General features: G+C 44.5%; 50 protein-coding genes. 12 read left to right on the top strand and 38 right to left on the bottom strand.

Going from position 1 to position 48,641, the window contains the following annotated elements; genetic code table 11:
- The 10 genes from DYE48_RS18555 to DYE48_RS18505 all read right to left on the bottom strand — a co-directional run.
- Window positions 1-1,228: UDP-N-acetylmuramoyl-tripeptide--D-alanyl-D-alanine ligase (locus tag DYE48_RS18555; RefSeq protein ID WP_147299297.1), on the bottom strand; the 1,228-nt coding region annotated here is incomplete at its 3' end.
- Window positions 1,228-2,700 (bottom strand): UDP-N-acetylmuramoyl-L-alanyl-D-glutamate--2,6-diaminopimelate ligase, encoded by a 1,473-nt coding sequence (locus DYE48_RS18550; RefSeq protein ID WP_115824863.1) that lies wholly within the window; start codon window positions 2,698-2,700, stop codon window positions 1,228-1,230. The genes DYE48_RS18550 and DYE48_RS18555, both read right to left, overlap by 1 nt.
- Window positions 2,701-2,748: 48 nt before the next feature.
- On the bottom strand, window positions 2,749-4,671 hold the full coding sequence (locus DYE48_RS18545; protein WP_115824862.1) for a stage V sporulation protein D: 1,923 nt from the start codon (window positions 4,669-4,671) through the stop codon (window positions 2,749-2,751).
- A gap of 87 nt (window positions 4,672-4,758) precedes the next feature.
- Entirely contained in the window at window positions 4,759-6,897 is a 2,139-nt protein-coding gene (locus DYE48_RS18540; protein ID WP_115824861.1) for a penicillin-binding protein, read from the bottom strand.
- A 17-nt stretch (window positions 6,898-6,914) separates the two neighbouring features.
- Entirely contained in the window at window positions 6,915-7,286 is a 372-nt protein-coding gene (gene ftsL / locus DYE48_RS18535; protein ID WP_115824860.1) for a cell division protein FtsL, read from the bottom strand.
- On the bottom strand, window positions 7,283-8,263 hold the full coding sequence (rsmH, locus tag DYE48_RS18530; protein ID WP_115824859.1) for a 16S rRNA (cytosine(1402)-N(4))-methyltransferase RsmH: 981 nt from the start codon (window positions 8,261-8,263) through the stop codon (window positions 7,283-7,285). Before rsmH ends, ftsL begins: the two co-directional genes overlap by 4 nt.
- Window positions 8,264-8,284: 21 nt before the next feature.
- Window positions 8,285-8,716 (bottom strand): division/cell wall cluster transcriptional repressor MraZ, encoded by a 432-nt coding sequence (gene mraZ / locus DYE48_RS18525; protein ID WP_089652804.1) that lies wholly within the window; start codon window positions 8,714-8,716, stop codon window positions 8,285-8,287.
- 162 nt (window positions 8,717-8,878) lie between these two features.
- Window positions 8,879-10,504 (bottom strand): bacillithiol biosynthesis cysteine-adding enzyme BshC, encoded by a 1,626-nt coding sequence (bshC, locus tag DYE48_RS18520; protein ID WP_115824858.1) that lies wholly within the window; start codon window positions 10,502-10,504, stop codon window positions 8,879-8,881.
- Window positions 10,505-11,320: 816 nt separating this feature from the next.
- On the bottom strand, window positions 11,321-11,704 hold the full coding sequence (locus tag DYE48_RS18510; RefSeq protein ID WP_089652802.1) for a DUF3397 domain-containing protein: 384 nt from the start codon (window positions 11,702-11,704) through the stop codon (window positions 11,321-11,323).
- Entirely contained in the window at window positions 11,701-12,582 is an 882-nt protein-coding gene (locus DYE48_RS18505; protein ID WP_115824856.1) for a 2-dehydropantoate 2-reductase, read from the bottom strand. Before DYE48_RS18505 ends, DYE48_RS18510 begins: the two co-directional genes overlap by 4 nt.
- Before the next feature lie 159 nt (window positions 12,583-12,741).
- Between DYE48_RS18505 and DYE48_RS18500 the strand changes: the two genes are divergently transcribed.
- Window positions 12,742-13,227 (top strand): N-acetyltransferase, encoded by a 486-nt coding sequence (locus tag DYE48_RS18500; RefSeq protein WP_089652800.1) that lies wholly within the window; start codon window positions 12,742-12,744, stop codon window positions 13,225-13,227.
- Between the two features lie 83 nt (window positions 13,228-13,310).
- On the opposite strand, the gene DYE48_RS18495 is transcribed toward DYE48_RS18500, so the two are convergent.
- The 4 genes from DYE48_RS18495 to DYE48_RS18475 form a co-directional block, all read right to left on the bottom strand.
- Window positions 13,311-13,793 carry an RsfA family transcriptional regulator gene (locus tag DYE48_RS18495; RefSeq protein WP_089652799.1) on the bottom strand — a complete coding sequence of 161 codons (483 nt, stop codon included), beginning with the start codon at window positions 13,791-13,793 and terminating at the stop codon, window positions 13,311-13,313.
- A 64-nt stretch (window positions 13,794-13,857) separates the two neighbouring features.
- Complete coding sequence (locus tag DYE48_RS18490) at window positions 13,858-14,613, bottom strand: enoyl-CoA hydratase/isomerase family protein (RefSeq protein ID WP_115824855.1); 756 nt, start codon at window positions 14,611-14,613, stop codon at window positions 13,858-13,860.
- Between the two features lie 669 nt (window positions 14,614-15,282).
- A complete protein-coding gene (rpmF, locus tag DYE48_RS18480; protein WP_035505553.1) occupies window positions 15,283-15,456 on the bottom strand; it encodes a 50S ribosomal protein L32 in 174 nt (57 codons plus the stop codon).
- Between the two features lie 47 nt (window positions 15,457-15,503).
- Window positions 15,504-16,025, bottom strand: coding sequence for a YceD family protein (locus tag DYE48_RS18475; RefSeq protein WP_115824853.1), 522 nt, complete (start codon window positions 16,023-16,025; stop codon window positions 15,504-15,506).
- A 205-nt stretch (window positions 16,026-16,230) separates the two neighbouring features.
- Here DYE48_RS18475 and DYE48_RS18470 point away from each other — a divergent pair, with 205 nt between their 5' ends.
- Window positions 16,231-17,445, top strand: coding sequence for a nucleotidyltransferase (locus tag DYE48_RS18470; protein ID WP_115824852.1), 1,215 nt, complete (start codon window positions 16,231-16,233; stop codon window positions 17,443-17,445).
- A gap of 152 nt (window positions 17,446-17,597) precedes the next feature.
- Here the strand turns inward: DYE48_RS18470 and DYE48_RS18465 are convergent, their stop codons facing one another.
- Both DYE48_RS18465 and DYE48_RS18460 read right to left on the bottom strand, forming a co-directional pair.
- On the bottom strand, window positions 17,598-18,629 hold the full coding sequence (locus DYE48_RS18465; protein ID WP_115824851.1) for a SepM family pheromone-processing serine protease: 1,032 nt from the start codon (window positions 18,627-18,629) through the stop codon (window positions 17,598-17,600).
- A complete protein-coding gene (locus DYE48_RS18460; protein ID WP_115824850.1) occupies window positions 18,626-19,423 on the bottom strand; it encodes a patatin-like phospholipase family protein in 798 nt (265 codons plus the stop codon). The genes DYE48_RS18465 and DYE48_RS18460 overlap by 4 nt, the downstream gene beginning before the upstream one ends.
- A gap of 149 nt (window positions 19,424-19,572) precedes the next feature.
- On the opposite strand from DYE48_RS18460, the gene ylbJ reads away from it, so the two are divergent.
- Entirely contained in the window at window positions 19,573-20,784 is a 1,212-nt protein-coding gene (gene ylbJ / locus DYE48_RS18455) for a sporulation integral membrane protein YlbJ (protein WP_115824849.1), read from the top strand.
- A 26-nt stretch (window positions 20,785-20,810) separates the two neighbouring features.
- On the opposite strand, the gene coaD is transcribed toward ylbJ, so the two are convergent.
- The 3 genes from coaD to DYE48_RS18440 all read right to left on the bottom strand — a co-directional run bounded on the left by coaD (window position 20,811) and on the right by DYE48_RS18440 (window position 23,753).
- A complete protein-coding gene (gene coaD / locus DYE48_RS18450; RefSeq protein ID WP_115824848.1) occupies window positions 20,811-21,287 on the bottom strand; it encodes a pantetheine-phosphate adenylyltransferase in 477 nt (158 codons plus the stop codon).
- A 12-nt stretch (window positions 21,288-21,299) separates the two neighbouring features.
- Window positions 21,300-21,848: a 16S rRNA (guanine(966)-N(2))-methyltransferase RsmD gene (gene rsmD, locus DYE48_RS18445; RefSeq protein ID WP_244199477.1), complete on the bottom strand. Its 549-nt coding sequence runs from the start codon at window positions 21,846-21,848 to the stop codon at window positions 21,300-21,302.
- Window positions 21,849-22,406: 558 nt separating this feature from the next.
- On the bottom strand, window positions 22,407-23,753 hold the full coding sequence (locus DYE48_RS18440) for a hypothetical protein (protein WP_115824846.1): 1,347 nt from the start codon (window positions 23,751-23,753) through the stop codon (window positions 22,407-22,409).
- 699 nt (window positions 23,754-24,452) lie between these two features.
- Here DYE48_RS18440 and DYE48_RS18430 point away from each other — a divergent pair.
- A complete protein-coding gene (locus DYE48_RS18430; protein ID WP_115824844.1) occupies window positions 24,453-24,842 on the top strand; it encodes a DUF7147 family protein in 390 nt (129 codons plus the stop codon).
- Window positions 24,843-24,915: 73 nt separating this feature from the next.
- On the opposite strand, the gene DYE48_RS18425 is transcribed toward DYE48_RS18430, so the two are convergent.
- A complete protein-coding gene (locus DYE48_RS18425) occupies window positions 24,916-25,194 on the bottom strand; it encodes a YlbG family protein (RefSeq protein WP_181898701.1) in 279 nt (92 codons plus the stop codon).
- Window positions 25,195-25,281: 87 nt separating this feature from the next.
- On the opposite strand from DYE48_RS18425, the gene DYE48_RS18420 reads away from it, so the two are divergent.
- Window positions 25,282-25,611 carry a hypothetical protein gene (locus DYE48_RS18420; protein WP_115824843.1) on the top strand — a complete coding sequence of 110 codons (330 nt, stop codon included), beginning with the start codon at window positions 25,282-25,284 and terminating at the stop codon, window positions 25,609-25,611.
- Here the strand turns inward: DYE48_RS18420 and DYE48_RS18415 are convergent.
- The 4 genes from DYE48_RS18415 to DYE48_RS18400 form a co-directional block, all read right to left on the bottom strand.
- Complete coding sequence (locus tag DYE48_RS18415) at window positions 25,608-26,051, bottom strand: YlbF/YmcA family competence regulator (RefSeq protein WP_115824842.1); 444 nt, start codon at window positions 26,049-26,051, stop codon at window positions 25,608-25,610. The genes DYE48_RS18420 and DYE48_RS18415 overlap by 4 nt on opposite strands.
- Window positions 26,052-26,131: 80 nt before the next feature.
- Window positions 26,132-26,497 (bottom strand): spore coat protein YlbD, encoded by a 366-nt coding sequence (ylbD, locus tag DYE48_RS18410; protein WP_089652787.1) that lies wholly within the window; start codon window positions 26,495-26,497, stop codon window positions 26,132-26,134.
- Window positions 26,498-26,556: 59 nt separating this feature from the next.
- Window positions 26,557-27,573, bottom strand: coding sequence for a CAP domain-containing protein (locus tag DYE48_RS18405; RefSeq protein WP_167449548.1), 1,017 nt, complete (start codon window positions 27,571-27,573; stop codon window positions 26,557-26,559).
- Window positions 27,574-27,705: 132 nt separating this feature from the next.
- Window positions 27,706-28,134: a CBS domain-containing protein gene (locus DYE48_RS18400; RefSeq protein WP_115824840.1), complete on the bottom strand. Its 429-nt coding sequence runs from the start codon at window positions 28,132-28,134 to the stop codon at window positions 27,706-27,708.
- A 208-nt stretch (window positions 28,135-28,342) separates the two neighbouring features.
- Here DYE48_RS18400 and DYE48_RS18395 point away from each other — a divergent pair, with 208 nt between their 5' ends.
- Both DYE48_RS18395 and ytvI read left to right on the top strand, forming a co-directional pair.
- Window positions 28,343-28,825, top strand: coding sequence for a YugN family protein (locus DYE48_RS18395; RefSeq protein WP_115824839.1), 483 nt, complete (start codon window positions 28,343-28,345; stop codon window positions 28,823-28,825).
- A gap of 125 nt (window positions 28,826-28,950) precedes the next feature.
- Window positions 28,951-30,009 carry a sporulation integral membrane protein YtvI gene (gene ytvI / locus DYE48_RS18390; RefSeq protein ID WP_115824838.1) on the top strand — a complete coding sequence of 353 codons (1,059 nt, stop codon included), beginning with the start codon at window positions 28,951-28,953 and terminating at the stop codon, window positions 30,007-30,009.
- Between the two features lie 29 nt (window positions 30,010-30,038).
- Here the strand turns inward: ytvI and DYE48_RS18385 are convergent, their stop codons facing one another.
- The 8 genes from DYE48_RS18385 to cyoE form a co-directional block, all read right to left on the bottom strand.
- Window positions 30,039-30,578 carry a GNAT family N-acetyltransferase gene (locus DYE48_RS18385; protein ID WP_115824837.1) on the bottom strand — a complete coding sequence of 180 codons (540 nt, stop codon included), beginning with the start codon at window positions 30,576-30,578 and terminating at the stop codon, window positions 30,039-30,041.
- 124 nt (window positions 30,579-30,702) lie between these two features.
- On the bottom strand, window positions 30,703-31,158 hold the full coding sequence (locus DYE48_RS18380) for a DUF420 domain-containing protein (RefSeq protein WP_115824836.1): 456 nt from the start codon (window positions 31,156-31,158) through the stop codon (window positions 30,703-30,705).
- A 29-nt stretch (window positions 31,159-31,187) separates the two neighbouring features.
- Window positions 31,188-32,087, bottom strand: a complete 900-nt coding sequence (gene ctaG, locus DYE48_RS18375; RefSeq protein WP_115824835.1) for a cytochrome c oxidase assembly factor CtaG — start codon at window positions 32,085-32,087, stop codon at window positions 31,188-31,190.
- 173 nt (window positions 32,088-32,260) lie between these two features.
- Window positions 32,261-32,587, bottom strand: a complete 327-nt coding sequence (gene ctaF, locus DYE48_RS18370) for a cytochrome c oxidase subunit IVB (protein ID WP_115824834.1) — start codon at window positions 32,585-32,587, stop codon at window positions 32,261-32,263.
- Between the two features lie 3 nt (window positions 32,588-32,590).
- A complete protein-coding gene (locus DYE48_RS18365; RefSeq protein ID WP_115824833.1) occupies window positions 32,591-33,214 on the bottom strand; it encodes a cytochrome (ubi)quinol oxidase subunit III in 624 nt (207 codons plus the stop codon).
- Window positions 33,214-35,085, bottom strand: a complete 1,872-nt coding sequence (gene ctaD, locus DYE48_RS18360; RefSeq protein ID WP_115824832.1) for a cytochrome c oxidase subunit I — start codon at window positions 35,083-35,085, stop codon at window positions 33,214-33,216. The genes DYE48_RS18365 and ctaD overlap by 1 nt, the downstream gene beginning before the upstream one ends.
- A gap of 38 nt (window positions 35,086-35,123) precedes the next feature.
- Window positions 35,124-36,179 carry a cytochrome c oxidase subunit II gene (gene coxB / locus DYE48_RS18355; protein WP_115824831.1) on the bottom strand — a complete coding sequence of 352 codons (1,056 nt, stop codon included), beginning with the start codon at window positions 36,177-36,179 and terminating at the stop codon, window positions 35,124-35,126.
- A gap of 76 nt (window positions 36,180-36,255) precedes the next feature.
- Window positions 36,256-37,191 carry a heme o synthase gene (gene cyoE / locus DYE48_RS18350; RefSeq protein ID WP_089652775.1) on the bottom strand — a complete coding sequence of 312 codons (936 nt, stop codon included), beginning with the start codon at window positions 37,189-37,191 and terminating at the stop codon, window positions 36,256-36,258.
- A 413-nt stretch (window positions 37,192-37,604) separates the two neighbouring features.
- Here cyoE and DYE48_RS18345 point away from each other — a divergent pair, with 413 nt between their 5' ends.
- A complete protein-coding gene (locus DYE48_RS18345; protein ID WP_115824830.1) occupies window positions 37,605-38,525 on the top strand; it encodes a COX15/CtaA family protein in 921 nt (306 codons plus the stop codon).
- Window positions 38,526-39,057: 532 nt separating this feature from the next.
- Here DYE48_RS18345 and pyc read toward each other — a convergent pair.
- From pyc to glsA, 3 genes are all read right to left on the bottom strand, one after another.
- Window positions 39,058-42,501, bottom strand: a complete 3,444-nt coding sequence (pyc, locus tag DYE48_RS18335) for a pyruvate carboxylase (protein ID WP_115824828.1) — start codon at window positions 42,499-42,501, stop codon at window positions 39,058-39,060.
- A gap of 205 nt (window positions 42,502-42,706) precedes the next feature.
- Window positions 42,707-42,988, bottom strand: a complete 282-nt coding sequence (locus tag DYE48_RS18330; protein WP_075036512.1) for an Fpa/YlaN family protein — start codon at window positions 42,986-42,988, stop codon at window positions 42,707-42,709.
- Between the two features lie 81 nt (window positions 42,989-43,069).
- A complete protein-coding gene (gene glsA / locus DYE48_RS18325; RefSeq protein WP_089652771.1) occupies window positions 43,070-43,999 on the bottom strand; it encodes a glutaminase A in 930 nt (309 codons plus the stop codon).
- A 90-nt stretch (window positions 44,000-44,089) separates the two neighbouring features.
- Between glsA and DYE48_RS18320 the strand changes: the two genes are divergently transcribed.
- Both DYE48_RS18320 and DYE48_RS18315 read left to right on the top strand, forming a co-directional pair.
- The gene (locus tag DYE48_RS18320) at window positions 44,090-44,584 is read left to right on the top strand and encodes a hypothetical protein (RefSeq protein ID WP_089652770.1); all 495 of its coding nucleotides are present in this window, start codon (window positions 44,090-44,092) and stop codon (window positions 44,582-44,584) included.
- 85 nt (window positions 44,585-44,669) lie between these two features.
- Entirely contained in the window at window positions 44,670-45,248 is a 579-nt protein-coding gene (locus DYE48_RS18315) for a YhcN/YlaJ family sporulation lipoprotein (RefSeq protein WP_115824827.1), read from the top strand.
- Window positions 45,249-45,281: 33 nt separating this feature from the next.
- Here the strand turns inward: DYE48_RS18315 and DYE48_RS18310 are convergent, their stop codons facing one another.
- Window positions 45,282-45,575, bottom strand: a complete 294-nt coding sequence (locus tag DYE48_RS18310; protein WP_341865626.1) for a hypothetical protein — start codon at window positions 45,573-45,575, stop codon at window positions 45,282-45,284.
- A gap of 128 nt (window positions 45,576-45,703) precedes the next feature.
- Between DYE48_RS18310 and DYE48_RS18305 the strand changes: the two genes are divergently transcribed.
- Complete coding sequence (locus DYE48_RS18305; protein ID WP_089652768.1) at window positions 45,704-45,907, top strand: YlaI family protein; 204 nt, start codon at window positions 45,704-45,706, stop codon at window positions 45,905-45,907.
- An 890-nt stretch (window positions 45,908-46,797) separates the two neighbouring features.
- Here the strand turns inward: DYE48_RS18305 and DYE48_RS18300 are convergent.
- Window positions 46,798-47,178, bottom strand: a complete 381-nt coding sequence (locus tag DYE48_RS18300; protein WP_089652767.1) for a YlaH-like family protein — start codon at window positions 47,176-47,178, stop codon at window positions 46,798-46,800.
- 130 nt (window positions 47,179-47,308) lie between these two features.
- Between DYE48_RS18300 and DYE48_RS18295 the strand changes: the two genes are divergently transcribed.
- Window positions 47,309-47,488, top strand: a complete 180-nt coding sequence (locus DYE48_RS18295; protein WP_089652766.1) for a hypothetical protein — start codon at window positions 47,309-47,311, stop codon at window positions 47,486-47,488.
- A 37-nt stretch (window positions 47,489-47,525) separates the two neighbouring features.
- Here DYE48_RS18295 and DYE48_RS18290 read toward each other — a convergent pair whose 3' ends face one another.
- Entirely contained in the window at window positions 47,526-48,335 is an 810-nt protein-coding gene (locus tag DYE48_RS18290) for an inositol monophosphatase family protein (protein WP_115824826.1), read from the bottom strand.
- Window positions 48,336-48,641 lie beyond the last annotated feature (306 nt).

Here is a 48,641-nt window from a genome sequence, read left to right as displayed (position 1 = left end):
TTTCAATGTAATGGTATTGTTTGTCTACGGCATCCGATATAGCCTTGGAATACTCGCCGATCGTATAAACCGCATGAATCTTCTCATCAATGGCATCGGCTACGCTTTTGTGAAGCTTTTCTGATTGTTCCCCTAACTCGAACATATCACCTAATATTAACACTTTCCTGCTTTTGGATGTCAATTGACTGACAACTTCAATGATGGCTTTCATGGAAGTCGGGGAAGCATTGTAGGCATCATTAATGATTAAGGAACCTTTATGCCCTTCATGTTTTTCAAAGCGCATGGCAGACATTTGCAATTGCTGAAACCCTTGCTGGATCTCTTGTGGAGATAACCCTAAACGTTCTGCAAGAGCAATAACGTATGTAGCATTTTTCACATTGTGTTTCCCAGCCATAGGCAATTCAAAAGACTGCTCACCGACTTTAAACGTACTGCTCTCATCTGTCAATTGAAGAATCTCGGCCTGATAGTCAAGCTCGTCACCAAAACCACAAGTAACCGTCCAGTTTTTAGACTTTTGTTCTTGCAGTAGAGGCTCATCTCCATCGAGAATTAAGGCCCCTTCTTCAGAAAGGCCTTCTGTAATTTCGAGTTTCGCCCCGGCGATCCCTTCTCTAGAACCGAGATTCTCGATATGGGATTCACCGATATTCGTTATGATGGCATAACTTGGTTCGGCAAGCTTTGATAAAACAGAAATTTCCCCTGCACGATCCATCCCCATTTCCAGAACGACCGCTTCTGTTTCTGGATCCATGGCGAGGACAGTGAGAGGGAGGCCGATATGATTATTAAAATTACCAGCGGTCTTATGTGTTTTGTACTTGACTTGAAGGACGGATGCAGCCAGATCTTTCGTTGTCGTTTTTCCATTTGATCCGGTCACGCCGACAACAACAGGATCCACCTTTTTCAAATAATAGGAGGCTAGTTGTTGGAGAGCCTTCGTCGTGTCTTCCACAAAAAAGACAGGGAAGTCTGTAGGTGTCAGCTTCGGCAAAGGCTGATCTTCCTGCCACAGCGTAGCGACCGCTCCCTGTTTAATCGCATCTCCTAGAAAATCGTGCGCATCGAAATTCTCTCCCACGATCGGGACGAACAAGCTTTGTCTAGCCGCTTTCCGACTGTCTGTCATCACAGATCCAAGCTGAATCTGATCCGATGCTGCTCCTTGTTTTTTCGGAAAAAGTTGTGTGAGTTCATTGACTTCTAAAATCATTATGGATGCTCCTTCATTTCTCTTAATATCGTACGGGCCACCTCGCAATCATCGAAATGATGACGGATACCTTTGATTTCCTGGTACGTTTCATGGCCTTTTCCCGCAATCAGGACGATATCTCCTGTTTTCGCGTGTTCAAGCGCATAGGTGATGGCTTCTTTTCGATCCTCGATCAGTTTATAGCGCCCTTTTACATGGGCGGTCATATCTCTGAAAATCTGTTTAGGGTCTTCCGTACGAGGGTTATCATTGGTAAATATGACCCGGTCCGCATAGTCGACACTGACTTTCGCCATCTCAGGACGTTTACTGCGATCACGGTCCCCTCCGCAGCCGACGACAACGGAGATCGTCCCTTTGCATAGATCCCGGAGCGTCTGCAACACGTTCTTCAGCGAATCTGGAGTATGGGCGTAGTCAACAACGACACCGAAGCCCTGACCTTCTCTCACAGGTTCAAATCTCCCTTTTACTCCTTTGGTCTGTTGAAAGGATCGCTGAATTGTCTCTAGAGGGACGCCTGATAAAATAGCGGCACTCGCTGCAGCCAGCATATTATATATACTGAACAGCCCCATCAATGGACTCTGAATGGAAACTGTACCGATGGGGGTGGTCATAATAAAGGCGGTACCCGTTTCTGTCATCGTGTACTCCTCCGCTTTTACATCCGCCTGTTCGTAAATGCCATAAGTCAGCAGACCTTGAGAGGTCGAACGAATGAATTTTTTTGCCAGCGGGGAGTCGTTATTGATGACTGCGAATTTCTCACGTTCCTTATTATACCCATTCCCTAATTGCGCGAACAATAGGGACTTTGCACGAAGATAATCATCAAAATTTTCATGATAATCCAAATGATCCTGGGTCAAATTGGTAAACACGGCGATATCAAAATCACAGCCGTACACCCTTCCTTGATCAAGGGCGTGGGAAGATACCTCCATGATTGCATGATCGACGTTCCCTACATGCATTTTATGAAAGTAGCGCTGCAAGGTAAGAGCGTCTGGTGTCGTGTTTTTTACCGGGAACGTCTCTCCAGCAATATTGACCTGGATCGTTCCGATGATTCCGGTCTTTTTTTTATGCTGCTGAAAGATTTCCTCCAATAAATAGGTAATGGTCGTTTTGCCATTCGTACCGGTCACTCCGATCACGTGGAGGGACTCTGAGGGGCAGTCGTAAAAAGCTGCAGACGCCATCGCAAGCGCTCGCGATGTATCATTCACAAGGACGACAGGGACAGGGACAGCCACCTCTTCTTCAGCAATGACAGCCACAGCCCCTCTTTCCACTGCACCCTTCGCAAACCGGTGGCCGTCGACATCCACACCGCGAAGGCAGACAAACACATCTCCAGGCTCCGTGGTTCTTGAATCCATGGAAAGCCCTTTGATGTGGAGATCTGCCACTGAATTCGTCACTTTATAAAAAGGAATGTACCGCAAGAGTTTCTTCATTTTCATATGTGTCACCCTTACCTGATCACAAGTTTTATTATACCAAACGCGGGTTTAATTCCCTAGATACACACGAATGGTTGAACCACTTGGCACTTTGACACCGGCTTCAGGCGCCTGTGTAATCACTTTAGATCCGCTTCCACTGACTTCCACTTCCAGGTTCAAAAGCATTTGACTTAATTCTTTTTTCTCCATCCCTGTAACATCCGGAATTTCTACTAACGGCTCATCCGGCCAGGAGTATTCTTTTTCCAACCCGTCTTTCCTAGGTTCTACTCCTAAGGCACGTAAACTGTCCCCCATGATGTTCCCGACGATTGGCGCAGCCACGACACCACCGAACTGAACGGTATTCTTCGGGTTGTCGATGGCAAGATAAACGACAAGTTCAGGGTCATCCGCTGGAGCAAAACCGATGAAGGATACGATATGGTTATTTTCCATGTATGTGCCGTCCGGGCCGACTTTTTGAGCAGTCCCGGTTTTTCCGCCGACACGATACCCTTCCACATACGCGCCTCTCCCTGTCCCTTTGGCGACGACACTTTCGAGAGCACGGCGGATTTCCGCCGATGTTTCTTCAGAGATGATTCTCTCTTTTAACTTCGGTTCATTTTTTTCTAACGTTTCACCAGTGGTTGGATCGAGCCACGCTTCCTGGATATACGGCTCATAATAATATCCTCCGTTCACCGCTGCCGCGACAGCCATAACCTGTTGGATTGGCGTGACCGATACCCCCTGCCCAAACGCCGTTGTCGCTTGTTCTACAGGTCCCACATTCTCCGGTTTGAACAGAATCCCTTTACCTTCTCCTTCAAGGTCGATACCGGTCTTCTCACCAAAACCGAAACGATCAATGTATTCAAAAAGTTTCTCTGTACCAAGTCGCTGTCCAAGGGTGACAAACCCAGGGTTACAGGAGTTTTGGACGACTTCCAGGTAAGTTTGATCTCCATGCCCGCCTCGTTTCCAACAACGAAGAGTCGCTCCATCTACTTTAATCGATCCGGGGTCATGGAAGTGTTCGTCATCAAGGTCAACAAGGTCTTCTTCCAAAGCGGCGGCAAGGGTGATAATTTTAAAAGTGGAACCAGGCTCGTACGTACTCCAGACAGGTAAATTCCGGTTATAGACTTCCGGTTTCACTTCCTGATAATTGGCCGGGTCGAAATTAGGACGAGTCGCCATTCCTACAACTTTCCCTGTATCAGGATCCACTGCTAATGCCACCGCTCCATCCGGATTGTATTTGGCCTGAGCGATATCAAGCTCGCGTTCCATGATGGATTGGACTTTGTAGTCGATCGTCAATTGCAGGTCTTCCCCATCTTCGGGCGGTTTATAAATATCCGCCATATCCGGCATCCGTTTCCCTTTGGCATCTGAGAAAAAGGACAACGCCCCTTTTTCACCCCTCAATTTTTCATCATAATACGCTTCCAAACCAAGCAGCCCCTGATTATCAATGCCGCTGAATCCAAGCACATGCGAAAGGAAAGAGCCATGAGGATAGTATCGCTTCGAGTCTTCGGCTATGTAGACGCCAGGCATCTGCAAAGACTGGATCGCCTCCGCCTGTTCCTCGCTGATTTTCCGACCTTCTGGATGGATTCTTTCGATAGAGGTTACCTTTGTGACGTGAGAATAAGCTTTCTCCACACTCATGTCCAAAATCTGTGCCAGGTTTTGTGCTGTTTCTTCCGGATCTTTAATTTGTCTCGGAACGACCATGACCGTTGGAGCGGATTGATTTCCAACGAGCACTTCCCCATTCGAATCAAGAATCTTCCCCCGTTCTGGTTCGAACGTAATATCCCTGCTCCAGGATTCTTCTGCCTTTGAAATGAGGAAGTCACTTAAGAAGAACTGGACATACCCAAGCCTTCCTGCGATGACAAAAAAAATAACCATTCCAACAAGAAAGACAGCGACTAATCGTTTCTTTACGACCACTTGTGATACTCGTCTCATCTTAATAACTCCTTTTTGAAGTCAATAGAGTCAGCTTGTATCACTATATGCAATCTAGAAACGATTAGAACACTGCCTGGAATGGTGTCACTCCTCTCTCGGAGGAGCTAATTCTACGACTAAATAGCCGCCTTCTTTTATACTTGATCCTTCAGGGATGCTCTGTTTTTCAACAAAGCCGTTCCCCATGGTCTCGATATTCAAGTTGAAATGTTTCACAAGTCTGTGCACATCACGGGCTGAATATCCCGTCAAATCAGGCATGGCCGGCTTGTCTGTAATGACCATAATCCTTTGATTCTCTACAACTTTGGAGCCCGGTTGTGGAAGAACCGCGGTTACTTCACCACCATTACCGATGACTTCTACATCCGAGAACGTTTGTTTCAGCTCATCTTTAGCCGTAGAAGTACCTTTCCCTATGACATCTGGAATAGTCAACGGTGAAACGGATTCGTCTACCTCTTTATCCGGCTGGATATCCATGTAATGGAGACTGTTTTCAAGCACGGTTCTGGTAATGTAAGACACAGGTTCAGAACCTAATTCCGTAACTTCCAGATCCGGCTGCTGAACAGCGACATACATGAGAAGTTCCGGATCCTCTTTTGGAGCCATCCCCATGAAGGAGAAAACGTAGTTGTTCCGACCGGTCAAGTAACTTCCATTCTCAACCATCTGCGCGGTGCCTGTTTTACCTGCGAGCGTGTAATCATCCAATTTGAACGATTGCGCGGTTCCTTGTTCAGACGTGACGACAGTACCCATAAGATCACGCATTTTCTTCGCTGTACTCTCTGAGATCGGCTGTCCAATCTCTTCCGGTTTGTTTTCTTTCACCACTTCACCGGTTTCACTCGAAGTAATCTTAGACAACATATAAGGGCGCATCATCTTACCCTCATTGGCGACTGAAGTGGCTGCCGTCATCAATTGGATAGCCGTGAATGTGGAACCTTGTCCAAACGAAGTCGTCGCCTGTTCCACTTCTCTATCATATGCAAAACGACCATTTTTTTCATTCGGAAGGTCAATGCCTGTCTTTTCACCAAAATTGAAATCCGTCAAATATTTCCGTAGTTTTGTAGGTCCAAGAACCTCGAGGGTAAGCTTGGAAGAGGCGACATTAGAGGAGCGTTGAAATCCTTCATCATAAGAAATCATCCCCCAGCCCTCGGAATTGTTATGATCCCCTATTGTTTTGCCAGGTACTTTATACGTACCGGACTTGAACATATCACTCCCGTTATATACCCCTTCTTCCATCGCAGCCGCCCAAGTGAATATTTTCATCGTTGAGCCGGGTTCGAAGGTGTAGGAAACAAGGTCGTTATACCAATTATCCACCTCGCCTATATTGTTCGGGTTATAACTCGGACGGTTACTCATCGCTAAAATTTCACCGGTATCAGGGTCCATGACCGCTGCCATGATCTTTTCTGGATTATACTGTTCATCCACCTGTGATAAAGCATCTTCCAAAAAGGTCTGGATTTTCTGGTCGATGGTCAAATGGACATCATTCCCATTTTCAGGTTCTGTCATCACTTCGTTCGGATCTAACAGTTTCGTTCCGTACTTGTCCCGTTCATAACTGATTTTCCCTTTTTCTTCTTGAAGATGTTCTTCCATCTGCTTTTCAATCCCTGTCACACCGTTGATGTTTCCATCTTGGCTGCGGGCAAACCCGATGACATGAGAAGCGAACTTCCCATTCGGGTAATAGCGTTTCGATTCTTGTTTGAATTGGATCCCGTTCAACTCAAGATCTTCTATTTCTTCTTTCGCCTCCTGAGAAATAGATCGTCCACTGGAACCGAATTCGACTTGGAAGCGTTCATTCTCCTGGCCTTCTTCAATCGTTTTTCTAATTTCACTTGCTTCCATATCAAGCAGTGGAGCAAGCTTATCTGCTGTCTCGCCCGGGTCTGTAACGTGTCTCGGTGGATCGAGATTAGCCGAATACTCCGGGTCTACGATGGCATAAATTCGATATGTGGGACGATCATAGGCAAGCACCATGCCGTTTTTGTCATAGATTTTACCTCTGTCTGCATCAATTTCATAAGAGCTAGTACGGATATCTTCCGCCCATTTCTGCAAATCGACACCTTCCACCGTCTCTGCTGTCTCGATATAAATGAAACGCCCCGCAATGATGAAAAATACAATCGCAAAGGCGATCATCAAAAATGCGGAGCTTTTATTATTGTTGCGTTTTTTCATGAGGTAATCACCAGCCGTTACTCGTTATTGATTTTACCGGCTTGCTTCACTTGTGCATTTTGGATATTCAACCCATTTTCTTTGGCAATGCTCAAAATCCGATCCGGGTTACTGAGTTCTTTCACCTGATAAGCAAGGTTTTCATTGTGGGACTCCTGTTGTTGGATCTCTTGTTCAAGACCGCGAATATCACGGTTGATTGTATCTGTCTGAGCAGATGTCTGCACTAAAAACACCGACGCTGCCAGCACAGCAGTCGTTGCAAACGAATAGAGGAACTTCTCCCCTGTACTGATCCATTTCTTCTTTTTATGTACCTTTACTTTGGCCTGTTTCTGTCTTTCAGGCTGCTGTAAAGGCTGCTGTTTTCTAATCTGTTCAGCACTCATGTTTGTTTCCACCCTTCATTGAATTCGAATTCCTTATTCCAAGGTTTGACTTTCTCGACAATCCTCAGTTTCGCAGAACGTGAACGACGATTCTCTTCGAGCTCTGACTCATCGGCTACAATAGGCTTTCGGCTGACCAATTGAAAAGGTGGCTGTTTATCTTCCGGGATCATCGGGATGTTTTTCGGCAAAGGAGGGTTTGTACTCCATTTCTTAAACGCCTGCTTGCATAAACGATCCTCTAAGGAATGGAAGGTGATCACAGCGATCCGCCCACCAACCCCCACCACTCTTGCTGCCTGATGGAGACTGTCCTGAAAAGCACCCAGTTCATCATTGACCGCAATACGGATGGCCTGGAAAACCCTTTTTCCAGGGTGGCCGCCTTTTCTTCTGGCAGGAGCAGGGATACCTTCTTTTATGAGTTCAACCAATTCTCCTGTCGTTTCAATCGTTTTTTCTTCTCTTGCTGCTTCAATTTTTCTTGCAATCTGCTTTGAAAACTTCTCTTCTCCATATTTGAAGAAGATGCGGACGAGATCCTCATAAGGCCACTCATTGACAACTTCTTTTGCACTGAGTTCTGCTTCCTGGTTCATCCGCATATCAAGCGGAGCATCCTGATGGTAGCTGAACCCTCGCTCTTCTACATCCAATTGGGGGCTGGAAACACCAAGATCATAAATAATACCATCGACTTCCGTTACCTCAAGCTCTGCTAATTTCTCTTCCAATTGACGAAAGTTTGCATGAACGAAAGTAATACGGTCCTGGTAATCTTCCAGACGGTCTTTTGCAGCTTTCAAGGCAACCTCATCCTGATCGAAAGATATTAATCGACCTTTGCCCTTCAAGGCTTTAGCAATCGCTTCGGAGTGCCCGCCGCCTCCTAAGGTACAGTCGACATAAATGCCTTCTGGGTCCAAATCTAAATGTTGTATGGTTTCACTTTTTAATACACTGTAATGTTCAAACATGGTTTCACTCGTTTCTATCGATCAGATATCAAAATCCAACATATTTTCTGCAATTTCAGAGAAGGACTCTTCCGATGCCTCGAAATAACTTTCCCATTCATCATGACTCCAAAACTCTATCCTATTGGATACGCCGATGACGACACATTCTTTTTCTAATGATGCATATTTTCTAAGAGGTTGTGGAATGTTGATTCTTCCTTGCTTGTCTACTTCACATTCAACAGCTCCAGAGAAGAAAAAGCGGGTGAAAGCGCGGGCATCTTTTTTAGTTAAGGGGAGTTTTTTCAGCTTCTCTTCAAGCAGCTTCCACTCGTTCATAGGATAAGCAAACAGACACTGATCTAAACCTCGGGTGAGGACAAAGCTGTCACCAAGGTCCGGGCGGAATTTCGAGGGTACGATGATCCGTCCTTTTGTATCAATGTTGTGTTGAAATTCACCCATGAACATAGAGTTCCCCCACCTTCTAATTTCACCTTACCACATCGCCCCACTTTTCTCCACTTACTTTTTAATCATTCTCTTCCCATGAAAAAAATCCTGCCCGTGAAGGCAAGATTTTAAAGGGTTTTATTGTATTTTTTTGTGGTGGGAGATGGTGGAGGACCTACCCTACAAATATACGACATAATGATCGTTTCTAAAGCTCAAATGGTGTCTGTTCATCTGCTGAAACACCGTCGTTCCGTACTCATTTACCCATGGGACGATGCTCCACATCCTCTCTTGCAATCCACCACCAGGATGGAGCGTCCATTCCATGTTTTCAAACTGATCCATCTCATGTTGATGACGGGATTCCATGGAGTGGTGCAGTCGTTTCTCTAAAAAGTCGATGTTTTCCAGGATATACTCTAAATTCTTCTCAGCCAGTTGACCGAGATCCGCACCTAATGACGCTGATTTTTCACGAAGTGGTGCATGAATGCTGTCTATTTCTTTCTTCACCTGTTCAGTTAGATGGTGGACTTGAGGCGTACTTTGGGAAGCGATCCAATTCATCTTCTTCTCTTTCACTCCAGATCGGATCACTTCATCCGTAGGAATATGGAATTTTTCCAGCTGTTGGCCTGTCTTCCTGTCAATCATAGTAAAGGATAGACGCGGAAGGACAGGCGGCATACATAACCCCGCCGCTTCAAAAGCTGGCTTTAAAACAGACCAGTAATTAATTTCTCCCGGACCTCCGATAAAAGCGAGGACTGGGAAAAGCGCCTCCTGCATCAACGGCCTTGTCACCACATTATTGCTGAGAAGCTCCGGCGTCTCTTCGGCAACCTTCAAAAGCTCTGTTTCCGACAGGACGACTTCATTGTTTTTCCCTCTATAATTCCCTTCTTCATCTCGGACCAGCAGAACTCTTTCACCTTCGAAGCTATAGAATAAGTGGGCGTCATCAAGCTCACTATCCAGAAGTGTCTCATACCCTTCCTGCCGGTTTTTCTGCAAGACCGCGTACACACCACTGGCCATTTCTCTATTTTTTTCAATCATCGTGCTGAAGTACGGAGTTTCAAGCCGGCGGACTTCTGGGTCGTGAGCATCGATTAACACGAGTCCTTCATCAGGAAAAAGATGATAAACCACTTTAGCAAAAAAGTCGCTGTACGTGTCGGATTCTTTCAACAACCTTTCCGCTTCTTTGTAAAAGTCCTGCGTATGCTCTGTTTCCTTAACCATTCCGAAAACATTCTTCAACCAGGACGAAGCTTTTTGCTGATCGATGGTGATCTCAGAAACGGAAGCTTTTGTCTCAGGGGTATGATCGATGGTCATCTTTTCCATGCCGTTTCCCTGTTTCATCATGATATGGTGAATCTCATCAAAATCATGATCCTCCCCAGCAATCCAAAAAACAGGGATGACCGGTTTACCAAGGTCTCTTTCCTTTTCCTTCGCAAGCTGCAAAACGGAAATGATTTTATGCACGGAATAAAGTGGACCTGTAAGCAAGCCAGCTTGTTGTCCAGCGATGACAACGACACTTTCTTCATCTTTCAACTTTTCAATATTGTTAAACGTTCGCTCAGGAGCCTCCCACCTTCTATTCATATGATTCAGCACATCAGAAAGCTCAGCCCTTTGATACGTTTGATTCCTTATTTCAGATAACCGACGCTCCCAAGTAGATTCTTCAAACGGGTGGTGGTTAAACCGATCAGCTATTTTTTCATAATCGTTTTTATAGTCACGAAACAATGTTTGTTTCGGTTCAAGTTCAATCGGTTCCATACGCATCTCTATACGACTCCTTTATAGGCAATAGTTACATGATTTAATTATGTATCCTATTGTATTGTACAAAAAACCACCACAGACTTCACATTATCTGTTTGAAACCTGTAAATTCAATATAAGCTACCTATTCTGTTAGACTCGGTTTCGAGATGTTTGTTGTGTGGATAGGGCTGCGGGGAATGGCTCGCTTTCCGCGGGAGCGTGGTGAGCCTCCTCGAGCTTCGCTCTGCGGGGTCTCACCATGCACTTTTTTCCCGCAGGAGTCTCCCCATTCCCCTCCGCCCTTTTGCCATATAAGTATCTCGAAACCACTTCCGGAATAAGCTGCTTTTATGTCCATGGTAATTGGAGGGGAATGAACTCCTAAGGACGCTATTCTGCATACGAAAAGCTTTTTATAGAGCGCTTTGTGCTTATAACACCAGGATAGTGGAAGGAGCCCTCCCACAGTAAAGGGATTCGTTTCTCACCTTCATGGAATGGGGTGGTTGGGAAGCTGGGAGACTCCCGTGGGAGAAAGGAGATAGGCGAGATCCCGCAGGACGAAGTCCGAGGAAGCTTGCCACTCCCCCACAGGAAAGCGAGTAGCTTCCCAGCCACCCCTAACGATCAACATGGCAAACGAACCCCGAAAAGTCTCGAAACCGAGTCTTCAAGAATCCTGCCATATACTTTAATAACTAATAATGAAACTTAACATGCGAAGGAGACTTTCACATAGGTAAGCACAGCCTTTTTGATTGAGGCTGTGCTTATTGTTTCCTTCTATTATTTTATGTCGGACTTAAAAAATCATGTAAAAGCACTGCTCAATCACTAGCTGAAGAAGACTCTTGTTACAAGACCAAACGTGCTCAACCCCATATAGAAAAGGATGAACAAAAGAAAACTCACGCGCCAGAATCCTTTGAGTGCGCGGAAGAGGCGGACTTCTTCATTTATTCTATATTGCGCGACCATCGACATTCCTAAGAGGATCAAAAGGAAGACAATAATGAAAGGTAGAAAGCTTCGGTCAAACAAGACGACAAGCAGAACATGGACCGACATAATAAAAATAGGCGCGGTATAGTTCGCTGTGCGGTGCAGAGCCTTTAACTTATGTTTGCTCCATTTTCTTGCACATAGATAGAAAATCACTAAGAAAGGAAGAGGCAGAGTAACCAGAAAAGCAACCGTATAGACAATCAGATCACTCATCTTTTTCGAACCCCCCTTTCATATTCGAGTGCATGAATCGCATGCACGACGAAGTGATGGTAAGGAAGTGGTTTTTTACCATAATCAAGGATGTAACCACTAATGCTGTCCACTTCTGTCAACCTATTTTCTGTAATGTCCTTCAACATCGAGGAATAATTTTTTCCTGTTGTTTCGGCTATTTCCTTCACTCGGTTCCATTCTTCAGAAAAGGAAAGGCCTAGAACGGAGCAAGCTTCTTCGCACAACAAGCGGGCCAGTTCGTTTATGGATGGGTTCGTGAGGATAGAACGGTTCTGTTGAGAGAATAGTGCAGTAAGAGGGTTGATTACCGTATTTATGATTAATTTGCTTTTTAACATAGGCTCATATTGTTCTTTAAAAAAGACTGGAAAATTTGCGGTATGTAATTCGTTTGAAAGGGCTTGTCCATGAGTGGGGTCCATTCTATTATAGACAGCTATTTGAATATTCCCCATTCCTCTATGATCGACTTCGTTCGGACCTTTAGCCAGTGCTCCATGTTCTATGACACCGACACAACTTTTCAAACCGGATTGTGATAGTTTTTCCAAATGCCCCATCCCGTTTTGAAGGAATAAATAGGGGGCGTCACCTGGAAGGTCTTGTTCGAGAAAACCATCCATCGCATGTTGTTTGATGGTCACCACCCATAAGTCGTAACCTTCACTCATTTGTGTAACAAGATGCGCATAAACGGGCACAGGTTCTGTAAATTGTTCGCAGATGATGCCTTCCGCCTCAAGTTTTTTTCTTTGTTCATCATGTTTGACAAACATATGCACTTCGTGATGTTCACCTAGATAGGCCCCTGCCAATAATCCTATGGAACCTGCCCCTATGATTCCAATTTTCATGACTCTCTCCTCATTTCGTACTAATCTGCTTCACTATTGTAGCAGATTCCGAAACGATATTGCAGTCGATTCTTGTCCAATGTATTATTATTCATTTCATTCTGAAAATTTTTATATTATAATAAGGCTATAGACAGATATTTGAAAGGGGATTCTTTCATGATGACGAAAACAAGAGTTCAACCTTTATTAGTGAACTATAAGACACTTGAGGAGTTTAAGCGGTTCAAAGAATATGGGAACCAGGAACTTGCGATGCTCGAAGACTTAGAGAGCAATATCGTGGAAAACGACAGTGAGTCGCCATTTTACGGAGTGTATTATGGAAGCGCTTTAGTTGCACGCATGAGTTTATATCGAGTCAAAGCGAAGTATGACCATTATTTCGATCCTTCCCAAGACTATCTGGAATTGTGGAAGCTTGAGGTCCTGCCGGATTACCGTGGGCTGGGTTATGGAAAAGCGCTCGTAGAATTCGCTAAAAGCTTTGATTTGCCGATTAAAACGAATCCTAGAATCAATTCTCATGGATTTTGGGAGAAGATGGGTTTTCAGAAAGCTCATTATGACGTAGAACGTGACCTTGGGGAGAATCCACTGATTTGGATGCCTTCAGGCGTGGAAGAAAGAGACGTAAACGCATAAAATATGAATGAGGCCGCTACACAATGTTGTAGGGGCCTTTGTTTATGATGGTAAATGATATGAATGGCTGGAGAAACAATCGTTCAAACACCACTCTCACTTTTTCTTTTTTCTCTTACCCAATGGACAAGTTTATCCATTTCATTCCACGCTGCTTCCCATTGCTTCAATTCTTCTCTAAGCTTCTCATTATCTTCATTGAGCTTTTTCAATTGGGTCTCTAAATTTTCTTTCCCATAATCTTCGAACTGCTTTGTTTTCATCTCTTTCAGAAACGAGATGGCGGCATCCAAAGACATCGGTGTATCGTCTGAAGACTTAGAGGATGAATAAATCGTCCGTGTGGCTTTACGGCTGTTTTTAGCATCCTGGATTTCTTTCTGGTATTCTTTCCTTACAGTCGCATTCCATCTGAACCCACATGCAGCAGGTGTTCTGTGCAATTGTTCAGCCACTTCCTGGAAGGCTTCCAGCTGGGTCTTCCCTTCACGAATGTGCTTCAAAACCGTTGTTGCCAATAACAGATCTTCCTCGTCCTTCCAGGCATCTTGTCTTGGGGCATCCATAGCATCCCTCCTCTATCGTTTGCTTATAGTTATGCAGGAGGAATGATTGATAGAATCGCATTTCTCATCTTTTTCTCTTAGCTTCAAAGTTTCGAACCGCTTCTTTATGCTCATTTGATTCCCATAACAGGGAGCATTGCCTGACCTCACGATCCATACGTTCAGAGAGCGTTTGAAAATCCATGTGCTCCATATACTGCCGCTTAAAAATTTTCATTTGTTCAGGAGTTTTGTTAAGAAAAGATGAGAAAATATCTTCTCCCCAGTTTACTGTAATCATCTTATGTAACCAACCGATTCGATAGACTTGCTTTGCTGTGTACATATCAGCATCCATCAACCAATGGGCAGCTACGTCACTTTTCACCCGCTGGTATAGAAGCGTGCCTCCTCCCCATCCAGGAATTATGCCTAAATTGGCTTGGACGAAACCAAAAGAAGCGCTCTCTGTTCCATATCTAAAATCACACGCCGTTGCAATTTCACACCCACCGCCCCTTGCTTGTCCATTTAAGACAGCAATCGTAGGGACAGGAAAAGTTGCTAGCTCATACAGAACTTCTTTCATCGGATGCAGCGTCGCGTAAGCTTGTTCAGCATTCATTTCACCATGAAGTTCACGCAAATCTCCACCTGCGCAAAAAGCACGATCCCCTGCACCTGTGACGACAAGGAATTTCAGGTTTTCTTTCTTCAACTCTATGACCGCTTGATAAAATTCTTTCGTCATTTGTTTCGAAATCGCGTTCATCTTGTCTGGTCGGTTCAAGGTTAAAACCGCATACCCCTCTTTTTTCTCTACTAGAATTAGTTGTGACACTCTCTCCACCCCTTCCAATACTAATGTACCAGAAATCTATAGAATTTGTTCAACTATATGGCAGGATTGTAGAAGACTCAGTTTCGAGACTTTTGTGTAAGTGGATGGGGCTGCGGGGAATGACTCGCTTTCCGCGGGAGCGCGTTGAGCCTCCTCGGACTCCGTCCTGCGGGGTCTCACCTAGCACTCTTTTCCCGCAGGAGTCTCGCCATTCCCCTCCGCCCCTTTACCATACCGGTCTCTCGATACCACCTCCGTAATGAGCCGATTTTACACACAGGTAAAGTGGAGTGATAGTAACTCTCATGGACGCTTTTCTGGATGCTAAAGCTTGCTGTAGAGCGCTGTGTGCTTATAACGCTAGAATAGTGGAAGATATCCTTTCATCGGAAAGGGGTTCGTTTCTCTCCTGCATGGAATGGGGTGGTTGGGAAGCTGCGAGACTCCCGTGGGAGAAGGAGATAGGCGAGATCCCGCAGGACGCAGTCCGAGGAAGCTCGGCGCTCCCCCACAGGAAAGCGAGTAGCTTCCCAACCACCCCTGACTCCTAATACGGCAAACGAACCCCAGTTATCTCGAAACTGAGTCTTCCAGAAAAGGGAGCGTTAGTGGAAGAGTTTTTGGACATAAAAAAAGACCTGACTGCTGTCAGGCCTTTCTTTGATGAACTTAGTCGTTCACCACTTGTTTTCCATTATATTGTCCACAAGATTTGCAAACATGGTGTGGTTTTGAGTACTCGCCACAGTTATCACACTGAACCATTCCTGGTGCGTGAAGTTTCTTGTGAGTACGACGTTGGTTTTTGACTTTCTTAGACGTTTTACGCTTAGGTACTGCCATGTTGTACACCTCCTTTAAGGGATTTCTGAGAACCATAACATATTGTTTTACTCGTTCTCTTCTTCATTTAATAATGATTGCAGTTTAGCCATTCGAGGATCCACTTTCTTTTCCTCAGGTTCCTCTGTAACCACCTGCCAGCCCTTCCCTTCCTGGGGGGCTGCTTCATGAGCCTCATCATCATTGGAAAAAACGCGAGTCGGAATCTCCAACTGTACATTTTCCTTGATATAAGGCGTTAAGTCAAGCACTTCTCCATTCACGGAATGAACTTCAGAGTCATCTTCTTCTGTATGGTAAGGTGACAGATTAAATGCCTCCAGAGCATCAATGTGAAATGGATAAGTCACATCAACTAACGTTCGGGCACAAGGCAACACCATTTCTCCATCAATCGAAAAAGTTACCGTTATATCATTTCCTCGAGTCATTGCTTGACCTTTGACATGAACAGGGGAAATCCTGCGAATGTCATTGTTCAGTTGTTCTAATTCGCGAATATCTACGTCATCCTCAAAGTAGAACGGCTCATCACCTGTCTGCTTGAGTTTTTGTAGAGGAAATTTCATAGTTATCACCTCATGGCAACAAGAGTTATTGTAAAAGGATTTCGCTGATTTGTCAATATTTTTTCTTTACAGCATATCCTTATTCTCGTGCGGTTTTAATAAGATTCTCATATTTCACGGTCAGGAATGCGAAATTTCCATAGTATCATGATAAAATAAACCAAACACTTGTTCAATAGTAAAGAATCGGATGGGAGGATCTTTTGTGAAATCATGTGGAGTTGTTGTTGAATATAATCCTTTTCATAATGGACATCTTTATCATTTGGAAGAATCGAAAAAACATGCAGAAGCCGATTGTATGATCGCCATCATGAGCGGGAACTTTTTACAACGTGGAGAGCCTGCCATTATCGATAAATGGTATCGAACGAAAGCCGCGCTCCATGGTGGTGCGGACCTTGTACTCGAGCTCCCTTTCCTTTATGCGGTTCAACATAGCGATTATTTCAGCCAGGGAGCCATCCAGACGCTTGCGGAAGTCGGGGTGGACAGCATTTGTTTCGGTAGTGAAAACGGCAGGATCACTGCGTTCACAGAGGCCTTTGAGCATATGAATAAACACCAAGAAGAGTATGATGTGACCGTGAGAAGGTATTTGAATGAAGGATACTCCTACCCAGAGGCTTCCCGCCTTGGATATGAATCCATTGCTTTCCCCTCGGGTTCCATCGATCTCACTCAACCGAACAACATCCTTGGTTATAGTTACGTGAAACAACTTCTTACTTATGCTCCTGATATCGAACCACTGACCGTATTACGGAAAAATAATCACTACCATGATGAAGAAATCCATGGAAAGATTGCAAGTGCTACAAGTATCCGAAAAGAATTGCTCGAAGAAGAAGGCATGACAGAAAAGGCAGAACAGTCGCTTCCCCCTTCCACGGTCGAGGTCTTACATCAGTATAAAAATAACCATGGCATATGGCACGACTGGGAAGCTTATTTCCACTTGCTTCAATACAAGATCATGACGATGGAGGAAAGTACCCTTCGCTGTTTCCATGGGGTCGATGAAGGTTTGGAATATCGTTTGAAAAGGACCATCAAAGAAGCTACAACATTCCATCAGTTTATTTCTTCATTGAAAACGAAGAGGTACACATGGACACGTCTCCAGCGAACCCTTGCCCACATCCTTGTAGGAACGGACAAACAAGAGGCCCGCGTCTTTTTAAGAGAAACACCGCCTCCTTATGCAAGGATCCTTGGTATGTCGGAAACCGGAAAAAAATATTTACGCGCCGTGAAAAAAGAAACCTCCATACCACTCATTACTCAACCCCAGCAGCTCGATCATGAAATGTTGGATTTGGAAGCAAGAGCCGCTGCCGCCTATTACAGTGTCTTAACCCCTGAGCGTAGAGTGGATCAATTGAAGCGAGAATACGGCCCTCCTGTCATCCATTCATAAGCGGGACAACAAAATCCTTCCCTTAAGATCTCTAAGGACGCGAGTGTCAAGGAGCTTAGAGATGATTTCACAGCGGAAGGCTACTGAATAGTATTTTATACTCTCTAAACAAAGTTAAAAACAGCCGCTCCCTCCTTGGAACGGCTGTTTTCTTATGCTTCCTGCTTCGGCTCTAAGTCTTGCAGATAATCTAACGCATCTTGGAAGGTATCCACAGGTACGACTTTCATGTCGGTATCGATTTCTTTCGCCGTTTCTTTGGCGATTTGATAGTTGGATCCTTCTCTTCCCTCTTCATTCGGAGCAAAGAAAACTTCGGCACCGTGGTCGGAAGCAGCCACCACTTTTTTATCAATGCCTCCAATTCTGCCTACCTGTCCTTCATAGTTGATTTCACCGGTACCTGCAATTTCATAACCTTTTGTGATATCCGGTTCTGTCAATTGATCATAAATTTCCAGCGAAAACATCAGTCCGGCACTCGGTCCTCCGATTTCACCACTTTTGACGTTCACCTTTGGATTCACCTCCACTGTTCGGTCGGTAACAAGCGAAATACCGACACCGACTTTGTCAGGGTTATCAGGGAAAGGAGCCAGTTCAAGTTCCCGTTCGATTGTCTCCTCATCTCTCACAATGGTGAGCATCACGGAATCCCCTTCACCCTTGTTACTAACATAGTCGATCAGGTCGCTCGTCTCTTGAATGTCCTGACCATCGACCTTCACAATCTGATCGCCCGTTTCTAAAATCTCTTTTGCCGGCATGCCTTCGATCACGTTCATGACATAAACTCCTTCGTAGTTGATGTCAATTTCTTTGCCGGCTGCTTGATAGGCGACGACTTTGGAAGCTTCTTGAGAAGATTCCATCATTTGCAGCTGGGCATGAAAATACTCTTCCTCCGACACCCCTTCCGGCCGAATATCTTCTAATGGGTAGATTTGATGGAATGGACGGACCTGGGCGAGTACCCATTGGATGGGTGTCGCTTGTCCCCCACGGACGGTTACAAGATGCATCTCCCCTTCACTGTCGAAGCCGCCCTCGACTTCGACAATGTCATTCAATGCATCCGCTGTTCCCGGCTTATAAATATAATAAGGGAGGCGGAAGGCCCCCAGGAATGCCACGATAAGTACAGTTATAATTCCGGTGATGATCAGTCTACGATTTGCTTTCATTCGTCATTTGACTCCTTCCACGCAGCGAGCTTTTTCTTTATTTCTTCTATGCGATCTTCCGCTGCTTTCTCCCCCGCCTCTACAATTTCCTGGATCTTCGTAAAAGCCCGGGAGCTGAACTTGGATACATCCGGCTTGATCATCACATCCGCATCAGAGGAGACACCAATAGCTGTAACTAATTCATCCTGCATAATATCAATGCTCTGTGTGATCACATCATAGATGGAATTAATATTTGGATCGGAATCAAAATGCGCACAATCCACTGCAATAATGAATGCTGCTCCCATATCTTTCACAACGGAGACAGGCACACGATCAATGACCCCTCCATCAATATAAAGACGGTCGTCGATTTTTTCAGGAACGAAAATCCCGGGAATCGCAATGCTTGCTCGGACCGCTTCACTTGCAGGACCTGTCGTAAAGATTTTTTTCTCTCCGGCATACAAATCCGTTGCCACAATGGACATCGGCGTTCGAAAATCCTCGATGTTCTTTCCAAACGTGAAAAGCCGGATGTATTCCTTGATTCTTTTCCCTTGCACAAATCCCATTTTGGGGACAGTGAAATCCAAATAATACTTCCGTTTAAACGTAAAGGCGAGTTTATACATATCTTCAATTCTTTGTCCAGCAGCAAAAAAAGAGCCAACGAGCGCCCCCATGCTGCTTCCTGCAATAAAATCAACGGGAATATCATGTTCACGAAGGACCTTCAGAACACCCAAGTGTGCAAAACCACGCGCCCCTCCAGAACCTAAAGCCAACCCGATCTTTGGTCTCGCCACTCGTCATTCCTCCTTCATCCATGTGGTTTATTTTATGGAATAAACCATTCCCTTATGAGCGTACACATGGAATAAAGACAACCTGTGAGCACGCGTCGAAATCTATTCCCATTCTACTATTCCTATAATGAGAAGTACAGAAAACAGCCATGTCTAAGGAGGCGTTCTCGATTTCCAAATTGAAAACCGCCGCATTGACGCTGCTCGCTTCGGCGCTTGCGGTTTCCTTGATTTTATATCCACGCGATGCCCTGTCCGCTAGTCTCAGGGGCCTTGATCTTTGGTGGGAAATCGTCTTCCCTTCCCTTTTACCATTTTTTATAACCGCAGAATTTTTAATCGGATTCGGTGTTGTCCACGGACTCGGTGCCCTTAGTGAACGGTTCATGAGACCATTGTTCAATGTCCCCGGATGTGGCGGGTTCGTTTGGGTGATGGGCATGGCAAGCGGCTATCCCTCTGGAGCAAAATGGACCGCGGACCTTCGTAAAAAAGGACAAGTGAGCCGTGTAGAAGCAGAGAGACTCGTTGCTTTCACAAACGCTTCCAGTCCGCTTTTCATTTTCGGAGCGATCGCTGTAGGATTCTTCCACGATGCAAGCCTTGGCATTCTCATTGCCATCGCCCATTACGGCGGGAATTTTCTAGTGGGCATCGGCATGCGCTTTTATAAGAGAAATGATCAGGAACGAAGCATGGACAGGGCTTCTTCATCATGGAAAGGTGCTTTCAGTAAAATGCATCAATCCCGGCTGGAGGATGGCCGGACGCTGGGGAAATTGATGGGGGATGCGGTCACACGATCTGTGGACACGCTGCTTATGGTCGGTGGTTTTATTATGCTTTTTTCCGTCCTTACAGAATTGTTGAAGCAAACGGGAGCTATTCATATTTTTTCGCACCTGCTCTTTTATACAGGACTCCCAGAAACCTTCCATGTTCCTTTTACAGCAGGCATGCTGGAATTGACGACAGGCATCGGTGCGATTACCGAAACACATGAACCATTGCTCGCTCAGCTTTTGATCGTAAGCTTCATTCTCGGTTTTCACGGGTTTTCGATTCAGGCGCAAATCGCAAGCATCCTCGCTGAGACGGATATTCGATTCAAACCATATGCACTGGCAAGGATTGCCCATGGTTTTGTTGCAGCAGGACTGATTTATGTGTTGTATTTCGTTTACCGTCCTTTTCAACAGCAGAGCATGCCAATCTGGAATCCTAATGAAAACTTCACGACCCCCATTCTCGAATTTTTCAATCATTATGGACCCCCGATTACTTTGCTCATGATCATGCTCATGATCGCGGTCAAATGGAACAGTGAGCGTAAAATGAAAAAACGATCCCTACGCATTTAATCCGTAGAGATCGTTTTTTAACTTCCTTAAAATTTTTCCGAAAGAGCTTTTTCTACAGGGGGCGGTACAAGGTCACTGATGTTCGCTCGGTATTTCGCCACCTCTTTGACAATGCTTGAACTCAAGAAAGAGTATTGATTGTTTGTCATCACGAAAAACGTTTCAATATCTTCATTCAGCTTCCGGTTCATGGAAGTGATCTGCATTTCATATTCAAAATCACTGACAGCCCTCAAACCTCGAATGATGGCATGCGCTCCTTTCTCCTCTGCATAATCCATCAAAAGGCCACTGCAGGCATCCACTGACACATTGTCGATATCCTTTGTTACTTCTTCCAACAATTTCTTGCGTTCGTTCACATCAAATAGAGGAGATTTACTCTGATTGTTAAAGACCGCCACGATCACGTGGTCAAAGACTTTGGCCCCTCTTCGGATAATATCCAAATGTCCATATGTAACGGGATCGAAACTTCCCGGGCAAATCGCAATACGTGTCATACCCTTCTCTCCTTACTCAAAAATCGATACACCAATATTACTTCCATAATGATCGGTTTTCATACGTTTCAGACGCCCCACTTCTTCAGGTATTTCTTCTGAAGCATCGTGTTCACAAACGATGGTCGCATGTTCACCGACCAATTCAAATTCTAAAAGCGCTTCCATTAAGTCCTGATAAGAAAACTTCTTATAGGGTGGATCAAGGAAAATATAATCGAACGTCAATCCGCGCTTACCAGCCGCCTTGATCGCGCGCATGGCATCGGTCTTGAAAACTTCTGTGCGCTCATTAATGTCGAGCGTTTTTATATTTTCATAAATGGTTTGGATCGCTTTTTGCTGTTGATCGACGAACACACAAGAATCCACGCCCCGGCTCAAAGCTTCGATCCCTAGACCACCGCTCCCGGCAAACAAATCCAGAGCTTTACCGCCCTCGAAAAAAGGGCCGATTCCATGAAAGACCGCTTCCTTCACCTTATCTGTCGTCGGTCTGGTTTTATGTGTAGGGACAGATTTCAACGGACGTCCCTTAAATTCACCAGCAATCACTCGCATCCTGTACACCTCACTTGTCAGCATTCCCCATAATCCTACCACAAAACAGACGTTGCAGGGAAGTACAGGGTGTGGAAGTGGCCTGGGAGACACGACAAGCATAAGCAAATCTGCGGAGTGGCGGGCTTTGCCACAAAGCAGAGTTGCTTATGTCTCGAGTGTCTGGGCACTGGAACCGGATTAATAGGGTGTGGAGAGGGGCTGGGAGACCTGACACGCATAAGCCAAGCGTTGCAGTGGAGATGTTTTCCCTCCACGGAAACGATTGGCTTATGTCGCGAAGGTCTGCCCCTCGGAACCGGATTACCAGGGTGTGGAAGGGCCCAGACACTACGCCATCATAGAATTTTGCACATTTTTTTCATTCAAGTGAATAAGGTGGTTCAGCAACGTACATACTAGCACTTGAAGCGGATGATACTGCTTCTGAAAACGGAGAAGGCTTACATCCCCATAAGCTCTTCCTCCGGTTTCTCCTCTCCCTTTACTTTTTTGTTTCATCTCTGATGATTCAGAAAAGCGGGGTCGCCCGTAATGGGCGGCCCTATTTTTTTGCCCTTATTTAGTTCTGGTCTTAAGGTCTATATCAAACAACTCCTGAAGATCCTTCCATTTCATAAACGGAGAATCTTCTATCATGATCAATAGTTCCTCTCCCATCCCAAAGCTTTCATTATTGACAATAAACGTCAGTTGATCTACATAAAAGCGATACTCCTTCCCGGGCATCTCTAGACGATAGACCTCATTTTTCTCAATTTCTGTAAGTTCATAATTCAGCACACGGCTGATATCAGATAATGAAAGATATGATGAGCCGTGATAATGAACGATAAGATCTGTAACAAGCTGATCATGATAATAGACAGGCTTATCTTCAGCAAAGTACAGGCTATCTTCTGTAGGTGCCTCATAGTTTTGGAAAAAGGATGTTTCGGTTTTAAATACGCTTGATAATGCTTCATCAAGGAATAGTCCTAAATCTTCTATGCTTTCAGCTCGCAGCAGACGTTTTTTCCACAACATGAGTTCTTCTTCTGATAGCGAAGCTGCTATTTCACTCGCCATCGTTGTTTTCTTTTCTGTAAAAACATCTTTGATGACCTTTAACTCCCAAGGTTTTTCTTTTGTGGTGACTTTTCTCAAATGTTCCACCACATATTCCGCTTGCAAGGCCTTCAGTTTTCTTCCTTCAACCTTCATAAGATTATCAAATACTTTCGTATCGGACTGATCAAGCTGAATCAAAACAGGGCCTGTCCACTCCAGGAAATTTTGTATCTCCTGTTTGACTTCAGCCGAAAGCTCTGTTTCTGCTTCATATGTAATTAAACTATTTCCTTTCTTCCATAAGGAGACTTCACCTTTTCTTGTGAGAGGCAATGAATCATCTATGGAAGAAAACTTATAATAGCGCAGGTTATCCATTTGGATATCACTTTTCTTAGCAGCAGGAACAAGCCATGGGTCTTTCACCTCATCATAATCCTGTATCGTCAAAGAAAAGGGTTGCTGCACCGGACGATCCTCTTTCTTCAACACGAGCATCCACTCGTTGATGACCTCGTTTGCGGGCATCGGCATTGTATAATTCACAAAAACTCTTCCTCCCTTCTCTAAAACCATTTCGGGAGTCTCTTGATTGGTTATCCGGCAGGGCGATTCTTTTTGTGAACACTCCATTCCTGTTGCTTGTTCCGGGGGCTCAAGCGTGTAGATTCCTGCTTTTACGTGTTCATATGTATAGCCAAACTGTAGTTCATTTTCTTTAACAGTCATGGAAACGTCCAGGTTTGGAGATTTGCTGACTTTTTCATTCCCCGCTTCTGCTTGGTCCCATTGATAAAGGAGCATGAGGGTGGACACACTGAGAAGTAAAGCTAGCGGTATCCATATACGTTTCATCCTGCTCCCTCCTTTTCCAATTTACATGCACAAAGTTTCGTGCTACCTTTAATTTGATTGTTTAATAGACTGCTCTCAATGTTTATTCCGGATAAGCTCCCTTTTTCTGGAAGACACAGTTTCGGGACTTTTGTTGAGTGGGTGGGTGCTGCGGGGAATGACTCGCTGGGAGCGCAGTGAGCCTCCTCAGGCTAACGCCTTGCGGGGTCTCACCCTGCACTTTTTTCCCACAGGAGTCTCGCCATCCCCCTCCGCCCCTTTACCATAAGAGTGTCTCGAAACCACTTCTACAATAAGCAGCTTTCCAGCGTAATGAAAGTAATGATTAAACTTTCAAACAAGCAGCTAGTTGTATCCGAACGCTTGCGATAAAGGGCTTTTCAACTAGAATGTAGTGGTTATGGAAGACGCTCCATTCGTGTATGTGGGTTCGTTTCTCATATCCATCGAATGGGGTGGTTGGGAAGCTGCGAGACTCCCGCGGGAATGGATTGGCTGGCGAGACCCCGCAATGCGAAGCACGAGGAGGCTTGCCGCCATCCCCGCAGGAAAGCGAGTTGCTGCCCAGCCACCCCTGACGCCCAAACTAAGCAACGAACCCCAAACGTCTCGAATTCAAGTCTTCCACAATCCTGCCATATACTTTAATAACTAATAATCAACGACTATCAGAGCTGATTAGAAAGGATGTACATATCTATGATACAAAAATTCATCGAACTTGGCGAAGGTTATGCGGATATTTATGAACTGATCGACCTCGGGATACGGATGCCTGAACGCATTCAGCATGCTATCGCTTTCTACAGTGAAAAAAATGGCGAGCCGGTCGCTTCTTTATCTTTAGTGATGAAGCCTGCGCATAACGATAAATTCCAACCGATCTATATTTGCAGGGAAGGCATCCCCAACCCTCATGAAAAGCCGAATCAACGCTTTGAGATGTATAAAGAAATGGTCGAGCAGGCAGGAAAAGAAATCGCGGAATTCACCATCAAACCTTCCAACCTTTTTCCTGAAAAAGAGCTTTTTTATCAGCATTTAATTGGAATTCTTCGAATGAATAAATTCATCGCCCCATTAAGCTGAGACATCGCAATCATGAACCCGCCAATATCAAAAAAGCGTCCGCTCTAGAAGCGGACGCTTTTTTTTGGTGCAATCAGATGCCCATCTTATAATCATACTGTTTGGCTTTGTCAGGCTTCGCCCCTTCGTATTCCGTGCGAACTTCGGGTTTATAGGAAGGAACAACACGGGAAACGAATGGTAAGCGTTCGAGCTTTTCCATTTTATACTCGATATCTTCCTGGTTCACATACAATAAGGCATACTTCATTTTCTTGGATGCGTGAATCAGATGACCATGTTTCTTAATCTGTCTGATGTTTTTCATATGTTGAAAATATACAATTAGTCCTTGTCGTTTTGTTCGGATCATTGTTTGACTCTACTCCCCATCGAACATAATAGATTAACGTCAGTTTACCAAATATCCCAGCTTACGGCAATGAGGAGGTTGGTGTTCATGCTTACAGACCATGAACGGGCATCCCTTGTTTTTGAAGAGCTTTTACAGAAATCAGACGAAATTACTCATGTATTTTTCAAAAAGGTCGCTGGAATCCCTTTCGTCTATTTGCAACCGGAAGAAGGGACAACAAAACAAGATGTGGAAGAAATTTTAAAGTGGTGTGCCTCAAAAGCGATGAAAGGAAAACGCCTGACCCTTGCGATGAGCTATGTACGCAAGAATCAGGCGCTCTATATTTATCGTGTCCGCTTTTTAGTTCCCCAGCGGAAAATGTTCTGCTGTGGGAACTTATGCGACGACTGTATTCGATTTACTGACCCTTAAGAAGCGCAGCCACAGCTGCCGCCGCTTCCGCATCCACCACTGCACCCTGTATCGGTAAGCGCCATGCCGTTTTTCGGCACTTTGATTTGCTCACTTACACTGAAGGCTACACTTTCGCTGATTTCATCCAGCAGCTTCTGGATATTGCGTTCAGCTTTTTTGAAATGCGCTACCGTCTCATGCATATCCATCTCTCTTTTTACGGAGCGGACTTTTTTCATGATGGTATTGTAATCGGGATGATAACGGCCGAAACGCTGCACATCCTCGTAATGCTCTTTCATATCTGCAAAGTTTTTAATGAGCCTTTGCGCCTCTTTATCATTCTCAAGAGCGTTCTTAGCCTCCTGGTATTCTTGCATGGTCTCTGAATGCAAGACCATCTGCCCAATCGATTCAGAGTGGTCCAGCAGATCGACAATTTCCATTGTAGCTAGCATAGTACATGTCCACCTCCACCTTCTATCTTATCAAATAGGAAAGCAGATGGAAATGAAAGATCTTTTCCATCTGCCTGATTTTAGTAATAAGGGTATTCCATTTCCTTCTGATTTTTACCTGATTCCTTCTTAACGTTGGTGATCAGCTGCTGAAATTGCCCAATCGCTCCGTTCAGTTCATCGATTTGTCTTGAAACTTCTTCCCAATTGATTTCTTCCATCAGGCCACCCAGCTGTTTGATCCAGTCCATTTTCGCTGTAGAACTTTCCTTTTTCGCAGATGGCAGGGAATCCCAAAAAGGGTCATCTTCGCCGAGGATCATATACTTCTCGTAATAACTTTGAATCAATTTATGATTTTTCCTCAACTGTCCCTTCACTTTCGGGTGTTTGTTGACAAAGGCTTTGAACTGCTGGACGCTCGGGTGCAATTCATTTGTACTCATACCTTTTACACCTCACTGTAAGAACTACAGTATAGCCTATGCAGAAAAGAAACGGGCGTTCATGGGACAGTCAAGAAATTCTGTGTATAATACCTTTGATGAACGCCGACACCAAGGTGTGTGTAATGAGGATCAAGCAGGGCTTTTCTGTGCCCTGGACTGTTCAACCAACCATGGACCGCTGCGGTGGCATCTACATATTGGGAAGCAATGTTTTCCCCGGCTCGCACATATAAAATCTCCCCCAGACGCTCTTTCAAACCGTCACCATTCTGGGAATAGTGAGAAAAATAATTGTTTTGATTCATATCCCGGCTATGGGCGTAGGCGACGAATGAAGCTTCTTCGTGCTCCAAAAGAGGACCGGCATCATGGAGAGCACGCACGCCATTTGTAATCGATAGGATTTGCGCTTCCATTCCATCTTCGATTTTGCCCCATGCCTTCTCGTCCAAGACCTCTTGAAAAGGAAGGGTACCCCGATAGACGACTTTGTAAGGTTGGTGCTTCAAAAGAATATCATTCCTCAATATCCGAATCGCAAAAATTTCTTTCGTCACGTTGTCAAAATATAACTGCGCGGTCCAGCGATCCCCTAAAGAAATCACAGGTCTTTCAGCGATATCCCTTTCTGTCAGCTTCAGGGTATAAGCTCCTTCACTATCCAGACGATAGGACGATTCAAAGGAATATGATTCAGCAACCTCTTCGTAAGCATCATGAACACGAACGGGTCCCACATCCTTCTTAAAAAGAATCCCTGTGACTATTTGTCTTTCCTGAATCCCGAATTGCATCTCGATCTCCTCTTCAGATCCATAAACCCACCAGTCGTATCCATATTCACTAGGATCTTTCCTGAGCGGCTCCCCCATTTCCTCCAATAATTCGTCAGAGGATAACCCACGAAAAGAGAAAAAGTCCGCTTCATTTTCAGACTGGGGTTGGCCAACGGTTTCTATGGTAGTTTCTGAAAACTCTTCGACAACCTGTTCTTCTAAAGGAGGATTGAACAGGAGGATCAATCCGGCGAAAGAAAGAATAACCAAACATATGATCACGGATTTTTTTATCATATCGGACTCCTCATTAAAGACCATTTTATTTTATGTATAAGCGTATCGGTTGGAGGCTATGATTAGAAAGAGATGATTGAGCCTTTTCTTAAAACGAAAAGAGCCTGCTCCCATGGAAGCAGGCCCGTGTAATTAGTGAAGCTCAGGACGCTCCGAGATATCCTGCAATGCAACACCTGCTGCATGGTCGGACATTTCTTCTGTCGATAAGTCACCAAGAGAAATGATGCCGGATAGTTTCCCGTTTTCAACAACAGGTAAACGACGTACCTGGTGCTCGGCCATGATTCTGCTTGCCTCTTCTAGTGAACAATCTGGTGTACAGCTGTACATGCGATCACTCATCACTTGTTGAATCGGTGTAGAATCAGGTTTTTTCGCTGCATACCCACGAATGACTAAGTCACGGTCTGTCACCATACCCATGACATTGCCCTGATCATCACAGACAGGAATAGCTCCGACATTCTTTTCTTTCATCATAGAAGCTGCGTCACTCAACTGGTCATTCGTATGACAGATGGAGACATCGCTTGTCATGATATCTTTTACACTTTTCATGAAAGATCCTCCTCATTAATCATGATCAATGTTTATTGTCCCCGTTTTACCGAATTTATTACATGCATCCGGTTTCCTTTTATAGTATAATGAGAACGTAATCACAGATATTAAACATATGGCAGGACGTTTGTCATGCCAAAATTGCAAGCATTACCTTTTCATACTAAAATGAGGTAAGATACATAACAATTGCGAGGTGGAACAAATGAAATTAGAAGGTACTGGGATTGAAGGTCTCGTCGTTGACTACAAGCCATTGACAGAAATCATGGAAAGAAATGGATTCATCCTTGGAGGATCCTGGGATTATGAGCGTGTTACATACGATTATAAAATTCCCGCTCCAGAAAAAAATATTACCTATTATATCCGCATCCAGGGATTTGCACTTGAAGGGGATGTAGATAAAGGCGATGCTGTTGTCCGTTTGATGAAACCGCTTCTAGGCCGCCACTATTACCCACACGGTGTAGAATATGGCCACCAGGAAGGGTTTACAGACAGCATCATTTCCAAAGCGAAATCATTGGTTTCCAAAGTGAGTGAACCTGCGAAAAAATACCACAGCCAAGTTCCAGAACATGTGGTCTTGGACAAGCTGAAAAAATGGGCGGAAGAGAACGAAAACCAGGAAGTTCTTAAAAAAGTCGAAGAACTATCCACGGATTCCGATCGCCGCCGTATATAATCATTCATCCACGCTTTCCGGATGAACTACAGTCGCACATCATTGTATGGTGAGCGACTTTTTTAAAAGGGAGTAAAGACTGAACTCATGTTTGGTCTATGGGGGAAAGGAGACTCATACATAAATTGTTCCGTTATCTATCAAAAAAACAGTGGATTTTATTATTAATATCCGCTCTACTCATCATTGCAGGGTATTTCATTTTACCTGTCTCTATTCCATTAATATTAGCTTTCGTTACGGCACTATTCCTAAATCCGGCGGTAAGATTCATCCAGTTCAAGTTCCGGATCAACCGGAAAATGTCCGTGACGATTGTTTTCTTATTGTTCCTTGTCTTTCTTGGACTCTTGGGAACATTCGCTGTGACCCGTGCTGTCACCCAAGTCGTACAACTGGCAGACAACGCCCCGCAGTACATCAATCAAATCAATAATGTGCTGCTGGATTGGGAAGATCACATGGCTAGTTTTTCACAATCAATGCCGAAAGAATTCGTGGATAAAGTGACAGCTGAAATGATGAATGCCATCGACCGGACGACGACAGCCATTTCTGAAAAGCTGCAGCTGTCGAACATAGCCGCCGCTGCTGCTAAGATACCTGAGCTGCTCGTCAGTTTTCTCGTTTATTTAATCGCATTGTTTTTGTTCATGCTTGAACTTCCACGATTGCGAGATAAAATGCACGCTCAGTTCACGGAAGCCACTTCTGAAAAAGTGAAATTCATGAACGCGCGTCTTTCCTATGTCGTATTCGGATTTTTAAAAGCACAGTTTCTCGTCAGCATCATCATTTTCGTCGTCTCATTGATCGGTTTATTATGGATCGCTCCAGATATCGCTTTAATTATGTCGCTGATCATTTGGGCTATCGATTTCATCCCTATTATCGGTTCCATCGTCATCCTGGGCCCATGGTCGGTGTATATGCTTATCGTCGGCGATATTGCGATCGGGACAAAGCTCGGTTTACTAGCGATCGTCCTGCTTGCCATCCGAAGGACAGTCGAACCGAAAGTCATGGGAAGGCACATCGGATTGTCACCGCTTGCCACGTTGATCGCCATGTATTTAGGCTTACAACTGATCGGCCTCCTCGGTTTCATCCTGGGGCCACTCGTTGTCATTGCTTTCAACTCTGCAAAAGAAGCCGGCATCATTCGGTGGAATTACAAACTCTAATAAAAAACCTGAAGCGACGCTTCAGGTTTTTATAATTCTTTATTCGCCGTATTTTCTTTTTGATGGATTTTTTTCTCTTTTTTAAAAACAAGAATATCCATGCTTCTTCCCGTATGATTGAATCCGTTATTAATCAGTACTTTTTGTGAAGGGATATTATCTTTATCACACTGCGCTTCAATCCCTTTAACATCCGGATGCTTAAAAGCCCATTCACAGAGCGTTTGCACGGCTTCTGAAGCATAACCGTAATTCCTTTCTGAAGCGACAACATGATAACCAATCTCTACATTGCCTTCCACGTCCGGTTTGCCTTTGAATCCGATATCACCGATCACATGCTCACCTGCCGAATCAATCATGACCCATGGGCCGAATCCCAATTCATCCGAATCATTTTCCAACCGTTCTGCATACATAGGCATAAGTGCTTTCAAGCCGTCATGAGGCCAGTTTTTATTCCATGGAAGTTGGAACTTGTAATAAAAGGCGAGCGAATTTTTCATCAGTGTCTGCGCAAGGTCTAAGGTAATCGGGAATAGATGTATTCTCTCTGTTTTCAATTCCATTGTGGGTCATCCCTTTCCTGTTTTTATGTATATGGAAATTTATGCATCCATACACTGTTTCCCTTTACCAACACAAGATAAACCAAAAACAACGAATCGTTGATCAACGACTCGTTGTTTTTCTTTACGTTCCTAATATAGCTTTTATCATACTTGTCGTCGTACCACCATCATAGATGATGTATAACAGCATATACACGGCAACCCCCGTAACAGCGGTACAAAACCAGATGATGCTCGTCACCGGACCAATTTTACGATGTTTCTTAATCTTACGTTTAAAAGCGAATGTCAAAGTCACTAAACCGAAGACGGCACCTACAGTCGCAAGTAAAATATGAAAAATCAAGAAAATCGTATAAAAGATCTTTACATCATCCGGTCCGCCAAAGCTGGTGTTCCCCACAAAAATCGTACGGCTTAAATAAATAATGAAAAAAGTCAGAGCACTGATGGCAGCTGCAATCATCACTTTCCGATGCGAGCTTCTCTTATTTTTTACAATCAGTACCCAACCGATCGCGACGAGTACAGCACTTAAGACAATGAAGAATGTACTCAGTGTCGGCAATAACGGCATACTTTCACCTCTTCCCCTCTAGCAACTCTCTAAGATTCAGTCTGTACTTGACTTGGCAGTGGATCAATCGTATCTCTTTCCCTGTTGAACCAACTGAAGAAAATATAAGCGATGATCGCACCAAAGATCACTTCCTGAGCAATCTTCATGATGATTCCACCTAACTGCTGATCTTCAATCAAAGGCATCGGTGTAAAATAATTCGGACCATTCAAATTCGATGCGAGACCGTTCAGGACATCCGCAGGTACGCATAAACTCATCGCCTGCATCCATGCTCCTGCTTCTGAGTAGGTTTCATAAAGCGGTGCTCCAGCAAAGATAATCAGCCCACACGCCGGGGTAATCAGCACACCATTGGCGAAAATGAAGCCGATTTTTAAAATCGGGCTTAACCTGTCCAAACGCTCCAATGGAGGAAAAACAGAAATCCACATACAAAAAGCGATGAACAATATGATCGTTGTAATCACGGTGTGTGCCAGGTCACTGGATTTTGCATAATCGAACACGACAGGCATGTGATACATGGAAAACAGTCCGTTGAATAACAACAAAGAAATTAATGGTCGTGTAAGTAGATGGAGCACCGACTTTATGCCTCTTGCAGCAAAAACTTTTTCCCATATCCATAGAGGAATTCCTTTGATGACCAGAATCGGAAACAACAAATAATAAATTGCCATCTGCGTCATATGGGCTGTGAACATAATATGCCCGAGCAAGTCTACAGGAGATCCTTTAACGATGTATAAAAGAAGCATCCCGCTGTAAAACATGAGTTGCTGAAAAGTACTTGGACGGTCCGTTCCTTTTTTACGTCCAGGTCCTGTTATGTAAAAATATAAGCCTGATAATAACAGAACGAATACAAAATAATATGGGCTCCATAAGGCACGGAAGCCGAATATTTGAAGTTCTAACCACATTGGTGTCTCACCCCAGATTGTTTTACTTGTTCTTCTCCATTTTACCTAATTATCGCCGAAAAAACGAGCACACATAAGGAATTCATCTATTGTTCATAATTTAGTCATATCTCTCAAGGAAAATAAAGAAAAAAGACCGGAGTGCCGGTCTTTTTTCTTTGGCTCGTATTCACTTACCACCAAATAATTGATGTGAACGTGATGATCGTCAAAGCAGCAACAGCCGCGCCACCATACATCATCACAGCAACCATATCATGGCCTTTATTCTTCATGTGCATGAAGTAATAAAGTTGAAAGGCTACCTGAACGACAGCAAGGATAATCAATGTAGGAATGATGAAGTAAGAATTTACTTCAAAAATAACCATTCCGAAAGCAATCATTGTGAACAAAATCATCAATCCGAAGGTAAGAACCTGTTGTTTCATTTCTTCACGATGCTGCTTTTTCTCATATTCCTGGTGATGAATGGGTTTCGAATGTGATTGATCGGCCATGGATTAACCCACCTTTCCCATAAGATACACAACTGTAAAGATGAATACCCATACAACGTCGATGAAGTGCCAATAAAGGCTTGCAATATAAAACTTCGGCGCGTTATACAAGTTCAATCCACGCTTCTGGTTACGGATCATAAGCGCTACAATCCAGCTGAGTCCAAAGAGAACGTGTCCTCCGTGGAAACCGACAAGCGTGTAGAAAGCTGATCCAAATGCAGAGGATCGGAACGTGAATCCGTATTCATGGATGTAATGATAGAACTCATAAACCTCCATGCCCAGGAATCCGAGTCCAAGTAGGACCGTAACTCCCAACCACATCTGCATTTTTCTGAAGTCATGGTTCTTCATGTGGTACATCGCATAAACACTTGTCAATGAGCTTGTCAGAAGGAGCATCGTCATAATGAAAACAAGCTCCAATCCGAACAGATGCTCAGGAGTGTTCTCCCCCTGCGTCGAACCATTCAACGCAAGGTAAGTGCCAAATAGACTTGCGAACAATACGGTCTCTCCACCAAGGAAAAACCAGAAGCCAAGGAATTTATTTCTACCTTCAAGGGTGGCTTTTTCCGGATCATGCGGCATTCGTTTTGGATTGAGTACGTCTTCAGAACTCATTATTTGCCAACCCCCTTCTTAATATCTTCTTCCAGCTCTTCTTTATGAATATGGTGACCCAGATCATCTTTCAGTGAACGTGTCAGCATAGATCCGAGTGTGAGTCCCATACCAGCAAAGACAGCAATCAGCCAAATTGGATCATCGACTTGGTAAATGAATCCGAAGCCTGCAATGAATGTACCAAGCGAGATGGTAAATGGCAGAATGGAAGCATTCGGCATGTGAATGTCACCCAGTGGTTCTGCAGGTGTCATTCCTTCTTTCCCATCCATTTTTTCCACCCAAAGAGGGTCAAGCCCACGTACAAGTGGTGTTTGCACAAAGTTGTAGTGAGGTGGTGGAGATGGAATCGACCACTCAAGCGTACGGCCATGCTCCCAAGGATCTCCGCTCGCTTTCTTCTCTTTAACTGACGTGTAAACGACGTTGATTAGGAAAATAATCGTACCAATCGCCATTAAGAATGCACCGATTGTACTAATCAGGTTACCTGTTGCAAGTCCCTGTCCTTCAAGGAAAACCCAGTAACGACGAGGCATTCCCATAAGACCTAGGAAGTGCTGGATAAAGAAAGTCAAGTGGAAACCGATAAAGAACGGCCAGAAAGCCAATTTACCCAGTTTCTCATTCAGAACTTTACCGAACATCTTCGGCCACCAGTAGTGTAGAGAAGCGAATAAACCAAACGCCACACCACCAACGATCACGTAGTGGAAGTGTCCAACTACGAAATACGTATCATGATACTGGAAGTCAGCCGCTGCTGCGGCAAGCATAACCCCTGTCATTCCACCAATTGTGAAGGATGGGATGAAGGCGATAGACCATAGCATCGCAGCCGTCATTCGAATTTGACCGCCCCACATCGTAAACAACCAGTTGAAGATTTTGATTCCTGTAGGTACGGCGATCGCCATCGTCGCAACAGCGAAAATGGAGTTAGCAATAGGTCCCATACCAACCGTGAACATGTGGTGGGCCCATACCATGAATCCTAAGAAACCGATCAATACGGTTGCAAATACCATCGCAGAATAACCGAAAAGACGTTTCTTAGAGAAAGTAGAAAAGATATCACTGAAAGCTCCGAACAACGGAAGAATCAATATGTATACTTCCGGGTGACCGAAGATCCAGAATAAGTGCTCCCAGATGATGGCGTTACCACCGAGACCTACATCAAAGAAGGCAGATCCGAACATACGGTCGAACATCATAAGGAATAGTCCTACTGTCAAAGCAGGGAAAGCGAATAGAATCAACGTACTTGTGACGAATACAGACCATGTAAACAATGGCATACGCATATACGTCATCCCTGGTGCTCTCATGTTTACAATCGTTACAAGGAAGTTAATCCCACCAATTAACGTTCCGGCACCGGATATCTGCAGACCCATGACATAGTAGTCTACTCCGTGCCCGGGTGAAGTCGTCGATAATGGTGCATAGTTGGTCCAACCGGCATCCGGCGCACCACCTGTAAACCAGGATACGTTCAGTAAAAGTCCTCCAAACAAGAACAACCAGAAACCTAAGGAGTTCAAGAATGGAAAAGCAACGTCCCTTGCCCCGATCTGTAAGGGGACAACGGCGTTCATAATGGCAAAGATGAGCGGCATGGCCGCTAAGAAAATCATGGTTGTACCGTGCATCGTGATCATTTCATTGTAAAGTCCAGCCGAGATGAAATCATTGTCTGGTTTCATCAACTGGATACGAATTATCATGGCTTCGAGCCCACCGATTAGGAAAAACAGCCCCCCAGAGACCAAGTAAAGATGCGCGATCTTCTTGTGGTCTACTGTTGTCAGGTAATCCCAAATCACAGCGCCGAGCCCACGTTTTTGTGCTACTGCAGTACTCACGCTTTAACCTCCCTTTTCAACCTCTTTCTGATAAATACTTACTCTTCGACGCTTTGCATCTCAAGATCGTTTCCGACATCCGAGTGATCCAACTCTAGAAGGTAATCAGCAATTTTCGCTGCATCTTCTTCCGAAACAAGCTCTGCAGGCATTTGGTTTCCTGGCTTGATTTCATCCGGATGGACAATCCAATCCACAAGATTCTCTTTCGATGGCTGCAGGATTCCTGCAATTTTCTCACGGTTTGCAAAGTTGCCTAAGTTCGGTCCTACACCAGCTGACGCGCCACCAATTGCGTGACAACTCATGCAGTTGTTATTGAACAACTCTTGACCTTCACTTGCCGTTGCTGTCTCTTCCGGATCGATGTTCTGCATGTCTTCGACCCATTGATCAAACTCCTCAGGGCTGACAGCGATTACTTTGAAGTACATCAAGGAGTGGGAAGGTCCGCATAGTTCAGCACAAAAGCCTTCGTAAACCCCTTCTTCATAAGCTTCTAAGTACATAGTGTTCATGTTTTCACCAGGAATGGTATCCATCTTACCTGCAATGGCAGGTACCCAGAAGGAGTGGATCACGTCACTGGCTTTCATGTTTAAGTATACCCTTTCATTTGTAGGGATGTAGATTTCTTGACTTGTTGAGATCTCTTGATCTGCATAGTCAAACTGCCACCAATATTGGTTACCTGTGACATCGACCGTTAAAACGCCTTCATCTCCTTGCGTCGATTGGTCAGCGAGGTCGAAAGTCGCTTGCACAGTAGGGATTGCCAGCACAAGCAGCAAAATAATTGGAATGACTGTCCAAATCACTTCCAATGCTTTATTCCCTTCTGTTTGTTTCGGAACAATGTGTTCCTGCCCTTTCTTCTCACGATAACGGAGAAGAACGAAAGCATAAATGGCCATAACGATTACGAAAACGAAAATCATTATCGCAATACTGATCAACATAAGATCAAATAATAATTCCGAGCCATACCCTTTTGGTTTTAGTGCACTGATGTTTTCAATACCACATCCGGTAAGGAGCATGGTTAGTGCGCCAAATAAGAATAATGAACGGAATTTTCCCATCCAACCTCTCATGCGTCATACCTCTCTTTCTCTTGTAATGCATTTTTTTATTTAGAAACTGACCTCCTGATATAAGGAGGTCAGTTCTTTAAAATGGGAATGGCAAAGTGACGATGACCATCATAAAGAACATGATCGTAAGATAGTTCAAGGAAAAGATGAACATCCATGTCGCCCACTTGTAGTCGTCTTTCATGAAGAAGCCTGCGATCCCTAAAGCCAACCAGCCGATAGAGAGCACATAAGCCGTAATAAGAAAGACCGTGCCAAGAGAAGCCAAATAAATCGGTAATGGGAGCAGACAAGCAACATAAACGACGATTTGACGTTTTGTCATCTCGAACCCATGAACAACAGGTAGCATCGGGATGCCAGCTGCTTTGTATTCATCCTTTTTCTTCATGGCGAGTGCCAGGAAGTGAGGGGTTTGCCAAATGAACATAATGAGAAACAGAATCAAAGCTTCCAATTGCAATCCTGGATCAACAGCAGCCCATCCGATTAATGGTGGAACAGCTCCTGAGAAGCTTCCAACTACTGTATTGATCGTGTATCTTCTCTTCGACCACATCGTGTATAAGACGACGTAGACGAACCAACCAAATGCGCCCCACAAGGCCGCTTGCCATGTCGTGAGGAGCAATGTGACAAATCCGAGAATAGATACGCTGATCCCCAATGTTTTTATAAATGATAAAGACATCGTTCCTGTAACTGTCGGACGATTGTTCGTCCGTGACATAATCGGGTCAATGTCTCTGTCATACCAATTGTTAAGAATACAACCGCCGGCAATTACGAAAGCGGTTCCGAGCATCGTCAGCAGGAAAGTGACCCACTGATCAAAGAATAATGTACCAGTATAATGGAGAGCCAGCCAAAATCCTGCGAATGTAGTAATCAAATTAGAGTTAATGATACCGACTTTGATCAAGCTCTTTATATCAGCTAACAAAGAATGGTCATTGGTTTTTGTTTGGATCATTTCTGTAGAAGCAGATTCGACTGTTCTTGGATTGTCCATCGTATTATCTTCCTCCTTCTACCACCCTCGTATAAGAATCACGTGAATCAATATTCATCAACAGATTCACCGAAGGCTATTTCCATTCTTGCATCATAAAGGATGACAAGAAACATCAAAATAATTGTATCATGTAATTGTAGTTCTATCTATTTAAACTCAACAATTTTATTTATTTGTGACAACTTTGTGAAACGCCATTCACTCTTAGTATCTACCATTCTCAACGATTTTAACGGTGCTGGATGGATTCCCTGAGAAAAAGCGAGTGCGTCCATAAAGCACACCCTCTTATTTCTAGCAAACCCTGTCAAACATTGCAAGTTTTTTTCAATACTTTAGTGATTTTAAAGAGGTAAAATGGTATGATATCCTCCGTGTTCTTTTGACCGGAATGGAGGTGGCTTCATGCCATGCGTTTATTGAAGTGGTTATCTGTGCTTGCCACATTAGGAATGCTGTTCGTTCTATTAGGTGGGGCTCTCGTTACAAAAACTGACTCAGGTATGGGGTGTGGAAGCAGCTGGCCGTTATGTCATGGAGAATGGATCCCATCAGACATAGATCTGGCCTTAATCATAGAATTGAGCCACCGCCTCGTCTCTGGAGGCGTAGGTTTACTTGTGCTTGCCCTTTCTTCTATGGCATGGGTGAAAGTTGGTCATATAAGAGAAGTGAAATTCCTCTCTTTTCTCGCCTTCTTTTTCTTGCTCGCCCAAGGGTTGATTGGTGCCGCTGCTGTGAAATGGGGACAGTCTGATTTTGTACTGGCTATCCACTTCGGCATTTCCCTTGTTTCCTTTGCGGCTGTGCTTTTGCTGATGCTCATTATATTTGAAATCGACCGGAAATTTGATGCACAATCTCTACTTATTCGAAAACCTTTCAGACTTCACATTTATGCTTTAACGACCTATACGTTAATAGTCGTCTATACAGGGGCCCTTGTCCGCCATACTTACTCATCGATGGCCTGTTTGGACTGGCCGATGTGTACGAATGCATCCCCCTTCGACTTTTCATCGTATGGGACAGCTCAATGGATTCAAATGGGACACCGTGCTGCTGCAGCCGGAGTTTTGATATGGACGGTATATCTCATGGTGAAAGCTTTGAAAGATTATAAGACCAGCCCGATCATGAGAAAAGGCTTAATCCTTGCTGCAAGTCTAATGGCAGCTCAGGTTCTCGTCGGTGCTTTCGTTATTATGACGTATGTTCATTTGGGTCTGGCTCTCCTGCATGCGTTGATTATTTCTCTTTATGTCGGCCTTTTATCATACTTCCTATTACTGTCTTCAAGAAGCGCTAAATATGAACGTTACGTGAAGTAAACCAAGCAAAAATCTCAGAGCTTATGCCTCTGAGACTTTTGTCTTCCATAAAAGCTCCCTATTGTGGAAGACTCAGTTTCGAGACTTTTGCTGAGTGAATGGGTGCTGCGGGGAATAGCTCGCTTTCCGCGGGAGCGCGGTGAGCCTCCTCGGACTGCGTCCTGTGGGGTCTCACCATGCACTTTTTTCCCGCAGGAGTCTCGCCATCCCCCTCCGCACCTTTGCCATATAAGTATCTCGAAACCAGTTACGGAATAAGACGCTTTAATGCACATGGTATTCGGAGGGGAATGAACTCCTAAGAATGCTATTCTGTATAGGAAAGGCCTTTTATAGAGCGCTTTATATAACATCAGAATAGTGGAAGAAGGCGCCCACCCGCAGTAAAGGGTTCGTTTCCCAGCCACCCCTGTCTCTCAACGAAGGAACGAATCCCCAAATAAATCAAAATCAAGTTTTCCACAATCCTGCCAAATTGGTTAACAAATTAAAAAAGAGAGGAAGGCTCTCATGAGCTTCCTCTCTTTTAAAGTTATTCAAATTCAATCAGTAAATCGCCTACGTGGATGGCTTCATTGTTCTCTACATAAATATCTTTAATGACACCATCAAATGGTGCTTGGACAGTTGTCTCCATTTTCATGGCTTCTGTAATCATCAGGTGATCGCCTTTCTTCACTTCCTCACCTTTATTAGACAACACTTTAATAACCGTTCCGGGCATCGTTGCTCCGATGTGTTTGCTGTTCGCTTTGTCTGCTTTCGGCCGCTGCTGAACGGCCGCTTTCACGTTCTCATCCTTTACGACGACTTCACGAGGTTGTCCATTTAACTCGAAGTAAACAGTACGTGTACCATCAATCTGCGGCTCCCCAACGGAGACAAGTTTTACGATCAAGGTTTTTCCTTGTTCGATGTCCACTTCAATTTCTTCGCCCAGTCTCATACCGTAGAAGAATGTTGGTGTATCGAGTACAGACATATCTCCGTATTGCTCGCGGAACTTATGATGGTCCATGAACACTTTTGGATAAAGAGCATAGCTGATCATATCAAAGCTTGTTACCTGACGATCGAGGGAATGGAACAGTGTCTCCTTCAAGTTGTTGAAGTCGACCGGTTCCAAGAGCTCCCCTGGTCTCACCGTAATCGGCTCGCGGCCTTTCAATATTATCCTCTGGAGTTCAGCTGGGAAACCTCCGTATGGTTGTCCAAGATACCCTTGGAAAAATTCCACGACGCTGTCAGGGAAATCAAGGGAATCGCCTTTTTCATAGATGTCGTCTTCGTTCAGGTCATTTTGAACCATGTACAGGGCCATATCTCCGACAATTTTGGAAGACGGGGTCACTTTTACGATATCGCCGAACATATCGTTCACCCGGCGGTACATAGACTTGACTTCATCCCAGCGGTGTCCTAAACCGACTGCTTTTGCTTGTTGCTGCAAATTGCTGTATTGCCCTCCAGGCATTTCATGTTCATACACTTCTGTATGCGGGGCCATCATGCCACTTTCGAAATCCTGATAGTATTTTCTCGTATCTTCCCAAAAATGCCCGAGCTCTTCGTAAGCAGAGATATCCAAATTCGGCTTACGCTCACTACCTTCCAGGGCATAATAGAGGCTGTTTGCACTTGGCTGAGAGGTCAAGCCTGCCATCGATCCCGTTGCCACATCAACCACATCAACGCCTGCTTCTATCGCTTTCGCATACGTGAACAAACCATTTCCGCTGGTATCATGTGTATGAAGGTGGATCGGAATGTCGACGGTTTCCTTCAAAGAGCTGATCAATTGATAAGCCGCTTCCGGTTTAAGCAGTCCAGCCATATCTTTAATGCCGAGGATATGAGCTCCTGCTTCCTGAAGTTCAAGCGCCAGCTTTTTATAGTAAGCGAGATCATACTTCGGTCGGCTGCTATCAAGAATGTCCCCTGTATAACACATCGCCGCTTCGGCTACTTTCCCACTCTCCCGCACAGAGTGAATGGCAAGCTTCATGCCTTCCACCCAGTTCAAGCTGTCGAAAATCCGGAAGACATCAATCCCTGCTGACGCACTTTTGTCTACGAATTCACGAATGAGATTATCGGGATAATTTTTGTATCCGACCGCATTGGAAGCCCTTAAGAGCATTTGAAAAAGGACATTCGGTGCTTTGGCCCTCAATTTCAACAAACGCTCCCAAGGATCTTCATTCAAGAAACGGTAAGAGACATCGAACGTCGCTCCACCCCACATTTCTAATGAAAACAGATCAGGTAATAGACGGGCCGTCGGTTCAGCTATATTCTCAAGGTCCTTCGTTCGGACTCGGGTAGCCAGTAACGACTGGTGGGCGTCCCGGAAGGTCGTATCTGTGAGCAGCACTTCATTCCTTTCTTTCAACCATGAAGCGAGACCTTCAGGACCTCTTTCATTAAGAATTTGTTTCGTTCCGCCTGGAATCGGTTCCGAATGCTTGATGATAGGGATTCTCGGTTTTGAATAGCTCGGTTTCTTGCGATTGCCGTATCCTTCGAAGCCATTGATGGTTCGATCAGCAATATAAGCCAGCATCTTCGTCCCACGGTCTTTTCGTTTTGGAAAAACAAAGAGCTCTGGAGAACGGTCGATGAACGTTGTATCATATTCACCGGATAGGAACTGTTTATGCTGCACTACATTTTCCAAAAATGGTATGTTCGTTTTGATGCCGCGAATACGGAATTCTTTCAAGTTTCTGACCATCTTATGTGCGGCTTGGTCAAAGCTGAGTGCCCACGTAGACAATTTGACAAGTAAAGAATCGTAGTAAGGAGAGATAACCGCCCCCTGGAATCCGTTTCCGGCGTCAAGTCTCACACCGAAACCGCCTCCAGAACGATAGGCCATGATTTTCCCTGTATCAGGCATGAAATTGTTCAGGGGATCCTCTGTGGTTACACGGGATTGAATGGCATATCCGTGTGTGACAATATCTTCTTGTTTCGGTATAGATATGCGGTCGCTATGTAAACCATATCCTTCCGCGACGAGGATTTGCGTCTGGACAATATCTACACCGGTAATCATTTCTGTAATCGTATGCTCCACCTGTACACGAGGGTTTACTTCAATAAAGTAAAATTCATCACCGGTCACTAAGAATTCTACCGTTCCTGCGTTGATATATTTTACGTTATCCATAAGTTTGACGGCGGCATCGCAAATGGCCTCCCTCACTTCATCTTTCAAGCTGACACTCGGAGCGATCTCCACAACCTTTTGGTGTCTACGCTGCACCGAGCAGTCCCTTTCATACAAATGGACAATGTTCCCATCCCGGTCTCCGATAATTTGGACTTCGATGTGCTTCGGCTGTTCGATCAGCTTTTCAACATAAACTTCATCACTGCCGAAAGCTGCTCGTGCTTCCGAACGGGCGCGATCATACGATTCTTCCAAGGTTGTAGCGCTTCTGACGACACGCATCCCTCGACCACCGCCGCCCATTGCTGCTTTGATCATCAATGGGTAGCCGTGCTTTTCACCAAAGTCGCGAATCTCTTCCAGTCCACTCACAGGGCCGTCACTCCCTGGAATAACAGGAATCTCCGCTTGGACCGCTTGATCTCGTGCCTTCACCTTATCTCCAAACATATTCAAATGTTCACTGGTCGGTCCTATAAAAGTAAGCCCTTCTTCTTCGCACCTTCTCGCAAACTCAATGTTTTCAGATAAGAATCCATATCCAGGATGGATGGCATCAACCTCCACACTCTTGGCGATTTCAATAATGCCTTCAATATCCAAATAGGCATCGATCGGTTTTTTTCCCTCACCAATCAAATAAGCTTCATCAGCCTTATAACGATGGTAGGACCCCGTATCTTCCTGCGAATAAATGGCGACGGTACGAATATTTAATTCTGTACACGCACGAAAGACTCGAATAGCGATCTCGCCACGATTAGCGACTAATACTTTATTGATTTTCTTCGTATTTGCCATGATTCCACTCCCTGTTTGTCTATGTTTTAGAAATTTGAACGTACTGTTACATTGTTTTCTACTCAAACACCGAAAATTCCTTCAAATCTGACAATTTTAGTTGTAAATAACTGACGAGGAGCCTCTCAAATCTCTCCGTATATGTATAAAAGTAAAAATAAAAAAACTCAAATCACAACAAACCGTCGCAATTTGAGTTCTTATCTTATGACTTCTGTGCAGCCTCATGCAAAACGTTCAACTGTTTTTCAAGGTTATCCAGTAGTGCTTTTCCTTCTTCGTCGCTGATTAAATTCAAGCGAACCGCAAAATGAATTTCGCGGGATAATCCAAACATTTGTGTATCTAAAACTTCTTCGTAGAGTGGACACTGAGGCATCGTCAAGTTGTCCATCTGTACTTTTATTAACCTTAGTATTTTATCAGCGTCAGCTTTTAGAAGGGCATAGGCTTTTTCTCGATGATCCACAGCCACATCAGACAACATCAAAATCCCCTCCAATGTACAAGTCTTTCTTCTTTTTATCTTATCGTTTAACACAATAAATTGCAAGATAGGAATGAACAATTAGAAGATCGACAAATCGTAGCGATTAGATAGGATTTCTAAAAGTCTCAAGCCGACAACGCTGTTCCCCTTTTCATCAAGGCTCGGGCCATAAACCGCGATTCCTCCAAATTCGTTTAACGAAGCGAGGACGGATCCCGAGACACCACTTTTTGCTGGTATACCCACTTTGATAGCAAAGGAGCCTGAAGCATCATACATGCCGCATGTGACCATAAATGTTTTACAAATTCTTGCAAGATGCTTCGGTATGATTCTGCGCCCAGAGTGGATGTCCTTCCCACCATTCGCAAGCAGCGCTCCAATACGGGCAAGTTGACAAACATTCACTTCAATCGCACATTGTTTGGTATAGGCATCAAGAGTTTCCTCTACACTACCGGTGACAATCTGATGCTGCTTCATGTAGAAAAGCAGGGACCTGTTCAGAAAAGCGGATTCAAATTCCGAGGTGGCCACTTCTTCGTTGTACCCGATGGAATGATCATCGGTTAAGTCATGAATAAAGCTCAACAAGCGCCCGACTTTCTCATCCGGCGTATCCCCGTGGATCATATTTGTCACCGCAAGGGCCCCGGCATTGATCATCGGATTGAGCGGTTTGGATGGAATTTGTTCCAGACGGTAAATCGAGTGAAACGGATCCCCCGTCGGTTCCATACCTACCCGGTCGAAAACATAGCTTTCCCCGTTATCCATAAGAGCCAAAGCAAGTGAGATGACTTTTGATATACTTTGAAGGGTAAACCTCACTTCCGTTTCTCCAGCTTCCACTGCATCCCCATCTATATAGTGAATGGCGACAGCAAGATCTTCCGGGTTGCTGCGTGATAATGCAGGGATATAGTTGGCCACTTGACCATCGTATGCATATGGGCGTACATTGTCTAACCATTCTTCCAGGACGTTTTCTGTTATATCTTTAATCAATGGATCACGCCTCCTTTAATGAAATCGAATTCATTTTTTGCTATGATTTTGGATGGATGACTTTTTATTAATCGAAAGGTGGCCACAGCCATGATAGTTCAAATAGCAGGAAATGTTAAATTCCCAATTACACTCGACCCGACCGTCTGGATTTTCGATGATCGAAAAAAGACGTTCCCAGAAGTATTCGAAGGTGAAGAAAATCCAACAGAATCAACGAAAGAAGACGAGTTGAAAAGACAGTCTACTCGTTTTGACAGAGAAGTCTATCAACAAAAAATTAACCCTCCTGTCAACAAAAGCATCAATCGTTATGAAAAACAAAGGATTTTAAAAGGCACCTTTCTCATGCCGCTAAAGCCTTTCCTACATACCAGCGAACCAGCAGCCGACGTAAAAAAAGCGGCACTGGTCACGGATGAAGGCGAAGAAGTGATTGATGCAGATGTTTTATCCGAGTCGCTTTTACTTTTTGCTGAAAATGGAAAGCCTTTGCAGGAACATGGCCCTGTTCACCTTTATTTCAAAGACGGATCCAACCGTTCTGAGCCGATCAAAGGAATTAAAAAAATCGTATTGCAATAATGAATTGGGCAGCTTTTTAAGCTGTCCTTTTTGTATATTATCTGCAAGCTGACACAGGCTATAAATAAAAAAAGTGGTGATTCCTTTGAAAAAATTAATTTGGTTAGCAGCCCTTTTGGCCTTAGTTGCGTGTCAGCAAAACGGTGGTGAAGAGTCACTGCTTCAAGAGCGACAAAACGATCCTGAATTGAAGTATGTCACGGATTCAGATCCGGTGGAAAAGAAAAACATGACGAGCCAGCAAGCAGCCCGGCACCTGGCTAAGCTTGCCGTTCAAGTTCCGGATGTTCATGATGCTACAGCGCTCGTCCTCGGCAACTATGTAGTTGTAGGAATCGATGTGGACAAAGACCTCGACCGCTCTCGCGTCGGTGTCATCAAATATTCTGTAGCCGAAGCTTTGAAACATGACCCTTACGGAAAGCAAGCAGCTGTAATCGCAGACGCTGACGGTGTGGAACGTCTCAGAGGCCTTGGGCAAAAAATGGCTGAAGGCCACCCTGTGGAAGCGGTCACGGATGAACTGAGTCAAATCGTTAGTCGTTATATGCCGAGTGGTTCGGTTGAAGAAAAACCACAATCCAACTCAAACCAGGACTCTGTGCCGGAGAAAGACCAAAAGAAACTCGAGCAAATTGAAAAAGAACAATCAAAGCAAAACTAAATGAACAGAAAAACAGCTAAATCCTCACGGGATTTAGCTGTTGCTTTTCTCAAGGATTTCTCTTTCTTTTTCTGTCAACTCATTATAGTATTGGACACCGAATTGAGATCCCTCTGCAACCATGTCTGAATTATCCAGTGAGGCTGTCTCAGGTTTGCCAGCTTCTTCGATTGGCATGTCCTCTGATTTTCCTAGGTTGCTCTGAATCGATTTTGCTTTGTCTTTAACTTGCTGACGCTTGTCTTCATCTTTCAAGAAATAAGCAACCGTTCCTCCCACAGTGGCACCAATAGCTGTAAAAATCCAACGTTTTCTCAAACAAATCATCCTTTCCTCTACTTCTATAGTTACATTTCCCATTCACTATAGAAGTCAAACGTGGAAATCTCATCTATTTATAAAAAACTTATTATGTTAAACTATATGTAATCGAATGGAAAATAGAGGTGAAAAAGATGCGTGTACAATGCGTCATTTGCGATGAAATTGAGAAAATTGACAGCTACTGTCTACAAGCAAAACGACTTCGGAATCGCCGGATTCACACGTACATGTGTCAATCCTGCCACGATCGTATAGAAGAAAACACCAAAAGACGTTTAGCTACCGGGAATTTCCGGTTCAACAGAGAACGTAAAAAAGAAAAGCATTTAAGCTAGTTACCAAAGAGAGAGGTTCTACCTCTCTCTTTTTATATTTCACAGTTAAAGATAAGCTCCCAATTGTGGAAGACTCAGTTTCGAGATGTTGGCGGGGTTCGTTGCCTGGTTGGGCGTCAGGGGTGGCTGGGAAGCAACTCGCTTTCCTGTGGGGGATTGGCGAGCTTCCTCGGACTACGTCCTGCGGGATCTCGCCTACCTCCTTTCTCCCACGGGAGTCTCGCAGCTTCCCAACCACCCCATTCGATAAAGTGAGAAACAAACCCCTTTACCAAGTTAGATTGTCTTCCACTATCCCACTATTAGAGGTGTAAAGCGCTCTGCATCAAGCTTTTACGTTCTGTGAAGCGGTTTATATGCCCCACTATCGTTAATGGTAAAAGCTGATCTTCTAGAAGTGGTTTCGAGAATCTTCCATCGCAAAGGGGCGGAGGGGAATGGCGAGACTCCTATCTTAAGTGTAGAGGCGCCTCGATCAGCGGCGTATGGACTGGACTGAGCTGGCGGAGAGAAAGGAAACACGAAGAACGGAGTGATTCGATGTTGACTTATCGTACAGAAGCGAAGGAAGTCTCACTAGCCGCTAGGCGCCGGAACCGGATAACTAAGATGGAAAAAAGTGCATGGTGAGACCCCACAGGACGAAGTCCGAGGAGGCTCACGAAACGAGGAAGTTCGATTAAGTTCGGAACCTCCTGTGCCAACATCGAACGACCCCACCTCGTGTGGGGCCCCGCGGAAAGCGACTCATTCCCCGCAGCCCCATCCACTCAACAAAAGTCTCGAAACTGAGTCTTCCACAATACTGCCATATTCTTTAATAACTAATGAAAAGACATATTCGGGCAAAGCAAAAGCCCCTTTCCTTATTAATGAAAGAGGCTTTCAGGTCAGGATGATTCATTTTGCTGACGGGCTCCGCGCTCTCTATGGAGTCGGATCCGGTAAATACCCAGAATCAAGGCTGCCACAACCAAACTTTCAGGAAGGGGTAAATTCAATCCAAGGATCAAGGTTAAAATAAATGTACCTATGATGAGAACGGAATAAACAACGATTGTTTTCATCAAAGGTAATTTTCTGGCGAATCCAAGCTTGAATGTAATGATAGCGAGAATAACAGTCGTTAAGTATAGAAGCATGAAAGAACGAAAGAGCATGGTCACTTCGCTTTCATCGTTTAAGTTCACTTCACTCCCGAATCCGCGGAAAAAGAAATCGGCCACAGGCCATAGATCCGTCGGCACAGGTAGTGTGGACATATCGTTCATGATGTTCCTCCTCATGGATACCCTATTCTGTTATCTATCATACTAGAAAGCCTCACTGGATGCTACCCGTGAAACCATTTTCATTATTTAGACAAATCCTTTATAATAGACCTGAATAGAGGTGAGCCCTTTGAAAAACTTTCATATGAACACAGCACTATTAGCCTGTCTCGTAATTTTATCATTTATCGCTGTTGGTTTTGCTATCGGCCAAGAAATCTTCTGGCTTGCAGCCGTCCTTTTCTTTTCGGGATTTGCCCTTATGAGTGTAGGTTTGAGAAGAAAAAGAAAACAACAGCAAATGTCCTGAAACATGAGAAAGCGACCTCAACCGAGGTCGCTTTCTTTTATTTCTTCAAACGGACGTAATCCTTCGATATTTCTTCATGGATGTTCGACCGGCTTGCGAGCACTGTCGTCTTGTTCAACAAGTCCAATTCCTCTCGGTCCGCACGGGTAACGATTCCACCCACTTCACGAACGATAACACTTCCAGCAGCGTAATCCCACGGCATCAACGTCATCGTCAAGTACCCATCCAGAAGCCCTTCGGCTACAAAAGCAAATTCCAAAGCGGCAGAACCATAAGATCTTGTACTGCGTAATTTTTTCACTAGATCTTCCATCCCTTTGTGATCCACATGTGGATTTTCAGGAATTAACCAGGAAGTATTAAGCGCGAGGATCGACTGACTCAGCGGACGCTTTTCATCAAGTCGAGGTAACTTTTCTTCGTTCTTATAGGCGCCTTCCCCTCGTTTGGCAGTGTACAAAGTACCCTCCATCACATTATAAATCAATCCAATTTCACCGACACCGTCATAATATACCCCTACAGAAATGGCGAAATTTCTTTTTTGATGGACAAAGTTCATTGTTCCATCAATCGGATCTACAATCCAGACGGTTCCTCCGTGGTCTTCTATTTCATCTCCGAATCCCTCTTCTCCTAATAAATAATGATCCGGATACGTCTCATTGATTTTTTTCGCGAAAAATTGTTCTGTTTCCTGATCCATTTCTGTAACCAGGTCGTTCGGGTTGGATTTCGTTTCAATGGATCGAGGCGAATCAATATTGCTTTTGATTCGTTCACCAGCTTCCAAGACCCAAGCTTTTGCGTGTTCAAAAATCTCGTTCTTTTTCTGTTGATCCATAACATCGTACCCCTTTTATAAGTATCAATCTTTATCGTACCAAATCCAACCAGACATTGCATCAAATCCGCCCCCCTTGTCCAACTAAAGCTCCCTTTTCTTGAAGACTCAGTTTCGAGACTTTTGTTGAGTGGATATGGGGCTGCGGGGAATGACTCGCTTTCCGTGGGAGCGCGGTAAGCCTCCTCGAGCTTCGCTCTGCGGGGTCTCACCATGCACTTTTTTCCATCTTAGTTATCCGGTTCCGGCGCCTAGCGGCTAGTGAGACTTCCTTCGCTTCTGTACGATAAGTCAACATCGAATCAC

Source organism: Halobacillus trueperi (assembly GCF_003386945.1).
Classification (GTDB): domain Bacteria; phylum Bacillota; class Bacilli; order Bacillales; family Halobacillaceae; genus Halobacillus; species Halobacillus aidingensis.
The sequence above is the reverse complement of the archived record's forward strand: the minus strand, read 5'-3'. Positions and strand labels throughout refer to the sequence as shown.

Coding starts and splice junctions, on each gene's coding strand:
- DYE48_RS18505 (WP_115824856.1), bottom strand. CDS start 12,582: ATGAAAATTGGAATCATAGGGGCAGGTTCCATAGGATTATTGGCAGGG.
- DYE48_RS18495 (WP_089652799.1), bottom strand. CDS start 13,793: ATGGATGCCCCAAGACAAGATGCCTGGAAGGACGAGGAAGATCTGTTA.
- DYE48_RS18540 (WP_115824861.1), bottom strand. CDS start 6,897: ATGAAAAAACGCAACAATAATAAAAGCTCCGCATTTTTGATGATCGCC.
- DYE48_RS18305 (WP_089652768.1), top strand. CDS start 45,704: ATGCGTGTACAATGCGTCATTTGCGATGAAATTGAGAAAATTGACAGC.
- DYE48_RS18290 (WP_115824826.1), bottom strand. CDS start 48,335: ATGGATCAACAGAAAAAGAACGAGATTTTTGAACACGCAAAAGCTTGG.
- DYE48_RS18395 (WP_115824839.1), top strand. CDS start 28,343: ATGAAATTAGAAGGTACTGGGATTGAAGGTCTCGTCGTTGACTACAAG.
- DYE48_RS18385 (WP_115824837.1), bottom strand. CDS start 30,578: ATGGAATTGAAAACAGAGAGAATACATCTATTCCCGATTACCTTAGAC.
- coaD (WP_115824848.1), bottom strand. CDS start 21,287: ATGACACGTATTGCGATTTGCCCGGGAAGTTTCGATCCCGTTACATAT.
- DYE48_RS18400 (WP_115824840.1), bottom strand. CDS start 28,134: ATGAAAAGTGTAAAAGATATCATGACAAGCGATGTCTCCATCTGTCAT.
- cyoE (WP_089652775.1), bottom strand. CDS start 37,191: ATGGACAATCCAAGAACAGTCGAATCTGCTTCTACAGAAATGATCCAA.
- DYE48_RS18345 (WP_115824830.1), top strand. CDS start 37,605: ATGCGTTTATTGAAGTGGTTATCTGTGCTTGCCACATTAGGAATGCTG.
- ctaF (WP_115824834.1), bottom strand. CDS start 32,587: ATGGCCGATCAATCACATTCGAAACCCATTCATCACCAGGAATATGAG.
- DYE48_RS18300 (WP_089652767.1), bottom strand. CDS start 47,178: ATGAACGATATGTCCACACTACCTGTGCCGACGGATCTATGGCCTGTG.
- bshC (WP_115824858.1), bottom strand. CDS start 10,504: ATGCGTATGGAACCGATTGAACTTGAACCGAAACAAACATTGTTTCGT.
- DYE48_RS18380 (WP_115824836.1), bottom strand. CDS start 31,158: ATGCCGTTATTGCCGACACTGAGTACATTCTTCATTGTCTTAAGTGCT.
- DYE48_RS18465 (WP_115824851.1), bottom strand. CDS start 18,629: ATGAAAGCAAATCGTAGACTGATCATCACCGGAATTATAACTGTACTT.
- DYE48_RS18550 (WP_115824863.1), bottom strand. CDS start 2,700: ATGAAAATGAAGAAACTCTTGCGGTACATTCCTTTTTATAAAGTGACG.
- DYE48_RS18430 (WP_115824844.1), top strand. CDS start 24,453: ATGATACAAAAATTCATCGAACTTGGCGAAGGTTATGCGGATATTTAT.
- coxB (WP_115824831.1), bottom strand. CDS start 36,179: ATGAGAGGTTGGATGGGAAAATTCCGTTCATTATTCTTATTTGGCGCA.
- rsmD (WP_244199477.1), bottom strand. CDS start 21,848: ATGCGAGTGATTGCTGGTGAATTTAAGGGACGTCCGTTGAAATCTGTC.
- DYE48_RS18500 (WP_089652800.1), top strand. CDS start 12,742: ATGATGACGAAAACAAGAGTTCAACCTTTATTAGTGAACTATAAGACA.
- DYE48_RS18310 (WP_341865626.1), bottom strand. CDS start 45,575: ATGATTTGTTTGAGAAAACGTTGGATTTTTACAGCTATTGGTGCCACT.
- rpmF (WP_035505553.1), bottom strand. CDS start 15,456: ATGGCAGTACCTAAGCGTAAAACGTCTAAGAAAGTCAAAAACCAACGT.
- DYE48_RS18545 (WP_115824862.1), bottom strand. CDS start 4,671: ATGAGACGAGTATCACAAGTGGTCGTAAAGAAACGATTAGTCGCTGTC.
- mraZ (WP_089652804.1), bottom strand. CDS start 8,716: ATGTTCATGGGTGAATTTCAACACAACATTGATACAAAAGGACGGATC.
- rsmH (WP_115824859.1), bottom strand. CDS start 8,263: ATGTTTGAACATTACAGTGTATTAAAAAGTGAAACCATACAACATTTA.
- DYE48_RS18405 (WP_167449548.1), bottom strand. CDS start 27,573: ATGATAAAAAAATCCGTGATCATATGTTTGGTTATTCTTTCTTTCGCC.
- DYE48_RS18425 (WP_181898701.1), bottom strand. CDS start 25,194: ATGATCCGAACAAAACGACAAGGACTAATTGTATATTTTCAACATATG.
- ylbJ (WP_115824849.1), top strand. CDS start 19,573: ATGTCTAAGGAGGCGTTCTCGATTTCCAAATTGAAAACCGCCGCATTG.
- ftsL (WP_115824860.1), bottom strand. CDS start 7,286: ATGAGTGCTGAACAGATTAGAAAACAGCAGCCTTTACAGCAGCCTGAA.
- ctaG (WP_115824835.1), bottom strand. CDS start 32,087: ATGTGGTTAGAACTTCAAATATTCGGCTTCCGTGCCTTATGGAGCCCA.
- DYE48_RS18440 (WP_115824846.1), bottom strand. CDS start 23,753: ATGAAACGTATATGGATACCGCTAGCTTTACTTCTCAGTGTGTCCACC.
- ylbD (WP_089652787.1), bottom strand. CDS start 26,497: ATGAGTACAAATGAATTGCACCCGAGCGTCCAGCAGTTCAAAGCCTTT.
- DYE48_RS18510 (WP_089652802.1), bottom strand. CDS start 11,704: ATGAGTGATCTGATTGTCTATACGGTTGCTTTTCTGGTTACTCTGCCT.
- DYE48_RS18330 (WP_075036512.1), bottom strand. CDS start 42,988: ATGTTGTCTGATGTGGCTGTGGATCATCGAGAAAAAGCCTATGCCCTT.
- DYE48_RS18420 (WP_115824843.1), top strand. CDS start 25,282: ATGCTTACAGACCATGAACGGGCATCCCTTGTTTTTGAAGAGCTTTTA.
- DYE48_RS18365 (WP_115824833.1), bottom strand. CDS start 33,214: ATGAGTTCTGAAGACGTACTCAATCCAAAACGAATGCCGCATGATCCG.
- DYE48_RS18475 (WP_115824853.1), bottom strand. CDS start 16,025: ATGAAATTTCCTCTACAAAAACTCAAGCAGACAGGTGATGAGCCGTTC.
- DYE48_RS18415 (WP_115824842.1), bottom strand. CDS start 26,051: ATGCTAGCTACAATGGAAATTGTCGATCTGCTGGACCACTCTGAATCG.
- DYE48_RS18320 (WP_089652770.1), top strand. CDS start 44,090: ATGATAGTTCAAATAGCAGGAAATGTTAAATTCCCAATTACACTCGAC.
- pyc (WP_115824828.1), bottom strand. CDS start 42,501: ATGGCAAATACGAAGAAAATCAATAAAGTATTAGTCGCTAATCGTGGC.